Annotated in this window: 56 protein-coding genes and 5 tRNA genes (2 of these 61 cut by a window edge); 30 read left to right on the forward strand and 31 right to left on the reverse strand. The window is 70.8% G+C overall.

What is annotated here, in order from left to right:
• The 6 genes from ACIGNX_RS07110 to ACIGNX_RS07135 all read right to left on the reverse strand — a co-directional run.
• Positions 1–752 carry the 5' portion of a sulfurtransferase gene (locus ACIGNX_RS07110; protein WP_396537239.1) on the reverse strand. It extends 94 nt beyond the left edge of the window, so only the first 752 of its 846 coding nucleotides appear in the window; its start codon is at positions 750–752; its stop codon lies off the left edge, out of view.
• A 37-nt stretch (positions 753–789) separates the two neighbouring features.
• On the reverse strand, positions 790–1,245 hold the full coding sequence (locus ACIGNX_RS07115) for a DUF4395 domain-containing protein (RefSeq protein WP_396537241.1): 456 nt from the start codon (positions 1,243–1,245) through the stop codon (positions 790–792).
• A gap of 103 nt (positions 1,246–1,348) precedes the next feature.
• Positions 1,349–1,426, reverse strand: coding sequence for a putative leader peptide (locus ACIGNX_RS07120; protein WP_360462167.1), 78 nt, complete (start codon positions 1,424–1,426; stop codon positions 1,349–1,351).
• Between the two features lie 66 nt (positions 1,427–1,492).
• Entirely contained in the window at positions 1,493–1,918 is a 426-nt protein-coding gene (locus ACIGNX_RS07125; protein WP_396537243.1) for a thioredoxin family protein, read from the reverse strand.
• Between the two features lies 1 nt (position 1,919).
• Positions 1,920–2,723 carry a DUF2993 domain-containing protein gene (locus tag ACIGNX_RS07130; protein WP_396537245.1) on the reverse strand — a complete coding sequence of 268 codons (804 nt, stop codon included), beginning with the start codon at positions 2,721–2,723 and terminating at the stop codon, positions 1,920–1,922.
• Positions 2,720–3,439: an alpha/beta hydrolase family protein gene (locus ACIGNX_RS07135; RefSeq protein ID WP_396537247.1), complete on the reverse strand. Its 720-nt coding sequence runs from the start codon at positions 3,437–3,439 to the stop codon at positions 2,720–2,722. Before ACIGNX_RS07135 ends, ACIGNX_RS07130 begins: the two co-directional genes overlap by 4 nt.
• Before the next feature lie 211 nt (positions 3,440–3,650).
• On the opposite strand from ACIGNX_RS07135, the gene ACIGNX_RS07140 reads away from it, so the two are divergent.
• The 10 genes from ACIGNX_RS07140 (at position 3,651) to ACIGNX_RS07185 (ending at position 12,961) form a co-directional block, all read left to right on the forward strand.
• Complete coding sequence (locus tag ACIGNX_RS07140; RefSeq protein WP_396537249.1) at positions 3,651–4,406, forward strand: winged helix-turn-helix domain-containing protein; 756 nt, start codon at positions 3,651–3,653, stop codon at positions 4,404–4,406.
• 81 nt (positions 4,407–4,487) lie between these two features.
• Positions 4,488–5,366, forward strand: a complete 879-nt coding sequence (gene mshD, locus ACIGNX_RS07145) for a mycothiol synthase (protein WP_396537251.1) — start codon at positions 4,488–4,490, stop codon at positions 5,364–5,366.
• A 194-nt stretch (positions 5,367–5,560) separates the two neighbouring features.
• On the forward strand, positions 5,561–6,685 hold the full coding sequence (gene pstS / locus ACIGNX_RS07150) for a phosphate ABC transporter substrate-binding protein PstS (protein ID WP_396537253.1): 1,125 nt from the start codon (positions 5,561–5,563) through the stop codon (positions 6,683–6,685).
• A gap of 34 nt (positions 6,686–6,719) precedes the next feature.
• Positions 6,720–7,775 carry a phosphate ABC transporter permease subunit PstC gene (gene pstC / locus ACIGNX_RS07155; RefSeq protein ID WP_396537255.1) on the forward strand — a complete coding sequence of 352 codons (1,056 nt, stop codon included), beginning with the start codon at positions 6,720–6,722 and terminating at the stop codon, positions 7,773–7,775.
• A complete protein-coding gene (gene pstA, locus ACIGNX_RS07160; protein ID WP_396537257.1) occupies positions 7,772–8,686 on the forward strand; it encodes a phosphate ABC transporter permease PstA in 915 nt (304 codons plus the stop codon). Before pstC ends, pstA begins: the two co-directional genes overlap by 4 nt.
• 10 nt (positions 8,687–8,696) lie before the next feature.
• Positions 8,697–9,473 (forward strand): phosphate ABC transporter ATP-binding protein PstB, encoded by a 777-nt coding sequence (gene pstB, locus ACIGNX_RS07165; protein WP_141980105.1) that lies wholly within the window; start codon positions 8,697–8,699, stop codon positions 9,471–9,473.
• A 198-nt stretch (positions 9,474–9,671) separates the two neighbouring features.
• Positions 9,672–10,040, forward strand: a complete 369-nt coding sequence (locus ACIGNX_RS07170; RefSeq protein WP_396537259.1) for a hypothetical protein — start codon at positions 9,672–9,674, stop codon at positions 10,038–10,040.
• A gap of 12 nt (positions 10,041–10,052) precedes the next feature.
• Positions 10,053–10,592, forward strand: coding sequence for a hypothetical protein (locus ACIGNX_RS07175; protein WP_396537261.1), 540 nt, complete (start codon positions 10,053–10,055; stop codon positions 10,590–10,592).
• 15 nt (positions 10,593–10,607) lie between these two features.
• Positions 10,608–12,167: a hypothetical protein gene (locus tag ACIGNX_RS07180; RefSeq protein WP_396537263.1), complete on the forward strand. Its 1,560-nt coding sequence runs from the start codon at positions 10,608–10,610 to the stop codon at positions 12,165–12,167.
• Positions 12,164–12,961: an ESX secretion-associated protein EspG gene (locus ACIGNX_RS07185; protein WP_396537265.1), complete on the forward strand. Its 798-nt coding sequence runs from the start codon at positions 12,164–12,166 to the stop codon at positions 12,959–12,961. The genes ACIGNX_RS07180 and ACIGNX_RS07185 overlap by 4 nt, the downstream gene beginning before the upstream one ends.
• Positions 12,962–12,967: 6 nt before the next feature.
• Here the strand turns inward: ACIGNX_RS07185 and phoU are convergent, their stop codons facing one another.
• The 9 genes from phoU to ACIGNX_RS07230 form a co-directional block, all read right to left on the reverse strand.
• Complete coding sequence (gene phoU, locus ACIGNX_RS07190) at positions 12,968–13,639, reverse strand: phosphate signaling complex protein PhoU (protein WP_396537267.1); 672 nt, start codon at positions 13,637–13,639, stop codon at positions 12,968–12,970.
• Between the two features lie 81 nt (positions 13,640–13,720).
• Positions 13,721–16,303 carry an LCP family protein gene (locus tag ACIGNX_RS07195; RefSeq protein ID WP_396537269.1) on the reverse strand — a complete coding sequence of 861 codons (2,583 nt, stop codon included), beginning with the start codon at positions 16,301–16,303 and terminating at the stop codon, positions 13,721–13,723.
• Positions 16,304–17,530: 1,227 nt separating this feature from the next.
• Positions 17,531–18,394: a GGDEF domain-containing protein gene (locus ACIGNX_RS07200; protein ID WP_396537271.1), complete on the reverse strand. Its 864-nt coding sequence runs from the start codon at positions 18,392–18,394 to the stop codon at positions 17,531–17,533.
• 180 nt (positions 18,395–18,574) lie between these two features.
• Positions 18,575–19,033, reverse strand: coding sequence for a hypothetical protein (locus ACIGNX_RS07205; RefSeq protein ID WP_396537273.1), 459 nt, complete (start codon positions 19,031–19,033; stop codon positions 18,575–18,577).
• Positions 19,026–20,174 carry a tRNA dihydrouridine synthase DusB gene (gene dusB / locus ACIGNX_RS07210; protein ID WP_396537274.1) on the reverse strand — a complete coding sequence of 383 codons (1,149 nt, stop codon included), beginning with the start codon at positions 20,172–20,174 and terminating at the stop codon, positions 19,026–19,028. Before dusB ends, ACIGNX_RS07205 begins: the two co-directional genes overlap by 8 nt.
• 85 nt (positions 20,175–20,259) lie before the next feature.
• On the reverse strand, positions 20,260–20,742 hold the full coding sequence (locus ACIGNX_RS07215; protein ID WP_396537276.1) for a GNAT family N-acetyltransferase: 483 nt from the start codon (positions 20,740–20,742) through the stop codon (positions 20,260–20,262).
• Positions 20,743–20,782: 40 nt separating this feature from the next.
• Positions 20,783–21,256 carry a superoxide dismutase gene (locus ACIGNX_RS07220; protein WP_396537278.1) on the reverse strand — a complete coding sequence of 158 codons (474 nt, stop codon included), beginning with the start codon at positions 21,254–21,256 and terminating at the stop codon, positions 20,783–20,785.
• Positions 21,257–21,543: 287 nt separating this feature from the next.
• On the reverse strand, positions 21,544–22,011 hold the full coding sequence (locus tag ACIGNX_RS07225) for a hypothetical protein (RefSeq protein WP_396537280.1): 468 nt from the start codon (positions 22,009–22,011) through the stop codon (positions 21,544–21,546).
• 378 nt (positions 22,012–22,389) lie between these two features.
• Positions 22,390–22,473 (reverse strand) — tRNA-Val (locus ACIGNX_RS07230).
• 873 nt (positions 22,474–23,346) lie between these two features.
• On the opposite strand from ACIGNX_RS07230, the gene ACIGNX_RS07235 reads away from it, so the two are divergent.
• The 4 genes from ACIGNX_RS07235 (at position 23,347) to ACIGNX_RS07250 (ending at position 28,834) form a co-directional block, all read left to right on the forward strand.
• Positions 23,347–24,543, forward strand: a complete 1,197-nt coding sequence (locus tag ACIGNX_RS07235) for a DNA cytosine methyltransferase (RefSeq protein ID WP_396537282.1) — start codon at positions 23,347–23,349, stop codon at positions 24,541–24,543.
• A 111-nt stretch (positions 24,544–24,654) separates the two neighbouring features.
• Positions 24,655–26,745, forward strand: a complete 2,091-nt coding sequence (locus ACIGNX_RS07240) for an AAA family ATPase (RefSeq protein ID WP_396537284.1) — start codon at positions 24,655–24,657, stop codon at positions 26,743–26,745.
• A complete protein-coding gene (locus tag ACIGNX_RS07245; protein ID WP_396537286.1) occupies positions 26,742–27,584 on the forward strand; it encodes an HNH endonuclease in 843 nt (280 codons plus the stop codon). Before ACIGNX_RS07240 ends, ACIGNX_RS07245 begins: the two co-directional genes overlap by 4 nt.
• 602 nt (positions 27,585–28,186) lie before the next feature.
• Positions 28,187–28,834 carry an HAD family hydrolase gene (locus tag ACIGNX_RS07250; RefSeq protein WP_396537288.1) on the forward strand — a complete coding sequence of 216 codons (648 nt, stop codon included), beginning with the start codon at positions 28,187–28,189 and terminating at the stop codon, positions 28,832–28,834.
• An 11-nt stretch (positions 28,835–28,845) separates the two neighbouring features.
• Here the strand turns inward: ACIGNX_RS07250 and ACIGNX_RS07255 are convergent, their stop codons facing one another.
• Complete coding sequence (locus ACIGNX_RS07255) at positions 28,846–30,306, reverse strand: helix-turn-helix domain-containing protein (protein ID WP_396537290.1); 1,461 nt, start codon at positions 30,304–30,306, stop codon at positions 28,846–28,848.
• Positions 30,307–30,476: 170 nt separating this feature from the next.
• On the opposite strand from ACIGNX_RS07255, the gene ACIGNX_RS07260 reads away from it, so the two are divergent.
• Positions 30,477–30,800 (forward strand): hypothetical protein, encoded by a 324-nt coding sequence (locus tag ACIGNX_RS07260; protein WP_396537292.1) that lies wholly within the window; start codon positions 30,477–30,479, stop codon positions 30,798–30,800.
• Positions 30,797–31,129: a hypothetical protein gene (locus ACIGNX_RS07265; RefSeq protein WP_396537294.1), complete on the forward strand. Its 333-nt coding sequence runs from the start codon at positions 30,797–30,799 to the stop codon at positions 31,127–31,129. The genes ACIGNX_RS07260 and ACIGNX_RS07265 overlap by 4 nt, the downstream gene beginning before the upstream one ends.
• A 297-nt stretch (positions 31,130–31,426) precedes the next feature.
• On the opposite strand, the gene ACIGNX_RS07270 is transcribed toward ACIGNX_RS07265, so the two are convergent.
• Positions 31,427–31,502, reverse strand: a tRNA-Lys gene (locus ACIGNX_RS07270).
• Between the two features lie 156 nt (positions 31,503–31,658).
• On the opposite strand from ACIGNX_RS07270, the gene ACIGNX_RS07275 reads away from it, so the two are divergent.
• Positions 31,659–32,516 (forward strand): exodeoxyribonuclease III, encoded by an 858-nt coding sequence (locus tag ACIGNX_RS07275; RefSeq protein ID WP_396537296.1) that lies wholly within the window; start codon positions 31,659–31,661, stop codon positions 32,514–32,516.
• Between the two features lie 76 nt (positions 32,517–32,592).
• Positions 32,593–33,816, forward strand: a complete 1,224-nt coding sequence (locus ACIGNX_RS07280; protein WP_396537298.1) for a hypothetical protein — start codon at positions 32,593–32,595, stop codon at positions 33,814–33,816.
• 15 nt (positions 33,817–33,831) lie between these two features.
• On the opposite strand, the gene ACIGNX_RS07285 is transcribed toward ACIGNX_RS07280, so the two are convergent.
• Positions 33,832–34,362, reverse strand: coding sequence for an excalibur calcium-binding domain-containing protein (locus ACIGNX_RS07285; RefSeq protein ID WP_396537300.1), 531 nt, complete (start codon positions 34,360–34,362; stop codon positions 33,832–33,834).
• A gap of 128 nt (positions 34,363–34,490) precedes the next feature.
• On the opposite strand from ACIGNX_RS07285, the gene ACIGNX_RS07290 reads away from it, so the two are divergent.
• The 3 genes from ACIGNX_RS07290 (at position 34,491) to ACIGNX_RS07300 (ending at position 36,737) form a co-directional block, all read left to right on the forward strand.
• Positions 34,491–35,330, forward strand: coding sequence for an oxygenase MpaB family protein (locus tag ACIGNX_RS07290; RefSeq protein ID WP_396537304.1), 840 nt, complete (start codon positions 34,491–34,493; stop codon positions 35,328–35,330).
• Positions 35,331–35,493: 163 nt separating this feature from the next.
• Positions 35,494–36,321, forward strand: coding sequence for a glutamate ABC transporter substrate-binding protein (locus ACIGNX_RS07295; protein WP_396537306.1), 828 nt, complete (start codon positions 35,494–35,496; stop codon positions 36,319–36,321).
• A 212-nt stretch (positions 36,322–36,533) separates the two neighbouring features.
• Complete coding sequence (locus tag ACIGNX_RS07300) at positions 36,534–36,737, forward strand: cold-shock protein (RefSeq protein ID WP_015105489.1); 204 nt, start codon at positions 36,534–36,536, stop codon at positions 36,735–36,737.
• Between the two features lie 117 nt (positions 36,738–36,854).
• On the opposite strand, the gene ACIGNX_RS07305 is transcribed toward ACIGNX_RS07300, so the two are convergent.
• Together ACIGNX_RS07305 and ACIGNX_RS07310 are read right to left on the reverse strand one after the other, a co-directional pair.
• Positions 36,855–37,157, reverse strand: a complete 303-nt coding sequence (locus ACIGNX_RS07305; protein WP_396537308.1) for a hypothetical protein — start codon at positions 37,155–37,157, stop codon at positions 36,855–36,857.
• A gap of 230 nt (positions 37,158–37,387) precedes the next feature.
• Positions 37,388–37,600 carry a hypothetical protein gene (locus ACIGNX_RS07310; RefSeq protein WP_396537310.1) on the reverse strand — a complete coding sequence of 71 codons (213 nt, stop codon included), beginning with the start codon at positions 37,598–37,600 and terminating at the stop codon, positions 37,388–37,390.
• Positions 37,601–37,905: 305 nt separating this feature from the next.
• Between ACIGNX_RS07310 and ACIGNX_RS07315 the strand changes: the two genes are divergently transcribed.
• The 4 genes from ACIGNX_RS07315 to ACIGNX_RS07330 all read left to right on the forward strand — a co-directional run bounded on the left by ACIGNX_RS07315 (position 37,906) and on the right by ACIGNX_RS07330 (position 38,638).
• Positions 37,906–38,151, forward strand: coding sequence for a hypothetical protein (locus ACIGNX_RS07315; protein ID WP_073886083.1), 246 nt, complete (start codon positions 37,906–37,908; stop codon positions 38,149–38,151).
• 198 nt (positions 38,152–38,349) lie between these two features.
• Positions 38,350–38,422 (forward strand) — tRNA-Glu (locus ACIGNX_RS07320).
• Between the two features lie 29 nt (positions 38,423–38,451).
• Positions 38,452–38,525, forward strand: a tRNA-Asp gene (locus ACIGNX_RS07325).
• 36 nt (positions 38,526–38,561) lie between these two features.
• Positions 38,562–38,638: transfer RNA gene (locus tag ACIGNX_RS07330), tRNA-Phe, on the forward strand.
• A 41-nt stretch (positions 38,639–38,679) separates the two neighbouring features.
• Here ACIGNX_RS07330 and ACIGNX_RS07335 read toward each other — a convergent pair.
• Positions 38,680–39,423 carry a hypothetical protein gene (locus ACIGNX_RS07335; protein ID WP_396537312.1) on the reverse strand — a complete coding sequence of 248 codons (744 nt, stop codon included), beginning with the start codon at positions 39,421–39,423 and terminating at the stop codon, positions 38,680–38,682.
• A gap of 65 nt (positions 39,424–39,488) precedes the next feature.
• Here ACIGNX_RS07335 and ACIGNX_RS07340 point away from each other — a divergent pair, with 65 nt between their 5' ends.
• Positions 39,489–39,701: a helix-turn-helix domain-containing protein gene (locus ACIGNX_RS07340; protein ID WP_077010893.1), complete on the forward strand. Its 213-nt coding sequence runs from the start codon at positions 39,489–39,491 to the stop codon at positions 39,699–39,701.
• Positions 39,698–40,225 carry a Clp protease N-terminal domain-containing protein gene (locus tag ACIGNX_RS07345; protein WP_396537314.1) on the forward strand — a complete coding sequence of 176 codons (528 nt, stop codon included), beginning with the start codon at positions 39,698–39,700 and terminating at the stop codon, positions 40,223–40,225. The genes ACIGNX_RS07340 and ACIGNX_RS07345 overlap by 4 nt, the downstream gene beginning before the upstream one ends.
• Here the strand turns inward: ACIGNX_RS07345 and ACIGNX_RS07350 are convergent.
• Positions 40,203–40,832, reverse strand: a complete 630-nt coding sequence (locus tag ACIGNX_RS07350; RefSeq protein WP_396537316.1) for a YitT family protein — start codon at positions 40,830–40,832, stop codon at positions 40,203–40,205. The genes ACIGNX_RS07345 and ACIGNX_RS07350 overlap by 23 nt on opposite strands.
• Before the next feature lie 61 nt (positions 40,833–40,893).
• Between ACIGNX_RS07350 and ACIGNX_RS07355 the strand changes: the two genes are divergently transcribed.
• Positions 40,894–42,357 carry a PLP-dependent aminotransferase family protein gene (locus ACIGNX_RS07355; RefSeq protein ID WP_396537318.1) on the forward strand — a complete coding sequence of 488 codons (1,464 nt, stop codon included), beginning with the start codon at positions 40,894–40,896 and terminating at the stop codon, positions 42,355–42,357.
• 592 nt (positions 42,358–42,949) lie between these two features.
• Here ACIGNX_RS07355 and ACIGNX_RS07360 read toward each other — a convergent pair.
• From ACIGNX_RS07360 to ACIGNX_RS07390, 7 genes are all read right to left on the reverse strand, one after another.
• On the reverse strand, positions 42,950–43,936 hold the full coding sequence (locus tag ACIGNX_RS07360) for a hypothetical protein (protein ID WP_396537320.1): 987 nt from the start codon (positions 43,934–43,936) through the stop codon (positions 42,950–42,952).
• A gap of 316 nt (positions 43,937–44,252) precedes the next feature.
• The gene (locus ACIGNX_RS07365) at positions 44,253–44,705 is read right to left on the reverse strand and encodes a hypothetical protein (RefSeq protein ID WP_396537322.1); all 453 of its coding nucleotides are present in this window, start codon (positions 44,703–44,705) and stop codon (positions 44,253–44,255) included.
• The gene (locus ACIGNX_RS07370; RefSeq protein WP_396537324.1) at positions 44,702–45,244 is read right to left on the reverse strand and encodes an RNA polymerase sigma factor; all 543 of its coding nucleotides are present in this window, start codon (positions 45,242–45,244) and stop codon (positions 44,702–44,704) included. The genes ACIGNX_RS07365 and ACIGNX_RS07370 overlap by 4 nt, the downstream gene beginning before the upstream one ends.
• 88 nt (positions 45,245–45,332) lie before the next feature.
• Positions 45,333–47,564: an FtsX-like permease family protein gene (locus tag ACIGNX_RS07375; protein ID WP_396537326.1), complete on the reverse strand. Its 2,232-nt coding sequence runs from the start codon at positions 47,562–47,564 to the stop codon at positions 45,333–45,335.
• Between the two features lie 109 nt (positions 47,565–47,673).
• Positions 47,674–49,956 carry an FtsX-like permease family protein gene (locus ACIGNX_RS07380; RefSeq protein WP_396537328.1) on the reverse strand — a complete coding sequence of 761 codons (2,283 nt, stop codon included), beginning with the start codon at positions 49,954–49,956 and terminating at the stop codon, positions 47,674–47,676.
• A complete protein-coding gene (locus ACIGNX_RS07385; RefSeq protein ID WP_396538180.1) occupies positions 49,953–50,663 on the reverse strand; it encodes an ABC transporter ATP-binding protein in 711 nt (236 codons plus the stop codon). Before ACIGNX_RS07385 ends, ACIGNX_RS07380 begins: the two co-directional genes overlap by 4 nt.
• A 23-nt stretch (positions 50,664–50,686) precedes the next feature.
• On the reverse strand, positions 50,687–51,211 hold the full coding sequence (locus ACIGNX_RS07390; RefSeq protein ID WP_396537330.1) for a PadR family transcriptional regulator: 525 nt from the start codon (positions 51,209–51,211) through the stop codon (positions 50,687–50,689).
• Positions 51,212–51,363: 152 nt separating this feature from the next.
• Here ACIGNX_RS07390 and ACIGNX_RS07395 point away from each other — a divergent pair, with 152 nt between their 5' ends.
• Positions 51,364–51,900: a CGNR zinc finger domain-containing protein gene (locus ACIGNX_RS07395; RefSeq protein ID WP_396537332.1), complete on the forward strand. Its 537-nt coding sequence runs from the start codon at positions 51,364–51,366 to the stop codon at positions 51,898–51,900.
• Between the two features lie 158 nt (positions 51,901–52,058).
• Here ACIGNX_RS07395 and ACIGNX_RS07400 read toward each other — a convergent pair whose 3' ends face one another.
• Positions 52,059–53,315 (reverse strand): DUF445 domain-containing protein, encoded by a 1,257-nt coding sequence (locus ACIGNX_RS07400; RefSeq protein WP_396537334.1) that lies wholly within the window; start codon positions 53,313–53,315, stop codon positions 52,059–52,061.
• A gap of 29 nt (positions 53,316–53,344) precedes the next feature.
• Here ACIGNX_RS07400 and ACIGNX_RS07405 point away from each other — a divergent pair, with 29 nt between their 5' ends.
• Positions 53,345–54,517 carry a pyridoxal phosphate-dependent aminotransferase gene (locus tag ACIGNX_RS07405; RefSeq protein ID WP_396537336.1) on the forward strand — a complete coding sequence of 391 codons (1,173 nt, stop codon included), beginning with the start codon at positions 53,345–53,347 and terminating at the stop codon, positions 54,515–54,517.
• Here ACIGNX_RS07405 and ACIGNX_RS07410 read toward each other — a convergent pair.
• A protein-coding gene (locus ACIGNX_RS07410) for an NACHT domain-containing protein (RefSeq protein ID WP_396537338.1) crosses the window boundary here: on the reverse strand, positions 54,506–56,259 show its 3' portion. It continues 175 nt past the right edge of the window; only the last 1,754 of its 1,929 coding nucleotides appear in the window; its start codon lies beyond the right edge, outside the window — the gene reads right to left on this strand; the stop codon is at positions 54,506–54,508. The genes ACIGNX_RS07405 and ACIGNX_RS07410 overlap by 12 nt on opposite strands.

A 56,259-nucleotide genomic window follows, 5' to 3' on the forward strand; every position in this document is an offset into this window, starting at 1 on the left:
CCGAGCAGCTCGTGCAGCGCGAACCACGTGTGCGACGAGCGCTCGCCGATGCGGCAGTAGGCGATCGTCTTGCGGGAGCCGTCGAAACCGGCCTCGCCGTAGATCTCGGCCAGCTCCTCGTTCGACTTGAACGTGCCGTCCTCGTTGGCCGCCTTGCTCCACGGCACGTTGATCGCGCTGGGGATGTGGCCGCCGCGCTGCGCCTGCTCCTGCGGCAGGTGGGCGGGCGCGAGCAGCTTGCCGGAGAACTCGTCGGGCGAGCGCACGTCGACCAGGTTCTTGTTGCCGATCGCGTCGACGACCTCGTCGCGGAACGCGCGGATCGCCAGGTTCTGCTCCTGGGCGGTGTAGCTGGTCGCCGGGCGCTCGACCTGCTCCTTGTCCAGCGGGCGGCCGTCGAGCTCCCACTTCTTGCGGCCGCCGTCGAGCAGCTTGACCGAGTCGTGGCCGTAGAGCTTGAAGTACCAGTACGCGTAGGCGGCGAACCAGTTGTTGTTGCCGCCGTAGAGGATCACCGTGTCGTCGTTGGAGATGCCCTTGGCCGAGAGCAGCTTCTCGAAGCCCTCGCGGTCGACGAAGTCCCGGCGGACCGGGTCCTGGAGCTCGTTCTTCCAGTCGATCTTCACCGCGCCCGGGATGTGGCCCCCGTCGTAGGCGGTGGTGTCCTCGTCCACCTCGACGAACACCACGCCGGGCGTGGTGAGGTTCTCCTCGGACCAAGCGGCCGAGACCAGGACGTCTTCACGGCTCATCGAGCTGCTCCAAACTTTCTTCGTTCTTGCGACGGTGTCACTGGGGTCGGGCGAGCGCGGGCGCGTGGCGGCGCAGGAGCAGGAACATCTCGCAGCCCAGGCACAGGCCGACCGCGGCGTTGAGCAGCGCGGCGACCAGCGCGGCGGCCGTGGCGACGACTCCCAGCGCGGTGAGGCCGGTGGCGTAGCCGATCGTGCCCACCAGCGCGAAGGCGAAGCCCACGCCCTGCGCGAACCGCAGCGGGGCGGCCTCCTCGCGCTCGGTCGTCGGCTTGATCCGCGGCTGCACGGCGAACCGGTAGACGTGGCCCCACGGGTTGAGCTTGAGCGAGATGAACGCGCACATGCCGAACAGCACGGTCTGCGCGGCCAGCAGCCGCCACGACCCGGTGAGCAGGACGACCGCCAGGATGGCGGTGGTGATCCAGGCGCTGAACCGGGGTCCGCGCGGATCGACCGGCGCGTCCTTGGTGGCGGTGGCTTCGAGCGTCACGGCGACCTCCTGACGGTGGACAAGACTGGCAGTCCGTCTCAGGCGGTGTAGGGGCAGGCGCACGCGCCCGTCAAGGGCGTGCGGGCCGGTCCGGACCGCCCGGTCAGCGCGCGGCGCGACACAGGCTGCTGCGCACGCGGCACAGGTCCACCGCGAGTCGCTTGGTCAGCAGCGTGGTCATGGTTCCGAGCCTAGCCGCTCGTCCCTGCTGTCGGGAGTGGTGTCCAGGTTCTGGGATGAACCTGGTTCACCCGATCGGTGGAGGCAGGTGTGGGCGCAAAGCCGCAACCAGCGGGTCCGGCTTCGGGATCCCGCCGACCCGCAGCAGTTCGGCGCCGGACGGCGCCAGGGCCAGCGTCGTCGGGGCGCGCAGCACGCCGAGGCCGGCGGCGACCTCGGGCAGGTCGGTGACGTCCAGCTCGACGTGCCGCAGCCCCGGGGTGCGGCCGGCGAGGTCCTCGAGGACCTCCCTGGTCCGCCGGCAGTTGGCGCAGAATTCCGTGGACAGCTGCACCAGCGTCACCGGCGTGTCGCGGTCGAGCAGGTCGCGCACGGGCGCGGGCAGGTCGCCGCGCGCCTTCGCCGCGCGCACCCGGCCGTCCCGCGCGCGCAGCACCAGGGCGACGACGGCCACGATCGCCACCGCCGCGAGCAGGGCCCACGCCCCGGCCACGTCAGCTCCCGCCCTGGTCGAGGAGGATGTCGTTGATCGAGCCCTCCAGGGTGAACGCGCCGCTCTCCACCTTGACCGCCGTCGGCGTCACCGTGAACGGCAGCGCGCCCGGGTCGATGGTCACGCTCAACGCCTGGCGCACCACGCCGAGCACCGCGTCCAGGCCCTCCAGCGCCCGGTCGTCCAGCTCCACGTCGTTCATCGCGATCACCACCTGGCCGTTGACCAGCGACACCGTGCCGTAGGCGCTGATGCGGATGTCGCGGCCGGCGACCTTCGTGTGCCCGGACAGCTTGACCGCCGCGACCGTCGGGTCGGGTTGGCCGTCGGTCACCTGGGCGCGCTTGTCCGGCTCGATCGACATGTCGGTGAACGGCGTGACCTGGTTGACCACCCGGTTGAGGTCGTTGGCCTTGATCTTCACGCTGCCGAGCACCTGGTCGATCTTCGCGCCGCGGGTGTTGCCGGCCAGCAGGTCGGACAGGCCGATGCGGGTGTGCTTGAGGTTGGCCCGGATCTCCAGGTCGCGCAGCTGGTCGCGCACGGGCACGCCGGAGGCGCTGATCTCGATGTCCCGGTAGTCGCCCGCGATGGCCTGGGTGGTGAACGGGAAGCCGTTGATCCGGACCGACGGGTCCTCGCTCAGGCCGAACTTCTCCCGCATCTTCTGCGCGACCTGGTACTCGCCGACGGCGGCCAGGCCGAAGTCGGCCGCGACGAGCAGCCCGACCACCACCAGCCCGGCGACGATCAGCTTGCGGCCGCGCGCGGGACGGCGCCGGCGGGTGTCGGTGGTCGGGGTCATCGCCTGCCCTCTGGTCGGTCGGGGTGCTGCCGAGCGGTGCGTTCGTCGAGCCAGGTCGCGATCCGGTCGACCAGGCCGGGCGTCATCGCCGACTCGGCGTGCCGCACGCCCGGCTCCAGCCACAGCTCGGCGTCGCCGCCGGCCGCGCGGTGCAGCGCGACGGCGTGCGCCGGGCCGAAGTAGTGGTCCTGCTCACCGTGCACGATGAGCAGCGGGGTGGGCGCGATGCGGTGCGCCACCTCCAGCGGGCTCTCCGGCGTGGTCGCCCACGGCGGGCCGAGGCGGACGCCGAGCGCGCGGGCGGCGAGCCTGCCGTGCGGCTGTTCGAGCAGCCAGTGCACCCGGCGCATGGCGACAGTGTCGCGCACCCACCAGCGCGAGGGCGCGCTGACCGCCGCCACGGCGTCCGGTGCGTCCTCGTGCAGGCCGGCGTGACGCAGAACGACGGACGCGCCCATGGAGAAGCCGACGGTCACCACCCGCCGGTACCCGAGGTCGCGGGCCAGCGAAACCCCGGCCGCCAGGTCGTGCACCTCGTCACCTCCGACGGTGGACCGCCCGCCGGAGCGGCCGTGGCCGCGGAAGTCCAGCGCCACGACCCCGCCGTGCCGGGCGAACCGGTGCAGCACCCGGGACACGAACGGCTTGCGGACGTGGTTGGTGAAGCCGTGACCCACCACGAACGCCAGGTCCGTCACGGAGGGTGTCGACCTCACGTGCACACCGCTCAGGTGAACGCCGTCGTGTGACATGGATGTAACAGGCGTGACGCTTGTGGAAACAACTGTGACCCTGTCCTGCTGACCTGGGTCTTTCGTGGTGTGCACCGGTATCGTCTCCGTCATCCGCAGGCAACGGGGCCCGGTCACCGTACTTCGCCTGTGCCTGGTCGGTGACCAAGCACCGGCCGAACGAGAGGGCGCCGCGATGAGTATCGACGTGCTGCTGCTGACCACCGACTCCGACCCCGAGGCGGTCCTCCCCGCGCTGTCGCTCCTCCCGCACGAGGTGCGCCCGCTGCGCCCGGAGGTCTCCGCGCTGCTGGAAGCCGGCCCGCACGACATCGTGCTGGTCGACGCCAGGACCGACCTGGTCGCCGCGCGCAGCCTGTGCCGGCTGCTCGACTCCAGCGGGGTGGACGTGCCCGTGGTGGCCGTCGTCACCGAGGGCGGGCTGGTCGCGGTCAATTCCGACTGGAGCGTGGACGAGATCCTGCTGCCGACCTCCGGCCCGGCCGAGGTGGACGCCCGGCTGCGCCTGGTGCGCTCCCGGCGCGGGTCCGCCCAGCCGGGTGGCGACGGGTCGTTGCAGCTGGGCGAGCTGGTCATCGACGAGGCGACCTACACGGCCCGCCTGCGCGGCCGGCCGCTCGACCTGACCTACAAGGAGTTCGAGCTGCTGAAGTACCTGGCCCAGCACGCGGGCCGCGTCTTCACCCGCGCGCAGCTGCTCCAGGAGGTGTGGGGCTACGACTTCTTCGGCGGCACGCGCACGGTCGACGTCCACGTGCGGCGGCTGCGCGCCAAGCTGGGCCCCGAGCACGAGTCCCTGATCGGCACCGTGCGCAACGTGGGCTACAAGTTCGTCCGCCCGCCGCGCCCGGGCAGCTCCCGCCGGGTGGAGCAGCTGACGGACGCGCCGGAGCCGACGATCGACGACGCCGAGCTGATCTTCCGCGCCTGATCCCCCGGGCCCGACCCCCGCCCGGTCCTCGATCGCCGCCTCCCGGCGCGACCCGGAGACCGGCTGGACTAGGTTTTCCCCGTGGATCTGAGCTGGTTCGAGGAGTTGTCCCCCGAGCAGGCCGACGAGGTCTCCCGCCTGCTCGGGGCCGCCGAGGCCGCCGACGGCGTCGCACCCGTCGGCGAGGCCGTCACCCTGCGCCTGCGCCCCGGTGCCCCGGGCAGCCGCCACCTGCTCGCCCGCGACGGCGAGACCCTGGTCGGCTACCTGCACCTGGACGTCTTCGGCGACTCCGACGGCAACGAGGTCGCCGAGCTGGCCGTGCACCCCGACCACCGCCGTCGCGGCGTCGGCCGGGCGCTGGTCGAGGCCGTGGCCGACCGCACCAAGCCCCTGCGCGTCTGGTCCCACGGCGGCCACCCCGGCGCGGTGGCCCTCGCCGCCGCGCTCGGCTACCGCAAGGTCCGCGAGCTGCTGCGGCTGCGCCGCCCGCTGGACGCCGACCTGCCCCGGCCCGCGCTGCCCGGGGGCGTCTCGCTGCGCGCCTTCGTGCCCGGTCGGGACGAGGCGGCCGTCGTCTACGTCAATCACCGGGCCTTCGCGTGGCACCCGGAGCAGAGCGCGATGAGCATCGAGGACGTGCGGCAGAAGGAGGAGCAGCCCTGGTTCGACCCGGCGGGGTTCCTCCTCGCGGTCGACGCCGAGGAGCGGCTCCTGGGCTTCCACTGGACCAAGGCGCACACCGCCGAGCTCGGCGAGGTGTACGTCGTGGGCGTGGACCCGGACGCCCAGGGCGGCGGCCTCGGCAAGGCCCTCACGCTCGCCGGCCTGGCCCACCTGCGTGACGCCGGGATGACCCGGGTGATGCTCTACGTCGAGTCCGACAACGCCGCGGCGCTGGCCGTGTACGACCGGTTGGGCTTCACGCTCTGGGACTCGGACGTCCAATACGCCCGGTAGTGACAAACCCATCACGCCACGCAAACGTGCAGGTCACGGGACACCCAAAAGGCGGTGTACTCGGTCACTTCCCGTGTGGAGTTCACCCGTCGTTCATTTTCTCCTGGGCGCCTGTCCACCCTCGCTACCTACCGTCCGTGTCGAGCGGCGGGGACTTCGCCGCCAAGCCACTTCCGTAGCTGGAGGACTCCCAGGTGAAGACCAAGCGACACGGCGCCGTTCTCGGCCTGATCGCGGCCGGTGCGCTTCTGCTCACCGCGTGCGGCAGCGACAACAACACCGCCCCCGGCGCCGGTTCCACGTCGGCGGCCGGTGAGTCGTCGGCCCCCGTCGACTGCGGTGGCAAGTCGAACCTGAGCGCGGAGGGTTCTTCGGCGCAGAAGAACGCGATCGACACGTTCGTCCAGGCCTACCAGCAGAAGTGCTCGGGCCAGAACCTCGCCTACAACGCCTCCGGCTCCGGCGCGGGCGTCAAGCAGTTCAACGGCGGCCAGGTCGACTTCGCCGGCTCCGACTCCCCGCTGTCCGACAGCAAGGGCGAGGTCGCCGCGGCGACCGAGCGCTGCAAGGGCAACCCGGCCTGGCACCTGCCGATGGTGTTCGGCCCCGTCGCGCTGGGCTACAAGCTCGAGGGCGTCAAGGACCTGACCCTGTCCGGCGAGGTCGCCGCCAAGATCTTCAACGGTGGCATCAAGAAGTGGAACGACCCGGCGATCAAGGCCCTGAACGGCAGCGCGCAGCTGCCCGACAAGGAGATCAAGGTCGTCTACCGCTCCGACGAGTCGGGCACCACGGACAACTTCCAGAAGTACCTGACCGCCGCCTCCAAGGGCGCGTGGACGCAGGGTGACGGCAAGCAGTTCAAGGGCGGTGTCGGCGAGGGCAAGGAGAAGTCCGCCGGTGTCGCGCAGGCCGCCGGTTCGGTCGACGGCGCCATCACCTACGTCGAGCTGTCGTTCGCCCAGGACAACAAGCTGTCCGTCGCCAAGATCGACAACGGTGGCGGCGCGGTCGAGCTGACCGCCGAGACCGTCGGCAAGGCCATCGACGCGGCCAAGATCAAGGGCTCGGGCAACGACCTGGTCCTCGACCTGAACTCGATCTACGGCTCCACCACCGCGGGCGCCTACCCGCTGCTGCTGGCGACCTACGAGATCGTCTGCTCCAAGGGCTACGACGCCGACACCGCCAAGGCGGTCAAGGCGTTCCTGACCGTGGCGGCGACCTCGGGCCAGGAGGGCCTCGCGGACGCGGGCTACGCCCCGCTGCCCAAGACCTTCCAGGACAAGCTGCTGACCGCCATCAACGCCATCGCCTGACCAGGCCGGCACACTTCCCGGGAACGCCATTGCGATGAACGACCGCACTGTGGCCCCGCGCCCCGCGGGCACCGGCACGACCGGTGCCCGCGCGGGCGTTCCGGCTGCCCGACCCGACCCGGAGGCTCCGATTCCCCCGACCGCGGAAGCCGATCGCACAACCGTCGTCCGGCCGGGTGACCGGATCTTCGCCGGCCTGGCCACCGGCTCGGGCATCTTCATCGTGGTCCTGATCGCGGCGATCGGCATCTTCCTGCTGCTCCAGGCCATCCCCTCGCTCGCCCTGGACAAGGTCAACTTCCTGACCAGCCGCGAGTGGTCCACCGGCGACGTCAACAACATGCGCTACGGCATCCTGGACCTGCTCCTGGTGACCGTCGTGTCGTCGGCGTTCGCCCTGGTCATCGCGATGCCGATCGCGCTGGGCATCGCCCTGTTCCTGACCCAGTACGCGCCGCGCCGGCTCGCCCGGCCGTTCGCCTACGTCATCGACCTGCTCGCCGCCGTGCCGTCGATCATCTTCGGCCTGTGGGGCCTGCTCGTGCTCGGCCCGGTGCTCACCCCGATCGGCGAGTGGCTCACCTCGAACCTCGGGTGGATCCCGCTGTTCGACAAGGGCAACGTCAGCATCGAGCTGGGCGGCACCATCTTCACCGCCGGCATCGTGCTGGCGGTGATGATCCTCCCGATCATCACCGCGGTCAGCCGCGAGGTGTTCGACCGCACCCCGGTGCCCCACGTCGAGGGGGCCATCGCGCTCGGCGCGACCAAGTGGGAGGTCGTGCGCACCACCGTGCTGCCGTTCGGCAAGGCGGGTTACGTCAGCGCCTCCATGCTCGGCCTCGGCCGCGCCCTCGGCGAGACCATCGCGCTGACGATCATCCTCAGCGGCACCGGCGCGGCGTTCGCGTGGAGCCTGTTCGACGGCGGCGCGACGTTCGCCTCGAAGATCGCGCTGGCCGCGCCCGAGTTCAACGACCCGCGCACGGCGGGCGCGTACATCGCCGCCGGCCTGGTGCTGTTCGTGCTCACCTTCGGCGTCAACGCCATCGCCCGGTCCATCGTCGCCGGTCACAAGGAGTACGAATGACGACCGACACGGCGGACCTGAACCGCCTCGCCACGCCGCCGACGTTCCAGAGCGTCAGCGGTGCGCGCAAGATCAAGAACGGCATCGCCACCGGCCTGGTGTACGGCGCGTTCCTGATCGCCATCGTGCCCCTGATCTGGGTGCTGTTCGTGGTGGTCCAGCGCGGCTTCCCGGTCGTCCTCGACGGCGACTGGTGGCAGAAGTCGCTGTCCGGCCTGCTGTCGCGGCAGCAGGGCGGCGGTGTCTACCACGCCATCTACGGCACGCTCGCCCAGGGCCTGGTCTGCGGCGTGCTCTCGGTGCCGCTGGGCCTGTTCGTCGGCGTGTACCTGGTGGAGTACGGCGGCCGGTCCAGGCTGTCGCGCGCCACCACGTTCATGGTCGACATCCTGACCGGCGTACCGTCCATCGTGGCCGCGCTGTTCGTCTACACGCTGTGGATCGCCTACTTCGGCTTCGGCCGCAGCGGGTTCGCGGTGTCGCTGGCGCTGGTGCTGCTGATGGTGCCGGTGATCGTGCGGACCACCGAGGAAATGCTCAAGATCGTGCCGGACGAGCTGCGCGAGGCCGCCTACGCGCTCGGCATCCCCAAGTGGAAGACGATCGTGAAGGTCGTCGTCCCCACGGCGCTGTCCGGCATCGTCACCGGCATCATGCTGGCCCTGGCCCGCGTCATGGGCGAGACCGCGCCGGTGCTCGTCCTGGCCGCCTACGCGCCCTACATCAACTACAACCTGTTCGAAGGCCCGATGGCGTCGCTGCCGCTGCTGATGACGGCGGAGCGGAACAACCCCACGCAGGCGGGCTTCGAGCGGATCTGGGGTGCGGCGATCACCCTGGTCATCATCATCACGCTGTTCAACCTGCTGGCGACCGTGATCTCGCGGTGGCTGGCTCCGAAGACGAAGTGAGCGGGCGGTCATGGCCAAGCGCATCGACGTGAAAGACCTGAACCTGTACTACGGCAAGTTCCACGCCGTGGACGGTGTGTCGCTCGCCGTGCCGCCGAAGAACGTGACGGCGTTCATCGGCCCGTCCGGTTGCGGCAAGTCCACCGTGCTGCGGTCGTTGAACCGCATGCACGAGGTGGCACCCGGCGCCCGCGTGGAGGGCACCGTGCTGCTCGACGGCGAGGACATCTACGCGTCCTCCGTGGACCCGGTGCAGGTGCGCCGGACCATCGGCATGGTGTTCCAGCGCCCCAACCCGTTCCCGACGATGTCCATCCGGGACAACGTGGTGGCGGGCCTGAAGCTGGCGGGCGAGCGGAACAAGAAGAAGCTCGACGAGGTGGCCGAGCGGTCGTTGCGCGGGGCGAACCTGTGGAACGAGGTCAAGGACCGCCTCGACCGGCCCGGCGGCGGCCTGTCCGGTGGTCAGCAGCAGCGGTTGTGCATCGCGCGGGCGATCGCCGTGCAGCCGGACGTGCTGCTGATGGACGAGCCGTGCTCGGCGCTGGACCCCATCTCGACTCTCGCGATCGAGGACCTGATCACGGAGTTGAAGAAGGAGTACACGATCGTCATCGTCACGCACAACATGCAGCAGGCCGCGCGGGTCAGCGACCAGACCGCGTTCTTCAACCTGCTGGGCGTCGGCCAGCCGGGCCGCCTGATCGAGGTGGACGACACGGAGAAGATCTTCTCCAACCCGAGCCAGAAGGCGACGGAGGACTACATCTCCGGCCGTTTCGGCTGATCGCCACCACTCGCCCGGAAGCCCTCCCGCCGCTGGTGGGAGGGCTTCCGCGCGTTCGGGTGACAGTCGGAACCACGCGGTCGCCCCAGCCGTCAAAATCGAGACGCGGTCCTCCGTTCGGGGGTACCGTGACCGTTGGGATCGGCGGACTCGCAGGGGGTAACCGTGGCGGCGGAAGGTGCGTGGAGCGCACAATCCATGCAGGCGATGACGGCCGACATGGTGGGCCTGAAGCAGGCCGCCGAGTCGGGTTCGTTCGCGATCAGCGAGTCGGGCGCCCAGGAGTACCTGAAGGCGATCGACAACGCCCTGCAGGACCTCCGCAAGATGGACCGTCAGATCGGCCGTCTCGGTCAGGAGACCAAGCTGGGCACGAGCCCGGACGGCACCGCCATGGCGCGCTACAACCAGGAGAGCGTCGAGGGCGGGGCGGGCACGACCGGCATCGTCCCGGCGATCGAGCAGTTGCGGTCCGCGCTGACCGAGGCGCGTGAGGCGTTGCAGAAGGCGATCGAGAACTATCGTGAGGTCGACAGCTCGAACGCCAGCACCTACCAGCGCTACTGAGGGTGGAGTCAGTTGATCAAGGGATTGTCGGCCCGCGTCGTCCTCTCGCTGGCAGTGCTGGGCGCGATCGCCACCGGCTGCACCACCGGGGGGACCGCCACGCCGGGGACCACCACGGTGCCGACGACAGGGCAGCCGTCGAGAACCACCACCTCGAAGCCCGCCGGCGGCGGTGACCCCTTGGCCGACTTCGACCCGTGCCCGGTCCTGGAGTCCGTGTCGTCGCAGCTGAACCTCTCCGAGATCGAAAAGGTCGACGAGAAGGAGTGCGGTGCGGAGTACTCACCGACGGTGTCCTTCGGTCTGACGAAGCAGCCGGAACTCGCGATCGGTGACGCCGTCGGCAACGGCAAGAAGTCCGACATCTCCATCGGTTCGCGCAAGGCGAAGCGTGTCGAAGCACCCGCGACGAAGACCTCCTGCCTGGTCGCAGTGGAGGTCGGTCCCACGTCGCGAGTCGACGTGATCGCCTCCTCGGACAACTCCTTGGACGCCGCTTGCGAAGCCGCCACCAAGGTCGCCACCGCCATCGAACCCAAGCTGCCGAAGTAAGCAGGGGAGGACGTCGTGACGCCGCCGAACTCGCACCGCAACAGCGACGCAACCGAGGTCGACTACTCCGGTGACCGGCAGGAAGACCTCGACCGCCGGCAGCAGCAGAACCTCGAGGAGGCCGGCGGCGGGGTGATCCCGACGATCGTCGCCTCGGTCGAGAACGTGGTCGACCAGGTCAAGCTGAACCAGGAGCTCCAGGAACAGCAGCAGCGCCTGAGCCAGGTCGTGGAGCAGTACCGGCCGCCCATGTCCTCCGCCGGCTCGTACTACATGGGGTACGACCACAAGACTCTCAAGAGCATGGTCGAGGACAAGATGGAGCCGTCGACCGCCAACGAGCAGGGACGCGCCTGGAACGAGGTGGGCAACGTCCTCGCCACCCTGCAGCAGGACCTGAGCCGTGCCACCGCGAGCAGCAAGGACGCCTGGCAGGGTGCGGCCGCGGAGTCCGCGCGCGGCTACTTCACCAACGTCGCGACCTGGTCGGGCGATGCCGCGCAGGGCGCGCAGCTCACCGGCACCAAGCTGTTCGACCAGAGCCGGGCCGCCGAGCAGGCGAAGAATGCGATGCCGGAGCCGGTCGAGTTCAGCACCGCCGACGCCTACAAGATGCTGCTGTCCGAGCCCAACCCGTTCAAGTGGGCAGGCACGATCGACCAGATCGAGCAGAAGTTCGAGGAGAAGCAGCAGGCGCACGAGCGGGCGGCCGAGGTCATGACGACCATGTCCGCCAGCTTCCAGGAGTCGGGCTCCACGATGCCCGCCTTCTCCCCGCCCCCGCCCATGGAGGGGTCCGGCGGCACCGGCGAGGCCAACCCGAACGGCACGACCCAGATCAACGGCAGGCAGAGCGTCCCCGGCGGCACCGGGACGGGCACCGGCACCGGCACCGGCTCGGGGTACGGCGACCTCGGCGGCGTGCCCGGCGGCGGGAGCGGTGGCACCGGCTCCGGTATCGGCGGGGGCGGGAACGGTGGTGGCAACACCAACCAGTCCGGCTGGAACGGTCCCGGCGGCGGTGGCGGCACGACGGTCCCCGGTCCCGGCCCCGGCGGCGGCACCACGACCATCCCCGGCCCGGGCGGCGGCCCCTACCCGCCCGGCGTCTTCCCGCCCGGCGCGAACCCCAACAACCGCCCCCCGACCCCTCCCGGCGGACGCACCGGCCTGCCCAACGGCCGCGGCGGCGGACCCGGCGGTGGCCCGGGTGGCGGTCGCGGGTTCGGCGGTGGCCTCGGCGGCCCCGGCGCGGGCGGTCCCGGTGGCCTGGCCGCGGCCGGGCGCGGTGGCCCCGGCGGGTTCGGCCCCGGCGGCAGCGCGGGCACGCTCGGCGAGGCCGGGCGGACCGGCGCGGGCGGCTTCGGGCCCGGTGGCAGCGGCGGTCTCGGCGGCGCGGGCGCGGCGGGCCGCGGCGGCGCCGGTGCGGGCGCGGCCGTGGGCGGCATGGGCGCCGGTGGCGCGCGCGGCCAGGGCGACGAGGACAAGGAGCACAAGGCCGCGTCCTACCTGGTGGAGACCGAGGACGTCTTCGGCGACGGCACCATGGTCGCCCCGCCGGTCATCGGCGGGTGAGCGTGTTCTCGTTCGCCCTGTCGTTCGCGGCGGCCGACGTGCTGTGGGAGGACCTCGAACTCGGCAGCCGCCCCTACCCGTTCGAATTCCCCTACCTCGGGCAGACGCTGGACGAGCGGCGCGGCATCCGCGCCGCCGTCCACCGCGACCTGGAGTCGCGCGGCCTGGCCCGGGGCGGCCGGGTCGTGCCCGAGGTGGCGGAAGCGCTCACCCTGCTCGTCCGCTTCGACTACAGCCTCAACGCGGTCGCGTCACTGGACGCTCGCGACGTGGAGCGCCAGCTGCTGGCCCGCGGCGGCGCGGCCGGGGAGAACGCGGCGCTCGCCGTGATGGACGACCGGCAGATCAAGGTCGACCTGCTGCGCGCGCCCGCGCTGCTGCGCGCGATCGTGGACCTGGTCCCGCCGGCCCGCCCGGGACCGGGCCAGTCGGTCACCGTCCCGGTGCCGACCTCGGCGCCACCGCCGCCACCGCGCCGGGACGAGGACTTCGGCAACGCCACCTTCACGCAGGCCATGGCACCGCGTTCGTCGGTGGCCACCCAGGTCCGCGCCCTGGAGGCGGTGTTCGAGCGGCCCAGGCTGCGCGCCGGCCAGTTCGGCGTCACGGTCCGCGGCAGGCACGGCCGGGAGCAGCGCGCGCCGCAGGTCGGGTGGTTCGACAACGACCAGGGCCGCTACCTGGCGCAGACGCGGCAGGGACCGGACGGCCGCAAGTGGCTCACCCACGCCCCCGCCGACAACGCGCGCATCGCCGCCCAGCTCGCGCAGGAGCTGACCGCCCTGCGCGGCTGAGCGCCGTCAGGAACCGTCGGCGGTGTCGCCGTGGTAGCCGGGCATCCGGCCGGTGACGACGAAGACGGTCCGCTTGGCCACCGACACGGCGTGGTCGGCGAACCGCTCGTAGAACCGGCCCAGCAGCGTGGTGTCCACAGCGGACGGCACGCCGTGGCCCCACTCCTTGTCCATGATCACCGTGAACAGGTGCCGGTGCAGGTCGTCCATCGCGTCGTCGGCGTCCTCCAGCGACCGCGCCCGCTTCACGTCCTGCGTGCGGATGATGTCGGTCGCCTCGCGCGCCAGCTCGACCGCGATGCGGCCCATCTCGGCGAAGTACGGTCGCACGGTGTCCGGCAGCACGGGGTTGGGGTGCCTGCGCCGCGCCGCCTTGGCGACGTGCAGCGCCAGGTCGCCCATCCGCTCCACGCTCTCGGCCGCGTGGATGACCGCGAGCACGATGCGCAGGTCGGTCGCGACGGGCGCCTGCAGCGCCAGCAGCGCGTACGCCTGCTCCTCGATGGCGGCGCGCACGTCGTCGATCCTGGCGTCCTCGCCGATCACCTGTTCGGCGAGGGCGAGGTCCGCCCCGAGCAGGGCGTCGGTCGCCCGCTCCATCGCGTCACCGGCCATGCCGCACATGTCGGCGAGCTGGCCGGCGAGGTGTCCGAGCTGGTCGTGGTAGGCCTCACGCATGGCCGTCAGCCTACGGTGGGGTCATCGCGGTAGCGACCCACCCCGGTGAACCCGGGGTGAACCCATGACGTCCAGTCGGCCCTACGCACAGGGGTCCTTGCCCGCGTTGACCACGGGGAGGTCCACGGGCGCGGTGGCCTTGCCCGGTTCGCCGCCCCCGGTCTGCGGCGCGCGGATCTCCTCGTCCCAGCCCGGGCCGATCAGCAGCTGCACCGCGCCGCCCATGTTCGCCTGGAACTGCAGCGCCGCGCCGGGCACCGACGACTGCAGCGTCGCCGCCGCGTCCTCCGCGCCGATGCCGTACAGGATCACGGTCTTCTCGGCGGGCGGCGCGTCACCGGGGATCACGACGTCGTAACCGAGCGCCCGCAACGCGTTCGTGGTGCGGGTGGCGGCGCCGCCGTTGTCCGGGTCGCCGTTGCGCACCTGGACCTTGAGTCCCTTGTGGTCGACGACCTTGCCCTGCTTGGGCCCGGCCGGCGGTGCGGACGCCTGCGTCTGCCCGGGGTTGCCGGCGGTGTCGTCCGGGGTCTCGTCCGGCAGCGGCGTGCCGTCGATGATGGCCTGGAACAACGCCTTGGTGTCGTCTTCCTTCAACAGTTCCAGGTTGTCGTCGTTGGACAGCGTCTCGCCCTCGGACGTCTCGTGCGGGATCGTCACGAACGTGACGCGGCCCGCTTCGAGGCTGCGCAACGACTGCGCCAGGGTCAGCATGTCGTTCACGCCGATGTTCTGGCCGACGGTGGAGGCGGCGAACGCGTTGAGGAACGCGTTGAGCTTGCCCGGGTTCAGCAGGATCTCCGACGACAACGCCTTGCGCAGCAACGACGACAGGAACTGCTGCTGCCGGTTGACGCGGTCGTAGTCGGTCTTGTCCTCGCCCGCGACCTTGCGGGCGCGCACGTACAGCAGGGCCTTGCTGCCGTCGATCTCGAACCGGCCGGCCTTGTCGAAGATGACGCCCAGCTCGTCGTCCTTCATCGGCTTGGGCACGCACACCGGGACGCTGCCGATGGCGTCGACCATGCCCTTGAAGCCGGCGAAGTCGACGCTGATGAAGTGGTTGATCTCCAGGCCGGTCAGCTCGGTCATGAACTTGCTGACGCACCTCGGCCCGCCGACCGCGTACGGCTCGTTGGCCTTCACGCCGTCCTCGGCCTCGGCCTGCTCGCCGGAGTACTGGCCGGTGGAGGGGTCCCACTTCTCGCACTGGGGGCGCTTGACGAGCAGGTCCCGCGGCACGGAGACGACGACCATGCGCTTCCGGTCGGCCGGGATGTGCGCGAGCATCAGCACGTCCGAGCGCGCGCCCGGCTCGACGTTCGCGTCGCCGACGCCGTCCTGCGGCTTCGCGCCCGCGCGGGTGTCCGAGCCGACGATGAGGAAGTTCTCGTCACCGAGCTGCTTCTCCGCCTCGTGCACCGCGGCGGAGTTCGCGTTCAGCGCGTCGATCTCGGTGATCTTGCTGTCGATGTAGAACATCGCGCCCCAGCCGAGGCCGGTGGACACGAACACCAGCACGGCGGCCGCCAGCGACACGACCTTCACGGTGCGCACGATCTTGCTGTGCTTGACCGTGCGGCCGCCGCGGCGGGGGCCCTCCTCGTCGGGGACGTCGACGGGCGAGGCGTACTCGGTGGCGTCCTCGTCGTGGTCGACCTTCCACGGCAGGAGCTTCTGGAGGCGCTCCTTGCGCAGCCGTTCCTGCTCGGCGAGTTCGTCGTGGACGGCGGAGAAGCGGGCGAGGGTGTGGTCGACCTCGCGGCGCTTCTTGACGTCGTCGCTGATGACCTCCATCTCCGTGGTGAGGCTCGCCGGGTCGATGGCCTCGCGCGGCTCCGGGCCGCCGGGTCCGCCGCCGAGGCGGTCGGCGATCACGGGTGCCGCGTCGGCCGGGTCCTCGGCGAACCGCCGCCCGGGCGCGTCGGCGTGCGGCGCGTCGACCGGCGGGCCGTCGGCCAGGCGGCGGGGACCCTCGCCCGGCGGGACCGGTGGGGGTGGGCCGTCGGCGAGCCTGCGGGGTCCGCTGCCGTCGGGACGGCGGCCGACCGGCTCGTCACCGGGCGGGACGGCGGCCGGGCGGCGCGGGTCGACGGGGGGTTCGTCGGGCCGGTGGCGCCGACCGGGGTGCGGCGCGCCGGCGAGGTCGTGCGGCCCGCTGCCGTCCGCGAGGCGACGCGGGCTGTCTCCGACCGGGGGAACAGGACCGCCGCCTTCGGCGAGGCGGCGCGGGCTGTCTCCGGGCGGGGGAACGGGACCGCCGCCTTCGGCGAGGCGACGGGGACCGTCCACGGAGGGTCGGACGCGGCGGCCGGTGTTCTCGCCGGGCGGTGGCCCGTCCGCGAGCCGCCGCCCGATGCCCTCGGCGGGCGCTCCTTCCGCGACGCGGCGGGGCGGACCGACCTCGTCGGGTCGTTGGCGCGGCCCGCTGCCGTCCGGCATGCGGCGCGGTGGTTCGGGTGCGAGGTCGTCCGGCCGCGGACGGGGTCCGGTGCCGTCCGGCAGGCGCCGCGAGGGCTCGGGACCGAGGTCGTCCGGCCGTCGACGGGGTCCGGTGCCGTCGGCCGAGCGCCGAGGCGCGTCGTCCGGCCGCCGGCGCGGGCCGCTGCCGTCGGGCGTGCGGGGCGGCGGTTCCGGCGCGAGGTCGTCGGGGCGCCGGCGCACGCCGGTTCCCTCGGGCACCCGGCGGTGCGGTTCGGGCGCGAACTCCCCGGGGCGTTGGGCAGGTCCGGCCGGAGGGCGTTGGCGCGGGCCGGTGCCCTCCGCGGAGCGCCGGGGCCCTTCGGGGGCCGGGTCTTCCGGTCGCGGCCCGCTCCCGTCCGCCAGGCGGCGCGGCGCGCCGGGTTCGAAGGCCTCCGGTCGTGGTGCGTCCGGCGCGGCGCGTCGGCCCGTCGGGGTGGCCGGGACGTCCGGGCGGGCGCGGCGGCCGGTGCCCTCGGCGGACCGTCGTGCGGCGGGGTCCTGCGGGCCGTTGGCCGGGAAGCGCCTGCTCGGCTCGCCGAGCGCCTCGACGGGCGGCGGCGCGGGACGCCTCGGGTCGACGCCCTCCGGGGGACCCGCGTAACCGGCCGGGGGCGGTGGGGGCGTGGGGCGGCGACGGGTTCCGGTGTCCTCCGGCGCGGGCCGTGGCGTCCGGGTGCCGGTGCCCTCCGGCATGGGGCGGGGCGTTCGCGTGCCGGTCCCTTCCGGCATCGGGCGGGGCGTTCGCGTGCCGGTGCTTTCGGGCGTGGGGCGCGGAGTCCCCGTGCCGGGGCGGGGCGTCCGGGTCCCGGTGCCCTCGCCACCCGGGGTGAAGAAGTCGTCCGGGGCGGCGCGGCGGCCCGTCGCCGGCGGTGTGCCGTTCGCGGGAGCCGGCCCGGGGCGGGTGCCGGTGTCCTCCGGGGCCTGCCTGCGCGGCGGTTCCGGCGCGGCACGGCGGCCGGTGCCCTCGGGGGCGTGCCTGCCGTTCTGGGGCGCGGGTCCGCGGGGCGGCTCCGGCTCGGGCGCGGCGCGCCGGCCGGTGTCCGAAGGACCGGGTGGGACCGGGCGTGGGATGTTCGTGCGGCTGTGCTGCTCCAGCAGATCGGACACGCTCAGCCCGCCACCGTCCAGCGACCTGCGGCGACGGCCGGTCGGCTGGTCTTCCTGCGGGGCCTGGTCACCTCCGGGTCCGGGGCCGCCACGGCGGGGCTCGTCGGGCACCCGGTCTCCCTTCAGCTTCGGTCACTAGTGGGTCGTCATCACGAGTTGACGACGGCAAGGACACAGTGGTTGCACCAACGGCGTGTCACTTGCCTTGGCGATACTACGGATGACGGCCAGTCCTGACGACCACTCCCGGTGATACAGGGGTCGGCAGTACTCGGTTGCGCTCAGCAGACTACGTCCGAAAGGGTGAGTTACGGTTCGGTGTCAGTAACCGACGACCCGCGATTCGGCTATGCCCCGTCGCCCGGAAGCGGCACCCGCCAGGCGCACGCGGCCGTTGTCCCGGTAGGCCACCGCGTTCCGTCCTGACTGCTTGGCGGTGTAGAGCAGGCTGTCCGCGCGCAGCAGTTGCTGCTCCGGCGCGACCGGCTGGCGCGCCGGCGAGTCCGCCGCGGGCGGCTCATAGGCCAACCCGATACTGACGGTCACTCGCAAACCCGGGGCGAGCGAAGCCCAGGCGTGACGCTCGACACGCATCCGGGCCGACTCGGCGATCTCCACGGCCGTCACCGGCTCCACCGCGGGCAGCACGAGCACGAACTCCTCGCCGCCGTAGCGGGCGCAGAACGCGCCCTCCGGCAGCTCCTCCTGCAGCAACTCGACCACGCGCTGCAACACCCGGTCGCCCAGGAGGTGCCCGAACGTGTCATTCACCTGCTTGAACCAATCCAGGTCGATCAACGCGATGGCGAGGCCCGACGCGGTCGAGCCGCGCTGGGCGACCATGTCGAGCAGTCGCTCGTCCAGGTACCGGCGGTTGTAGCTGTCGGTGAGGCTGTCGCGCAGGCTCTGCTCGCGCGCCTCGGCGTGCTCGCGGCGCAGCCGGTCGACCTCCCGGCGCAGCTGCTCGGGCACGTGCGGCAGGTCGTCCTGGTCGGCGTAGACCAGGTCGAACGCCGACCGGAGGTGCTGGTAGGCCTGCCGCCACTGGCCGCGGGAGGCGAGCAGCGCGGCGATCGACTCGTGCAGCTGCACCAGGCCGGTGCCCTCGCTCTCGGACGTGGGCACGCCTCCTGCGGGCCGGCCTTCGCTGTCGGATTCGGCGACCTCGGGTCGCAGTGCGGTCATCGCGCTCACCTCCCTCCTTGCCAAGGTGTCGTCTGATACGAGGCGACGCTTGAGCCGGCAGGACGCGTCACAGAGGGATTTCCCTCGACTGGTTGACCGTGCACTGCTCCGAACCAGTGACATTCGGTGATCGAACCGGCCGCAAGGTAGCCCAGCGTGTTCGCGGTGTCCCGCCTCGCCTCAATTGACGCACGGGGCGAAGCCGTACGCCTTCCCGTTGAGCAGCACGACGTGCTGCGAGCCGATCTGGCTGCCGACCTGGGAGCCCTCCTGCACGACGGTCAGCGTCACGGCGACGACCAGCACGACACCGCGCGGGTGCTCGTCCGCGCCGGGCGGCGTCCACGCCGGGTCCAGGCGCAGCGTCGACAGGGTCGGCTGCACCTCGATCGTGCCCGCGGGCAGGCGGCAGTCCTGGTCGCGGAAGTCCGGGTGCTGGGTGTCCTGGAGCAGTTCGTGCTGCTCGTCCGGACCCTGCCCGCCCGCCTCGTTGAGGTCGGCGAAGTAGCCCGACACCAGTTCGCGCTCCACGTCGGTGACGCGCAGGGGGCGGGCGTCGCCGGTGACCGCCGAACCGCACCCGGCCAGCGCGAGGGCGCAGGCCAGCGCCGCCACGGCGCGGACCACCACGTCAGCCACCCGAGTGCAGCTCGTCGGCGCCCACCGGCACGGTCGCGTCCTCCGGGTCGTCCAGCCAGCCCTCGGGCAGCACGACCTTGCCCGGCGAGCCCTGCCGGCCGCGCGGCTCGTCGGCGTTGTCCGGGAACTCCAGGTCGGGGTCCAGCCGCCCCACCAGGTCGTCCAGCTCGGCGAGGGTGGAGACCATGGCGAGGGACCGGCGCAGCTCCGCGCCGACCGGGAAGCCCTTCAGGTACCAGGCCACGTGCTTGCGCAGGTCCCGCAGGCCCTTGTCCTCGCCGAGGAAGTCGGCCAGCAGCGCGCCGTGGCGGCGCAGGACGTCCCCGACCTGGCCGAGCCGCGGGCCGGGCGGGATGGGCTCGCCCCGGAACGCGGCCTGCAGCTCCCCGAACAGCCACGGCCGGCCCAGGCAGCCGCGCCCGACGACCACGCCGTCGCAGCCGGTGCGGGCGACCATGTCCAGGGCGTCGCGGGCGCTGAAGATGTCGCCGTTGCCGAGCACGGGGATGCTCGTCACGGCCTCCTTGAGGCGGGCGATGGCCGACCAGTCGGCGCGGCCGGAGTAGCGCTGCGCGGCGGTGCGGGCGTGCAGGGCCACCGCCCGCGCGCCCTCGTCCTCGGCGATGCGGCCGGCGTCCAGGTAGGTGAGGTGCTCGTCGTCGATGCCGATGCGGAACTTGACCGTCACGGGGACGCCCGCGGGTTCGGCGGCGCGCACGGCGGCCCGCACGATCTCGCGGAACAGCTGCCTCTTGTACGGCAGCGCCGCGCCGCCGCCCTTGCGCGTCACCTTGGGGACGGGGCAGCCGAAGTTCATGTCGATGTGGTCGGCCCGGTCCTCGCCGACGATGATCTTCGCGGCTTCGGACATCGACTTCGGGTCGACGCCGTAGAGCTGCATCGACCTGGGGTTCTCGCCCTCGCCGAACGTGATCATCTGCATCGTCTTGGCGTCGCGCTCGACGATCGCGCGGGCCGTGATCATCTCGCAGACGTACAACGACGTGGGGCTGCCGAACTCGCGGCAGAGCTGCCGGAAGGCCACGTTCGTGATGCCCGCCATGGGCGCGAGCACGACGGCGGGATCGACCGGGTACCGGCCGATCGTCAGGGGCTGGGTGGCGTGCAGGGCGGTGGACATCGCCGTCCATTGTCGCCCAGCGCGGGTAGTGGTGGGCACCACACCGCGCGATCGCCCCGGGCCGGCGGTCAGCCCGTCGCCGGCGTCACAGCACGACGGCCCAGTCGTGGCACCGCATCCACCGGCCGGGCGGGTACTCGAAGTCGACCTCGCCGAGCAGCGCGAAGCCGGCTCTCCGGCAGACGCCGTTGGACGCCGCGTGGTCCGCCGACGGGAACGCGTGCGCTTCCCGCCTCGTGCCCTCCGCCCGCGCCGCCTCGACCACCGCCCGCGCCGCCGCCGACGCGACCCCGCGCCCCTGGAACTCCGGCAGCACGCTCCAGCCGACCTCCCACACCTCCTCGTCCCGCCACGACCTGGCCCAGTACCCGACGGCGCCCGCGGGCGTGCCGCCGACCTCGACGCGGAACATCCGGCCGTCGCCGGGCACGAGGTAGCGCCCGTGCCGTTCGACGACCCGGTCGTCGGTCTCGGGGCCGCCAAGATGGGTGGTGAGTTCCGGGGCGTTCAGCCGGCGGAGCAGCCCGAGATCACCCTCGGACCAGGGCCGCAGGGCGGTGGTCGTCACGGTGGGAGCATGCCGGCGGGGTACGACGATTCGGCGCGCGTCAGAACGGGACGGTGATGCAACCGACCCGCGCGCCGGCCGTGCCCGCATGCCTGGGATCGGTGTGCGTGCGCTCCTCGTGCAGCACCACCGACCTGGCCCGCCGTTCGTCGAACCGCCACCCGACGTGCGCCCGCGCCTCGCCGTGCCCGAAGCGGTCGGTGGTGAAGTCGAGCCAGATCTCGTTGCGCGGGTTGACGAACGCGGGGTCCGTCGCACCACCCGGCACGTGCTGGTAGTGCGGCCCGGCGTCGGCGGGCAACGGCCCGCAGGGGTTCACGTGCGCGTGCGCGCCGTAGTCGCGGTCGGGCAGCAGCCCGCTGACCCGCAACACCACGACCGTGCCGCCGCCGAGGGGAGCGGCGATCACGGAGGCCCGCGCACCCTCCGGCACGCGCGCGTCGTAACTGGTGAGCTCCCCCGACACGACCGTGAAGGACGAGGCCGCGAGAGCGAGTGCCACTGCGAAGTGCATGACCACTCCCTATCGACCATCACCCCCCACCGCCACCGCGATCACCCGTTCCGGTGGAGTCGGCAGGAAGTCACCGCCGAAGACGCGCCGTACCGCCCGGGAATGGGCACCGATTTCCGGTTCGCAAGCCCTTCCGGTGTTCCATCCAAGGACCCTGGCGACCCTTCTTGCAGGCGAGCACGAGGCGCGCCTGGTCCTGGACGCGTCCCACGGCGCGGCAGCCCGGTGCCCCGCCCGGTCCAACCGGGACGACCAGTCGGCGTTCGCCCGCCTGCGCGTGGCAACGATCAGGAACTTTCTCCCGGGTCCTTTTCGCCCAGTTCCTTTTCGCTGCGGCGGACCTCGCGGTTGATCTCGGCTTGTTCCCGGTCCGTGCGCCGCATGGACGAATCCATGGCCGAGGTGGACCGGTCCAACCGCTCCCGCGACCGGTGGATGGCGTGCTGGGCGAGGTCGAGGGTGTCGACACTGCTGCGCATCCGGCTCTCCACGTCGGCGCGGAGCACCCGGTTCTTGTCCGTGATCTCCGCTTCCCGCCGCCCGGCCTCGTCTTCCCGGAGATCCGCACGCGCCTCCCGCTCGTCGGCCACCCGGTCTCGCTCGTCGGCGATCCGGTCCCGTTCGTCGGCAGTGCGATCCCGCTGGTCGGCGACCCGATCCCGCTCGTCGGCGGCCCGGTCCCGTGCGTCGGCAGCGCCCCCGTGCTCGTCGGTGGATCGTGCGGGGTCGGCGGCATCTCGGCTGGGCTCGTCCACCTGTCCGACGGTACGTCCTGCGAGGGGTGGGGGACAGACGGAGAACTCGTCGATCCTTCAAACGACGTGGGTTCTCCACGCCTCCGCGCCCGAACTCGCGCACGTCGAAAGGACTCGGTGATCGATTGAGACATATCCGGCGCGGTTCCGAACGATTCCGCCCGACAATGGTGACGCGCCGCCCGAAAGGCGCTCGAAGGCGGTAAATCGCGGCGGTCCGTTCTTCCGCGGTACGGTTCGGCGAGGCAGATCACCGACCTGCTCGGTCACCCGGACGTGCGGCCGTGGACGCGCTCGGAGCGGTCATCCGCGTAAGCGAGGCGTGGACGGGTGCTCTCCGCCACCACCCGCCCCGGCCCACGCCGTGACCTTCGAGTCTGGTGGGCCGCCAGGGACTCGAACCCTAAACCCGAAGATTGTAGATCTTCCCCTTTCGTAGTCTGTCGACACCTTCCAGTACCCTCCGCTACCTGCAAGATTTCCGAGCGCGAACGGCCACTGTGGATCGAACGATACAGTTCTCTATCGTCGTTTATCGGGGGTAGCTGAGGGCGTCGATCTTGCGATCGGAGGGCATACTTACCGCTGCCACTTGCCCGTAATGCTCACACTCTGGACCGGTTGGTGCCCTCTGAGGTTCGTTGTGCACATGGTGGGTTCCGAGGGTTTTCACCGTTCGGTCAAGTCTGCGGGCGAAGCTTCTGCTTGTGTCAGCGGTTGGACGGGCACGACGTACCTCCGCGTGTGGCTCCGAGGTTGATGTGCCCAGCGCCCAGGTGCCCGTGGCGGGCAGGTGAGCCTTCGCCGTACCTGACGCGCAGGGCCCGGCAGCGGGCCGGGTGGATGACGTGGAAGCTGACGGAGGCCGGTCAGGGCGAGTCCAAACGTGGACATCGTGACAGTCAGTAAGCGGATGGAGACAATGCAGAAGCATGCAGCGGCAGACGGACATGGGCGCCGTTGTCGGCTGCGCATGGCGCGGCGGACTGGCAAGCAGCGCGGCGTGAGCGACCGTTGGGCCCTGAGTGTAACTGCTGGTGTTGCGGTGGCGGACTGCGACCTGACGCGTCCGCCGGGTGCGCTCTATGGTGAACATGTCAACAGCTTGGGAACCCATTCGGTCTCCGCGTGCTCGGCCGCCGACTTGAGCGTGGGTTAACTCGACCCTCAGTCGGCATGGCGGTCGTGCGCAGGGAGCATCACCCGCCCGTGTCCTTCATGTGAGACCAGTCAAATTTTGTGCGTGGGAACTCGAGTTTTGCTGTGATCTCTTGTAAGGTCGGCTTGATCTTACAGGTCTTACAGGTCTTACAGACCTTACTTGCAGGAGGCAGCGTGTCGGGGTCGTTCCGGATGGCGGGACTGTTCGCCGGGATCGGTGGGATCGAGCTCGGCTTCCGCAACGTCCTCGGACGCAAGCTTGACACGGTCCTGCTGTGCGAGAACTGGGAGCCCGCACAGCGAGTCCTGCGCGGGAGGTTCCCGGACGTCGATTTGCATCCCAATGTACAGCATCTCCGCGACCTTCCTGATGACCTTGACGTCCTGGCGGCCGGTTTTCCATGCACTGATCTATCTCAGGCTGGTCGCACCGCTGGCATCAAAGGATCTCAATCGGGATTGGTAGCGCATGTTTTCGAGATGCTTGAGCTGATGAAGCGACAGGGCCGTCGTCTGCCTTGGGTGCTAATCGAAAATGTCCCTAATATGCTTACCTTGGACCGTGGCGAGGCGATGGCTTACCTCGTTAACGAGCTTGAAGCGCTCGGGTATCGCTGGGCATATCGTGTAGTCGACTCGCGGTTCACTGGCGTACCTCAACGGCGGCGTCGCGTTATTATGCTTGCCTCATGCACAGATGATCCGCGGGCAGTACTCTTCGCTGATGATACGGAACCACTCGATGAGTCAAGCTTGGCGGAGAATGCTTATGGCTTCTACTGGACCGAAGGTCGTTCTGGAGTGGGATGGGCCCAAGATGCTACACCGACCCTAAAAGGAGGATCAGCCGTAGGGATTCCTTCGCCTCCTGCAGTATGGCTCCCTGGCGCGAGTAATCCTCACATTATTATCCCTAGTATTGAGGACTGCGAAGCGTTGCAAGGATTCAATCGTGGATGGACGAATCTAGCGGACGACGGCCGCCGAAACGGCGCACGTTGGAAGCTGGTGGGCAATGCGGTTACTGTGGGCGTATCCGAGTGGGTGGCTGAAAGGCTTTTGAGCCCTGGATCGTTCGACCACGTGCAAGGAACCATTTTTTCCAGGAAGGCGGGTTGGCCTACTGCGGCCTGGGGAGATAACGGAAGGGTCTACAGCGCAGCACTCAGCGAATTTCCTCGTAAAGCTCAGTACACACATCTACTCGACTTGCTGAACTTGCAGGCTTGCCTACCACTTTCACACAGGGCTGCAAGTGGTTTCTGGAGCAGGTTGCAGCAGACCAACCTAGGTCGACACCCGGGCTTCCGCGAGGATCTCGCCGAGTATGTGCGTCTGACAGGGCCTTCAAGCCGCCGGCTGGTGGTCTAGCAGGGCAGGGATCAGGGCAACCTACAGGCAACACTCGATGGGCACGCCCACGTTCGTGCGGGTTGTCGTGGTTGCTCCTCCAATCGTTCCTGTAACAGGTACGCTCCTGCTGTGACTGACTTCACCGACATGAGCCAGCATCTTGAGGAGATGGATCGCCTCCTTGAGGAGGTCGACCACTCGGCGAAGAGCATCACGAAGTACCGTCCATTCGAGCACTACCTTGCCCGTTTGTTGGAACTGCATCCAGACCTTATCTACACAGCGTATATTTCGAAAGCGGGCAACGCGTCGGTTCGTTTCGATCAGTCTAAGAGATCGCGAAACGCACGATTGCTTGTAGCTCTCGTGGAACCGCCGCCTCATGAACCGTTAACTCGTTCTATCGCTGCGATTGAACGGTACAAATTTGGTCAAAGGCCGGACGCCGAAGTACTGGTTCTGACAAGAAGGCTCGCTCGGTGGCGGCCGCAAGCTGCTATTGTAGGAGCACATTCACAACACCTGCTTGAACCGTTCGCGCAGTCACTTCCTGATTTCATTGTAATCGGTCAGAGCGACGATTTGTTTCAAGTGGAGTCGCCTCCCTTGCAGCGTGGGTCAGAACTTAGCTTCGTTGTCCGGAATCCCGGTGAGTCTATCCCTCGTGCGGGGTTCCCGCTCGCTGTTCTAACGCGCGACGAGTGGGACGACGACGGACTCCGTACGATGTTTTCCCTGGTTCTTTTCCTTGGAGCTAATGACGAGATCGACATTGGTGAAGTAAAGATTCTTCGGAAGAATCAACCAAGTGGCGAAACTCCTGTGCCGAGCAGGATTTTCGACAAACTGGGGAACGAGTACTGCTCGCTAGGTCAAAGCTATGCTTACTACGACAAGGTGAATACTCTACCAACGGAAATCGCAGTTTCTTTGCTCCGTGCACTTAGAGACGTTATCTTCAATCCTAACGTGCGTAATACTTTCCGGAGCGAGAGTGGTTTCATGTCTTCGGTCGCGCGCACGAACAGGGCTAAGAGGCTTCTAACCCATCCGCCGTTTAGTCTCTTGCGAGATACGGACGATATCGTTGAGGAATCCGGCTTCGGCTTCACCTTCAACACCAATGTTGGCGGAAAACCTTTCGCGATCAATTTCAACTTCGGCGGAACCGGTGAACTTCCGGACCGCGTAAATGCGGTAATCGGGTATAACGGGACCGGCAAGACGCAGTTGCTTGCTAACATCGCCCTGGTTGCTACTAGTGATACCGCCCAACGAAAAACGTACGATCACGTCGGCACGATAGCGAGCTCCGGAACTGTAGTATTTAGTTCCGTCATTGCCATCTCCTACAGTGCTTTCGACACTTTTGTACTGCCTGATGCCTTCTGGAAGAATCGGGAAGGCGAGCTAGCTCGAGAACGTCTGGAGGAGACGGGCGAAGTCTTTGGCTATGCGTACTGTGGACTGCGGAAGTGGACTCCCGAGCAAGAATCAGAGCAGCAGAATCTTAGCTCTAACGCTGACGCAGATGGCCCGTTCTTGCATGCTCCTCGTGGTCTCAAAACTATCGATGAGCTCACAGACGAATACGCGAGAGCGCTCTCGCTCATTCGATCAAAGAAAAGAAGTCATATAGTTCGACATGCGGTTAATATCATCCGCGAAGAGCCATCATTCGGCAGAATAGGGTTGGACCCGCTATTTGCTGTAATGGGGGACGACTGGCGAGAATACTTTGATCATATGAGTACAGGGCACAAGATTGCCCTGAATATCATCGTTCAGATGATTGGCCACAGTGATCAAGGGTCGCTTGTTCTGATCGATGAGCCTGAGTCGCACCTGCATCCATCGCTCCTGGCTGCTCTGATGCGCGCAATCAGTGAAACCTTGAGCCAATTGAACTCATACGCTGTTGTTGCGACGCACTCACCTGTGGTTTTGCAAGAGATCCCACGTCGTCATGTGCGCATACTAAGGCGTTTTGGGCAACAAACAGAAGTCGCCAATCCGCTTGTTGAAACGTTTGGTGAAAATGTTGGTTACCTTACAACCAATATTTTTGACTTGGACAGTACGAAGACAGACTATCATGCCGCACTTGAGAAGCTCGCTCAGACGAAGACCATAGAGGAGATCGAAGCTCTTTTCGACGGTGATATGAGTATGCAAGCGCGTGCCTACGTGCTTCGTATACAGCGGCGGAGGCGCAAGTGATCTTACCTGCGTCGCGTCCACGAAGAGATCCTATCACCGACTACGACACAGCACGGTCGAGACGAAAAGCGAACGCTACTAAGCAAACACTTCTTGCGGCCCGCGCGGAGGTGCTCAATGCGTATAGCGAATATATAGGGTCAGGTGGCTCCTCATCCAAGCTAAGCCCGCTTTCATTCGCCGACGAAACGATAATGGCTCTCAAATCGAACTACGATTTAACGTATGCCAGTGGGCCGCTGGCGGATCTTCGTGATGATATATTGACGACGGCTTTCAACGGTCGGTGTCCTATGTGCGGCGAACGACAGGCATCAACCCTTGACCATTACCTTCCGCGGGATAAGTATCCCGAATTCAGTATTCTCGCCTTAAACCTCATTCCCGCCTGCATGGACTGCAATCATCGGAAATCGAACTTCACGAGCGCAGGCAACGGCGGCCGTTTCGTTCATGCCTATCTAGATGAGATCGATGCAACACTTCAAGTATTGGAAGTGTATATCGACGCCGTCGACGACGTGCTGGTGATTGACTTCGATGTGAACAGTGAATTACCGCAGGAACTATACGCGAATCTAGCTGTGCAGTTCGAACAGCTTCGGCTCGCAGAATTTTACTCATGGGCGGCTACTGAGGAGCTAATTCAGCGGCATGAGAGCTTCCGGGAGGCTTTCTACGATAAAGGTCATGAAGAGGTTTCCAGAGTCGCCCATGCACACGGACAAAAGCTAAGAGACACATACGGATCACATTATTGGAAGGTCGCACTCTATCGTGCGGTTGAGCACAATAGCGAATTCTGTAGAGGTGCTTTCGAGCTTTTGATGCGTGACTAGTAAGGTGTCCCTCTTTGTTCTCCGGTCGGGTCATCCGCTTTACCTAAAACGGCTTAACTTGTCGGTTCACATGTCGAATTGAAGTGCTGCTGGCTTATTCCTCGGAGAAGGGTTTCGTGTCATCCCGCCGACCTGGCTCGCCCCAACCACGCGTGTCAAGGGGGCACCTTCCGTCCACACGGGATGGTTGGGCTGGGTTTGCCCCCTTGACGCGTGTGGTTGCCCTCGTGGAGGTCGGCGGGATGACACGAAACCCGGTCCCCGCTGGTTCGCGAGCTGCCGACGGCTCCCGGTCATCCTGCTGGCCTGCCCGTCCGGCGAGGACATGATCTTTGGGTTTGCGGACCCTGGCGGGGTCGGTCGGCCGCTGTCCCGCTCGCCCGGTCCCGGCCCTACCCTCGTCGCCGGGCTTGCCCGAGCGACACAGGGACGGGGCCGATCAGGACCTGGCGAGCGGGGACACGCAGCGCGGCCGAGCGGCCCCGCCAGGGTCCGCCTTGATGAAGAAAAGAAACTCTGAACACCGTGGTCAGGCCGAACCAGCAGGCGCTGAGGCTGATGCCACGGTCGCGTGGTGAGCGGCGATGGCGTAGGAGTAGGGCATGGTCGCGGCGGTGGTGTTTGACGTGGGTGAGACGTTGCTGGACGACTCGCGGGAGTGGGGGGCTTGGGCGGACTGGATTGGGGTGTCTCGACATACGTTCTCGACGGTGCTTGGGGCGGTGACTGCGGCGGGGCGGGATAACGCGGAGACGTTCCAGTACTTCCGGCCTAGGTTTGATGTGGCCCGTGAGCGGCGGTTGCGGGAGGAGGCTGGGGTTGGGGAGCGGATCGAGGAGAGTGATCTGTACCCGGATGTGCGGGAGGGGTTGACGCGGTTGAGGGAGCTGGGGGTCTGGGTTGGGGTGGCGGGGAACCAGACTGCTCGGGCGGCTGAGTTGTTGCGTCGGTTGAGGTTGCCGGTGGATGGGTTGGCGACGTCTGGTGAGTGGGGTGTGGCCAAGCCTACGGCGGAGTTCTTTGAGCGGGTGGTGGAGATGACGCCCGCAGCGGTGGCGGGTGATGTGCTCTACGTCGGTGATCACCGGGACAACGACGTTGTGGCGGCGAAGGCGGCTGGGCTACGTACGGCGTTGATCCGGCGTGGGCCTTGGGGGTATCTGTGGGCGGATGACCCGTTGGTGCGTCGTGATGCCGATTGGGTCATCGACTCACTGCACGATCTGCCGGAGTTGCTGGCGAACGGCTGAGACGTAGCCGTTCAGCGAGCGCCCGCCCAGGCGGCCAAGTCGAGTAGGCCGGAGCTGAGTGACGGGTGGGTGCGCAACAGAACCGACAGGGCTTCGCGGACCTGCGGGTGGGCGCGGACGTGTTCAGGTGCGGCCTGGCGGGCGGCCTGCAAGCACAGGTAGGCGTCTTCGTGGCGGCCGAGGTCGAGTTGGGCTCGGGCCAGGTCGATGTAGTAGTGCGACCGGCGCTCGGCGGGTAGCTCGGCGGGCGGGTACCAGGTGGATGCTCGTTGGATGCCTGCGGCGTCGCGCAGCTCGGCGGCAACGGCCAGCTCGTGGATGCGCAGAGACGCTGGGCCGAAGGCGGTGCCGTGGTAGATGCCTTCGGGTGCGGCGTGGGCGGCGTAGCGGGCGGTGAGCAGGTGGTCGGCGGCGATGTCGGCTTTGCCTGCCCGGGCGGCGACGACCGCGGCTCGCATGTGGAGTGCGCCGAACGCGGCTGCGGTCGGTGCCTGTTTCAGGTCGCGGGTGGGGAGTTGGTCCGCGGCGTAGTCGAGCGCGCGGGCGGCGGTGTGGAGGTCGCCGCTGGCGAAGAACGTTTCGGTGCGGACGTAGGCGACTGCTGCGCGCAGGAGTGGGTTGTCGGCCTCGGTCGCTGTTGCGCGCATGAGGTCGATGAGACGGGCCGACAGGTCGAAGTAGCGGTACTTGTAGGCCACGCCGTCGGCGGCGCGTAGGGCCAGGGTCAGCAGGGATGCGACGTGACGGCGGTTGGCTGGGTCGAGGAGTTGGCGGGCTCGGGCCAGTTCGCCGATCAGGGCGGGTAGGTGGCGGACGAGTTCGCCGTAGCGGGCTTCGAGGCGATGGTTGTTCATGCGGGCGACGTCGGCGGCCAGCTCGGGGAGGCTTCGTGTGGGGCCGTCGTCGGGCAGGTCGAGGATGTCGAGGGCGCGGCGTAGGCGTGGGATGCCCACTTGCACGATGTCCAGCTCGTGAGCGGGCTGGGGTGGTGGCTGGTCGATCGGCGCCCATGACTGGTGGGGCGAGTAGGCCGGACTGGGGTCGACGGTGCGGCTCGCGTAGAGGTTGCGGAGGTCGTGGACTTCGCGCGCGGTGCCGTCGAACCAGCGCAGGTGGCGCGGGACGTGAAGGGCGTCGCACCAGCGTTCGAGGCGTTCGAGGTCGGTGACCGGGCGGCGGGAGCGTTCGACTTCGCTGACGCGGCCTTGGGTGAGGTCGAGCCAGGTGGCGAGGGTGGCTTGGGGGACGGGCGGGTTCTGGGCCTGGCGGTAGGCGCGGAAGACTTGGCCGATGTTGCGGGACTCGAACGCCTCGCGGATGGTGGGCTTGGCCCAGAACTCGGGTGGCAGCGTCGGTGCGTGGAGCGCGAAAGCCGCGGTGCAGCGGCTACAGCGTTCGTTCCGGTTGTCACTGGCCAGCAGGGTGTCACACGCGCGGCAGCGTCGTTTGGGTGTCGTCACGTAGTTGTCCAACCCTTGGTTTACCCGCGATGACTCCGCAGTGTAACTCGATGATTACTGTGCTGACCTGCTGTTAGTGGCGGCGGCGATATCCCATCGGTCATTGGTATGGGATCGGTCTTCCTTCCGTGTGAATCTGGTCGAGCAGGTCCGAGGTGTGCACGGAGGTCGAACCTATGGGGATGTACTTGCTCCTCCAGCCGGAGGAAGACGCGGAGTCGGCGTTGGTGGAACGGGCGCAGGGGCATCCGTCCCTGGTGATTTCGTCCGGTGACGCGCGACTGACGGTGCAGATCGCCGGTCGTGAGGGTGGGGCGCAGCTCGCGATCAGCTTCGCGCGTGAGCTGGCCGAGTCGGCCGCGCGGTTCGCCGACCGCTGCGAGGCACTGACAAGGCTCGCGCCGCTCGACTTCGAGCACTTGAGCGCCCTGGTGGGCACGACGCCCGACGAAGTGAACGCGCTGACGGTTCCCGCCGGCGACGATGAGAAAGAAGTCGATCGGTGAGCGAGGTCGACGGCTTGAAGCCGTTGTGCGACGAGCCGGAGTTCGCGGCCCTGCTGGAGACGATGGTGTTCGCCTCCGTGCCACGGGTGTTCGCGGTGGTGCAGGAGTTCGGTGAACGACTGGACGGCTGGGTCGCCGGGTGGGGCTTCGCCTTGGAGGACCGCGCGGAGGTCTTCTCGGTTCATGACCGCTCCCGAATGAGTCTGGGCAAGCCGGAGAACGCGCTGCACCTGTTCAGCAGCGAGCGCCACCAGTTGAGGGCGCGGTTGGTCTGGCTGCCCGAGGTCGGCGAGCACCCGAAGTCGAAGGTGGTTACCTGCTCGGCGTAGGCGATGAAGAGCATTGCGCGGGAGCCGCTCATCAGGGTGAGCGGGCTACGAATGGGTGACTTCCCGAACCTCTCGGAGGACGGTCGCCACGCTGCTGGACGATGCCGGTCTGGCGGCGGGGCAGATCGCTCACCTGCCCGGGTGCTTCCTGGCATCGCCGGCGCAGGACGTCGGCGTGGTCACCGGTCATCCGGACGGCGGCCGACGCGCTCGGAGCGGTCATCCGCGTAAGTGAGGAGTGGGATGGGGGCTCTCGGCCATCACCGGCCCCCCGACCCACGCCGTGACCTTCGAGTCTGGTGGGCCGCCAGGGACTCGAACCCTGAACCCGAAGATTAAAAGTCTCCTGCTCTGCCAATTGAGCTAGCAGCCCGTGCTCGACAGCTTACCGACGCCGGCACCCGCGGTGAGCCGGGTGGTGGTGGCGGGGATGTGGGTGCGGTCACGCGGCGGTGGTGGTTGGGGCTCCAGGTGCTGGTCAGGCCCTCGTCGGTGCGTCCCGCCGGTCCGTTCGGACTACCGTGGGCCTGTGCGGGTGGCTACGTGGAACGTGAACTCGGCCAAGCAGCGGGTGCCCCGGCTGTTGCCGTGGCTCGACCAGCGACGGCCCGATGTGGTCTGCCTGCAGGAGACGAAGCTCGCCGACGACGCCTTCACGACGCTCCTCGGTGACGAGCTGGCCGCCCGCGGGTACGAGGTGGCGGTGCACGGGGAGGCCCGGTGGAACGGGGTGGCGATCCTGTCCCGCGTCGGCCTGGACGACGTGGTCCGCGGCCTCGCCGACGAACCCGGCTTCCCCGACCCCGAGGCGCGGGCGGTGGCGGCGACGTGCGGCGGGGTGCGGGTGCACTCCGTCTACGTGCCCAACGGACGCGCGCCCGACTCCGACCACTACCGCTACAAGCTGGCCTGGTTGGCGGCGCTGCGCGACGTGGTGGCGGCGGGCCCCGACGACGTGGTGGTCTGCGGTGACGTCAACATCGCGCCCGCGGACGCCGACGTGTTCGACCCGGCGGCCTACATCGGCCACACGCACGTGACCGCGCCCGAGCGCGAGGCGCTGGCGGCGTTGCAGGCGCTCGGGCTCCGCGACGTGGTGCGCGACCGGTGGCCCGACGAACGGGTCTTCACCTACTGGGACTACCGCGCCGGCATGTTCCACCAGGACCTCGGCATGCGCATCGACCTCGTGCTGGCGTCCACGCCGGTGGCCGCACGGGTCGAGGCCGCGTGGGTCGACCGCCACGCGCGCAAGGGCACCGGACCCAGCGACCACGCCCCGGTGGTCGTCGACCTGGACGAGGCACCCGACGGCGACATCGGCCCGGTCGTGCCGCCGCCCTCCGCGCCCCGCCGCCGCAAGTCCGTGAAGCTGCCGCAGTCCTGACCCGCCGACGGGTGTTCGGGCGCCGGCCGTTCCGCCATCATGTGCGCCGACCCACGACCCCGGAGGAGCGGCGACGGTGACCGATCACGTGACGCAGGCGTACCTGGACGACGAGAGCCTGCACGGGGTGATGGGGCGGCTGGACCTGCCGCCCGCCCTGCGCGCCGCCTACGGCCACCGGCTGGTCGACCGGCCGTTCTTCCTGGACGAGCCCACCGCGCACGACGTCGCCGCGGACCTCCTGGACTTCTTCCGGCTCCTCTTCTCCTTACCCGGCAGGATGTTCGGCGGCAGCTTCACGCGGTTCGCCGAAGCCCTGGGCATCCCGCCCGCCGAGGCCGCGCTCATGAGCGCCGACCGGCCGCCGATGCACGGCCGCGCGGACATCTACCGGGTCGGCGACCGGTTCCGGCTGCTGGAGGTCAACGCGGGCTCCCAGCTCGGCGGCCCGGACCTGGGCGAGCTGTCCCGGGTCATCCACGAGGACCCCGGTTTCCAGCCGTTCGTCCGCGAGCACGACCTCGGCTACGTCCACCCGCTCGAGAAGCTGCTCGACGCCGTCGGCCGCGACCGCACCATCGCCTTCCTCGAGGAGGGCGGGATGCTGACCAGGTTCGCCAAGGGGTTCGAGAGCTTCCGGGAGACCTGCGCCAGGTTGGGCGCGGACGTGCTGCTGGGCGAGCTGCACGAGCTGACCGAGCGCAACGGCCACCTCCACCTGCGCGGCACGAAGCTGGACGTGGTGGTGCGCTACTTCTCGGCCACCCAGGCCGTCGGCTACGCGGAGATCCTCACCAAGGGGCACAAGACGGAGCTGTACACGCCGCTGTCCAGTTACTACTACGGCAGCAAGTCGACGATCGCGCTGCTGTCCGAGCACCGCGAAGTCCTGGACGACGACGAGAAGGCGTTGGTGGACCGGCTGGTGCCCTGGACCCGGTACCTGCGGGACGTGCCGCGCGACCGGCTGCGCGCCGACCGCGAGGAGCTGATCCTCAAGGCGGCGGGCGGGTTCGCCGGCGCCGGCGTGCACCCCGGGTGGCTGATGACCGACCGCGAGTGGGCCGAGCTGCTCGACGACGTCGCCGGCCGGCCGTACGTCGTGCAGGAACGCGTGCGGCCCACGCCCGACGTGGTGCCCGGCGACGACCGGCCGTGGGTGACCACCTGGGGCTGGTTCGTGACCGACCAGGGGTTCGCGGGCATGAGCATCCGGGCGATGCCGTTCGCCGACGGGGCCGTGGTGAGCTACGCGGGCAACCCGTTCACGCGGGTCTCCGGCCTGCTCCTGCACCCGTAGCAGGCCGACGGGCGGTCAGTCCGAGCGCTCGCAGGCGATGCCGTCCCGGTCGCGGTCCAGCTTGTGGTGGTCCGGGCCGACCACCTCGATCCGCGTGGTGCCCTGCTCGTGCAGCCACTGGCAGAACCTCTTGACCCCGCGCGGGAACCGCCACGGCACGCACGGCCCGTGGGTCCGGTACGAGGGGTCGCAGTTGTCGTGCCACGGCGGCCGGTGGGAGGTCGTGGTCGTCGGCGGGCTGGACGGAGTGGGCGGCTGGGTGGTCGTCGGCACGGTGATCGCGGTGCTGGTGGTGGTAGTGGTGGTGATCGGCGGCACGGGCCGTTCCTCGATCGGCGCCACCACCACCGGCGCCGCCGTCGGCCGCGCGATCTCCAACGTGGTGGTGTAGGTGGCGCTCAGCACGCCCGGCCCGATCGGGCTCACCTGCACCTGCCGCACCTCCACCGGCCGCGGCCCGTTCGCGGTCAGCGACAGCGCCACCACCGCGCCGGTCGCCAGCGACAGCGCCACTGCGGCGAAGGCGACACTCCTGCCACTGCTCATCCCAGCACCCGCTCCGAGGCTCCAAGGTGTCACGTGGAATCGTTCAAGCCGCCGAAGGCGTTACGTTCCAGCCCATCCCGGCACCTCGGAAGGGTGACGCGAACCGCACCACATGACACGATCAGGTGGTGGACGTGGGCTTGCTCGGACCGGGAACGGTGACCTGGCAGCTGCACGCCGACCCCGCCATGTGGGTCGCCGGCATCTGCAGCCTCTACCTCCAGTCGCTGCACACGCGCGCCGTCGCCGCCGTCGTGCAGAACTCCAGCTTCCAGCGGGACCCGTTGGGACGCCTCAAGCGCACCGCCGACTTCGTCGGCACGGTCAGCTACGGCACGACCGAAGAGGTCCGCCGCGCCGCCGCCCGGGTCCGCGGCGTGCACCGCTCCCTGCGCGCCACGGACGAGGCCGGCCGCAGCTTCCGCGTCGACGACCCCGAACTGCTGCTGTGGGTGCACTGCGCCGAGGTGCACAGCTTCCTCACCGTGCTGCGCCGCGCCGGCTACCGCCTCACCGACGCCCAGGTCGACCGCTACTACGCCGAGCAGCGCCGCACCGCCGCCCTGGTCGGCCTGCACGAGGACGAGGTGCCCGGCAGCGCCGCCGAGGTGGCCGACTACTTCGCCGCCGTGCTGCCGGACCTCAAGCGCACCGAGGACTCCGAAGTGGTGTACCGGTTCCTGCACCGCCCGCCCGTGGACGGCGTGCTGCGACTCGGCCTGGACGCCTACGAACCCCTGCTCGGCCACCTGGCGTACTCCGTGCAACCGGAGTGGGCCATCGCGCTGCACGGCCACCGCCCGTACCCCGAACCCGCCGCCACCGCCCTGCTGCGCGCCGCGCGCGCCGCCGCGCTGCTGGTGCCCGCGCCGATCCGCTGGGGCCTGCCGGAAGGCCACGTGAACAAGGCGATACGACGACTCGGCCTGCGGGTTGCGCCCCGGCGAGCACTCCTGCCGTCCGCCTAGGCCGTCGGCCGGCTCACAGCCGGCATTGCTCCGAACGGCCCAGCGACGGGCGCCACTGCGACCTTTATCGCATCTGGAGAAACGCTCGGTTTGCTTAGCATGGCCAACGTCCGGCGCGTCGATCCGCGCCGCGTTCCCGAGCACCCCGAGAGGTTCGCCCCTCATGCTGTTCCGACGACTGCTGCCCGCGACCGCGGTGGCCGCGGCACTGTCCCTGATCGCCGCGTGCGGCGGCGCGAGCGACGACACCCTCGCCGGCAAGGCCGAGGACGGCAAGCTCACCATCGGCATCCGGTTCGACCAACCGGGCCTGGGCCAGCGGCGGCTCGACGGCAAGTACGTCGGCTTCGACGTCGACGTGGCCAAGTACGTGGCCGCCCAGTTCGGCGTCCGGGAAAGCGGCATCACGTGGCGCGAAGCGCGCTCCGCCGACCGCGAGAAGCTCATCGCCTCCGGTGACGTCGACTTCGTCGTCGCCACCTACTCGATCACCGACAAGCGCAAGGAGCAGGTGTCCTTCGCGGGCCCCTACTTCGAGACCGGCCAGGGGCTCCTCGTCCGCTACACCGACGACGAGGTCAAGGGCCCCGAGACCCTCAACGGCAAGCGGCTGTGCTCGGTCAGCGGCTCGACGTCCGCGCAGAAGGTCAAGGACCAGTTCGCCCGGGACGTGCGGCTCGTGGAGTACGGCCAGTACTCCGACTGCGTCGTCGCCCTCCTCGCGGGCAACGTCGACGCGGTGACCACCGACGAGGTGATCCTCGCCGGGTACGTGGCCGAGAACCCCGAACTGCTCAAGCTCGTCGGCGCCCCGTTCACCACCGAGCGCTACGGCATCGGCCTCGCCAAGGACGACGCGAAGGGCAGGGCCGAGGTCAGCGCCGCCATCGAGAAGATGGTCTCCTCCGGCGAGTGGCGGTCGGCGCTGGAGCGCAACATCGGCCAGGCCGACGTGCGGCTGCCGGAACCACCCAAGGTGACCGAGAAGTAGCTGTCCGGTGGACCAATGACTTCGGGGGTGTAGTGCTGGGCGTCACCAACCGATACGCTCAGCCACGCAGGCCGTGGTTTCTGTGTTCGTGTCTCACGCTCGCGGAACGACACGCGGGCGTGCCGTCCCCACCCCAGCGGTGGGGGAAACGCCCCGGGACGGCCGGGGCTGCACGGTGCAGCCCCAAGCTTTCCTGCGATGGAGGCAGGTACATGGCACTGGGCACTGTCAAGTGGTTCAACTCCGAGAAGGGCTTCGGCTTCATCGCCCAGGAGAACGGCGGGCCGGACGTCTTCGTGCACTACTCGGAGATCCAGGGCCAGGGGTTCCGCACCCTGGAGGAGAACCAGCGGGTCGAGTTCGAGATCGGCCAGGGCACCAAGGGTCCGCAGGCCCAGAACGTGCGCAAGGTCTGATCACCCCACCGGAGTCTCAACGCTGACGACGCAGACCCCCCGAACCGCGACGGGTTCGGGGGGTCTGCTCGTGTCGGGGTCCGCCGGGGTGGCCGGGCGGACGGGTAACCGCGCGGACTAGTACCCGCGCTGGCGGGCCTCCCACTCCAGCCGCTGCATGACCCACTCCGTGGCCAGCGCCTGCGGCGAGGTCTGCCGCTCCGCGGCCAGTTCCTTCAGCTGCTCGTTCGCCACGAGCTGCAGGCGCAGCTGGTACACCTGCGCGTTGCCGAAGCTCGTCCCGGCCGTCGTCTCCGCGTCCGTCTCCGGGGCGAGGGCCGCCAGGTACGACTCCAGCTCCTCGTCGGGCAGGGCTCCGTCGAGTTCGCTCTGGGGCGGGCGATGCCGGCCGGACTTGCGTCCAAGGGATCCAAGAGGCACGGCGGACACGATAACGGTTGCGTTGCGGACCCGGGTGAACTGTGGTCCCGCTCACAGCGGTGTGCATGGAGAGGCCCCCGCGCCAGGGGGAGGAACGCGGGGGCCGGAGGGGATCTCCACAGGCGCTGACCGGGGGTGTGTCAGCAATTCGGATTGTTGCACGCGCACGTGGGCCTGGGGAGTGGGTTGACCCGAAATCTTCAGGTGCCCGACGGTTGACGCCGCCGGCCCTACCCCCTCGGCGGGTCGATCCCGGCGCCGTCCGACGGCGGTTCGAGGTTGGTGATCTCGCCCTCCAACCGCTGCACCAGCTCCTCCAGGCCGGCGAGCATCCCGTCCAACTGGCTCATCTTGTCGCTCATCAGCCGGTCGATGTCCGCCTCGATGGCCGACAGCGACAGGCTGCCGAACAGCTCCTGCGGGTCCGCCGACTGCCCGGGCACCCCGGCCGCCCCCTGATCGGTGGCTCCCTGATCGGTGGCTCCCGGATCGGTGGTCCCCGGTTCACCCGCCCGTGGCGGTGTGGCGGTCGCGTCGTCCGACGGCGCTGGTTCCGGCGTCTGCCCCGGTACCGGTTCGGTCATGGGTTGCACCCTCCTCGTTCGCGTCAAGCACATCACGCGCCGCTTGACACCAAGTGGCCCACACGGAAAGTGACGCAGCGTTGCTCCTGAATCACTCTCCGGGGGGCTGCGGTGGTTCGACGGGCTCGCTTAGCCTCGCGCCAACCTCAAGTCGGGGAGGCGTCATGAGCGGGTCCCTTGAAGTGCGTCAGTTCCTGTGGAACCAGGACGACACGATGTCCAGGCCGGGCGGCGGTGGGGTGCCGGCCCAGCGAACCGGTGAGCCGTCGCGGATCTCGGACGAGCAGGTGCACCGGGCTCGGCTGTCGGTGGCACGCGGTGCCACCAGCGCCGAGGACTGCCGGTTGCTGCTCGACATGCTCGGGCTGTCGCCGGGCGAGGACGGGGGCGTGCCGCCCGTGCAGCGGTAGGACGCCGTCGCGACGCCCCCGGGACCCGTTCCCGGGGGCGTCGTCGTCACCGGCGCGGGGTGGAATCGCAGGTCAACACCGTGTGCCACCCCCGTTTTGGAAGTGTGGTGCCCTGTGCCCTATGCTTACGATGCTTCCACCGGACAGCGTGGAGGGCCTGGGAAAGAAGGTGGCCCAAGGGCTGCTGGAGGAAACCAGGTCCCCATCGTCTAGCGGCCTAGGACCCCGCCCTTTCAAGGCGGTAGCGCGGGTTCGAATCCCGTTGGGGGCACGCGGTACAGTAAGATCGGAAGTGAGCAAGGCCCAGTGGCGCAGTTGGTTAGCGCGTCGCCCTGTCACGGCGAAGGTCGCGGGTTCGAGTCCCGTCTGGGTCGCAAGGCAGTTCGGCCAGGTTGGTCGAGCCGCTACCCGGCCAGGTAGCTCAGTTGGTACGAGCGACCGCCTGAAAAGCGGTAGGTCGGCGGTTCGACCCCGCCCCTGGCCACCATCGCTCGGAAAAGCCCCTCGGATCACTCCGCGGGGCTTTTCTCATTTCCCGGCCGAAAATCGGATGACCGCCAACGCCTGGTCGTCGTGCACTTTCACGCGCCGCCACTTCGTGCGATCCGCGTCACCCGCTTCCGCCGCGCGGATCTCGTCCAGCACCGCGTCCGGTCCCTTTTCCGACGTGATCCGCAGCACGGCGCGCCAGTCCGCGAACAAGCCGTAGTCGTCCACACCGCAGGACACCCCGTCGGTCGCCATCAGCACCGCGCGGACCCGCTCCCGGGGGAAGCTCGCCCGCACCGCCCGGTGGGCGGCGGCCGGGTCGGCCTCGGCCACCCACCAACCGCCCTCCCGGTTGCGCCAGTCGGTGATCGGCTCGACCTCGCCGCGCAGGTCCCGCAGCCGGTGGTCGGCGACGACCTCCACGCCCGCGTCGGTGAACACGACGACCGGGCTGTCCGCGAGCACGAGCACGTCCACGGCGGTGTCGGTCCAGCGCGTGATCGCGACCGTGCTGGAGGGCGAGTCGCCCGGGGTCAGGTCGTGCGCGACGGCCAGGCGGGCGATCGCGGCGGCCAGGTCGTCGGCCAGGTCGCCGTCGAGCCGGGTCAGCTGCTCGGCCAGGTGCCACGAGTGCCAGCCGCCGTCCCGTTCCCGCGGGGTCGGCGAGGTGGCGCCGTCCAGCAGCACCACGGCGTTCGGCAGGACGACGATCCGGTCCTCGGTGGGGCGCGGCAGGCCGTCGCGGCCGACCCCGGCCCGTTCGGCGGTGGTGATCTCCGGCATCACGGCCGAGCCTAGTGTGTCAACCACGGTTGACAATTCGGCCCGTGTCAACCAAAGTTGACGTCATGACGGAAGCGACGGAGCTCGCCTCGGCGGCGGGCGACCAGGACCCCAGGGTCGGGCTGCGAGCGGTGAGCGCGCTGCGCCGGCTGCTGGAAACACTCGAAGCCGTGCAGGTGCGCAACGCCCGCGCCCGCGGCTGGTCGTGGCAGGAGATCGCGGCAGAGCTCGGGGTCACCCGACAGGCCGTCCACAAGAAGCACGGGGGAGACCGATGATCGGGGAACGGTTCACCAGGGCCGCCCGCCAGACCGTCCACGACGCCGCCGTCCAGGCCGAACGCCTCGACGCGACCGGGATCGGGCCGGAACACCTGGCGCTCGCGCTGCTCGACGCGCCCGTCCTCGCCGAGTTCCGGCTCGAACGCGACGAGGTCGTCGACGCGTTCGCCGCCGCCCGGCGCAAGGGCGGCCTCAGCGACGCCGACACCGAAGCGCTGCGCCGGCTCGGCATCGACGTCGACGAGATCGTGGCCTCGGTCGAGCGCACCCACGGCGAAGGCGCGCTGGCGCTCGCACCCACCCGGCGTCGCCGCCGGTTCTTCGGCACCCACCTGCCGTTCACCGCGGCGGCGAAGAAGACGCTGGTGCGCAGCCTCGTGGAAGCCCGCGACCTCGGCCACCGCGCGCTCCGCCAGGAGCACCTGCTGCTGGCGCTGCTGGCGGAGCCCGGGCTGGTGTCCGAGGTGCTGGGGGCGCGGGGCGTGAACTACGTCGAGGTCAGGCGGCGGGTCGTGCACTGACCCAGGTGACCAGGGGGAGGAACGCCTGGGTCAGCGGGCCGATGGTGACGGCGTACAGGACGGTGCCCACGCCGATCGTGCCGCCGAGCAACCAGCCGACCGCGAGCACGGTCACCTCCACCACCGTGCGCACCAGGCGCAACGAGGTCCCGGTCCGCGCGCAGAACCCGGTCGTCAGACCATCGCGCGGGCCGGGACCCAGCCGGGCGCCGATGTAGACGGCGGCGGCCAGGCCGTTCAGCACGATGCCGGCGGTGAGGAAGAGGATGCGCGGCAGCAGGCCGGCCGGCGTCGGCAGCAGGGCCAGCGTGACGTCCACGGCCAGGCCGATGACGACGACGTTGCTGATCGTGCCGACGCCCGGCCGCTGCCGCAGCGGGATCCAGCAGAGCAGGACCACGACGCCGACCAGCGCCGTGATCGTGCCGAAGGACAGGCCGGTGATCTTCGTCAGGCCCTCGTGCAGCACGTCCCACGGGTCGAGGCCGAGGGTGGCGCGGATCTGCAGCGCCATGCTCGCGCCGTAGAGCCAGAGGCCCGCGAAGAGCTGCGGGAGGCGGCGGACGGGCGAGACGGTGACCGGGACCTGGGTGAGCGCGGCGAGCATGTGGCCATCCTTCGCCGCGATTGGCCTTGTATTCCAGATCCAATTCACAATAATTGGCTATATGAACTCCGATGTCCCACCAGGTGGACGCATATCCGGCTTCCGCCTGGCCCGACTCCTCGGCGAGTGGCGTCGCCGTGGCGCACGTCACGGCTCGACCGACCTCGCGGCGGCCATCCGGATGCTCGTGCTCGACGGCCGGCTGCCCGCCGGGACGCGGTTGCCCGCCGAGCGGGAGCTGGCCGAGGTGCTGCCGGTGAGCCGCACGATGATCACGGCGGCGCTGGACCAGCTCCGGTCGGAGGGGCTCGTCGCGAGCCGGCGCGGCGCGGGGACGTGGATCAGCCTGCCGACCGCGAGCCTCGGCGTCGTCCCGGACACCCCGCTGGTGGGGCACAGCATGGTCGACTTCGCCCGCGCTGCGCCGCCCGCGCTGCCGGGTGTGTTGGCGGCGTTCGACCAGGTCAGGCGGTACCTGCCGGAGCACCTGGCCGACCACGGGTACTACGAGCACGGCCTGCCCGAGCTGCGGCGGCGCATCGCGGACCGGTACGCGGCGCGCGGGCTGCCGACGTCACCGGACCAGATCGTGGTGACGAGCGGCGCGCAGCACGCCCTCGCGCTGACCCTCCGCCTGTTCACCGGACCGGGTGACCGCGTGCTGGTGGAGCAGCCGAGCTACCCGAACGCGCTGGACGCGATCAAGGCCGTGTCCGCGATCCCGGTGCCGGTCGCGATGACCGACACCGGCTGGGACCTGCCCGGCATCGCCGCCGCCCTGCGCCAGGCCGCACCGCGCATGGCGTACCTGGTCGTGGACTTCCACAACCCCACCGCCCACCGCCTCGACGCCGAGGGCCGCGCCGAACTGGCCGACACGGCCCGCCGCGCCCGCACCCCGCTGGTCATCGACGAGACCGTGGCCGAACTGGACCTGGACGGCGACCCGCTCGACGGCCCACCGCCGATGGCCGCGTTCGCCGAGGACCTGGTCGTCACGCTGGGCTCGGCCAGCAAGTCCCACTGGGGCGGCCTGCGCGTCGGCTGGATCCGCGCGACACCCGAGATCGTCCACCGCCTGATCTCCACCCGCACCGCGCTCGACCTGGGTTCCGCGGTGGTCGAGCAGCTGGTGCTGGCCGAACTCCTGGCCGACCCCGAACCCGCGCTGCGCGAACGGCGGGCCCAACTGGCGGCGCAGCGCGACGTGCTCATGGACGGCCTGCGCGAACACTGCCCGACCTGGCGCTTCCGCCGCCCGGAGGGCGGGCTGAGCGTGTGGTGCGAGCTGGACGCCCCGGTGAGCACCCGCATCGCCGTCGTCGCCCAGAACCACGGCATCCGCCTCGCCCCGGGCTCGCGCTTCGGCGCGCACGGGGGCTTCGAACGGCGGCTGCGCCTGCCGTACGTCCAGCCGCCGGACGTCCTGCGCGACGCCGTCCGCCGCCTGGGCCTGGTCGCCGCCTCCGTCACGGGCACCGCCGCCCCGACCGACTCCGACGACCTGGCCGTGCCGGTGGCCTGACGCCCACCTGCCCACCTGCCTGCCTGCCGAGCGGTGCGGACCTGCCGAGCGGTGCGGATCGGAACCGATCGTGGTGTGCGGGCGGTGGTGGCCGGGTGGCGTCTTGTTCGGCGAGCCGCGTTGGAGTGGTGCGCGCGCCGGCGGCCGGGTCGAGGGCTGAGGGCGGCGGGGGCCAGTGGCGGGGCAGGGTGAGAGGCGGGGCGGGGTGAGGGGGGAGGGGTGGTGGTTGGCGGGGGTCCTCATGGTTTTAACCGAGGGCCGGTAACAGTGTTTCCGTACATTTTCGGGCGATGATCACTCGATCGTGTCAGCCGGCCGTCGGGTTCCGGCGCAGCCCCTCGTTGGGCCGGAGCCCGACGGCGGGTCGTGGGCCTGCGGCGGGGACGCTCCAGGGAGTGGCGTCCCCTGCCGCAGGTTCCCCGTGCGGTCCCTTCGGCGCGGGGGCAGCGCGACGACGGGACCGTGCCCGTTCCTGCCAGGGCGCGGTTGGCAGGACGGGAGCCTGGGTTCGAGCAGCGAGGAGTGGGAGAAGACGACTGGTCAGGACATCGGTGGGCGCGTGTGCTCAGGGCACACTGGTCCCCCTCTGACCTCAGTCGGGTGACGTGCTCGGCAGGCCCGGGACGCTGCCCGGTGACCGGCCGTCGTCCCGCCGCTCGGCGGACCACGCCGCCGACGGGAGGAGGTTCGCCTGATCCGCGAGGGACGCGACCACGTTGTTGCCGCCGCGGTGGCCGCTGCCGCTGTCCGCGCTACCCGAGGACGCCGTGGGCGCGCTCGGGGTCGGGACCTGCTTCGGCGCGGGGGCGGGGGCGCTCGGGGCCGGTGCTTCCCAGGTCACCTCGGCGTCCGGGGTGACCTGGGTGGTGGCCTGCACCGGTTCGGTGGTCGGCGCGGCCGGCCGCACGTCCGCGCGCACCGGTCCGCTCACGACCTCGGCCGACGGCTCGGCGGCCGCGGCCACGGCCTGCTCAGCCGCTTCGAGGGCGGCGGCCTTGGCCGCCACCTTCGCCTCGTACAGCGGGGCCGGCATGGTGTTCGACGCCTCGCCGGAGCGGCTGTAGCCGTTCGCCGACCCGCCCGAGTAGCCGAACCCGTCCTCCTCGGCGGCCGGTGCCGCGACCGGTGCGCTCGAGGTGACGACGGGCAGGGTGGCGGCGTCGAACCCGGAGGACTCGAACGCCACCGCGGCGAACGTCGCCACGTCGAAAGCGGACGCGTCGAAGGCCGACGCATCGAGGGCCGCCGCGTCGAGGGCCGCCGGCTCGAAAGCGGGTAGCACGGGCTCGGGAGCGACCGTGGCCACCGGCGGCACCACGCGTGCCGGCTCGATGCGCTGGGGCGCGAGCCGGTCGAGGGTCGTGCGGCGCGCGTCGGCGGGCAGGTGCCGGAAGTCCGCCGACTCCGGCCCGAACACCACCGTCACCGCGTCGGGCGGAGTGACCGCCTCGTCCGAGTGATCCTCGTCCGCGGCCGCCGCCCCCGTGCACACCAACCACGCCGCCGCCGCGAACCCACTGACGGCCAGTGCCCGGAGCAGCAGCGACCCACCGCGGCGCACCGCCTGGGTTGTTGCCACCGTGGATCACCACCGTTCCGTAGCAAGGTGAACGGGACGGACCGTTCGGGTCGACGTTCTGCTATGTCTAGCACTGGTAACCGCGGTTTCGGACGTTCTCCGCCCGAAACCGCTCGGAAGGGCGGTGCGGTGCGGCTGTCCGTGTTCGCCCACCACCTCCCGACCACCGTCCGTCGTGCCACCTGACCGGGCGATGTCCGGTGTGGACATCCGTGCGGCCCCGTTGACCGGCCTTTTCACCGGCCCACTTCGTTCCCCTTTTCGGGTGTCACCCGATCGTGAAAATTGCCACTGTCCACACCGAACACCCGCTCGGTCAGGCGACGAACCACGGCGTCGCCCGCTCCCGCCCCGCGCCCCGCACCACGAACCGCACCGGCCCGAACGGCACCCGCCCGACGCGGAACCGCCCCGTACCGTCGACCGCCGACGCCACCTCCCCGCCCGGCCACCGCGCGAGCACCAGCGCCCCCGCCCGGACGAACCCGGCCACGCCCAGGCCACCGGCCACCGGGTCGAGCCGGACATCCAGCCCGTCGAACGCCAGCCGCCGCGGCGCGGCCGGGCCGGCTCGCCCGACACCGGTGTGCACCGAACCGGCGTGCACCGAATCGGACAGCAACGGCAGCTCGACGGCGTCGCTGCGCTCCACCAACGCGGCCCGCGCCCGCACGACCACGGCCGCGGGCGTCGGGTCGAGGGCCTCCACCAGCGCCGCCAGCGCGTCGAGCAGCCCGCGGTCGGTGCACCGCACCCCGGTGGCGGTCATCGCGCGACCCCCGAACCGGCGAGCCTGCGCCGCAGCACGGCCAGGCACCGCCCGCGGGTGGCCCCGAGGCTGTTCACCGGGATGCCGACCGCCTCGGCGACCTGCGAGAACGACAGCTCCGGCGCGAACGCGGCCAGCCGCAGGATCTCCCGGCACCGGTCGGTCAACGTCGCGTAGGCCCGCCACAGCCCGGCGTCACGCGCCAGCGCCTCCTCCTCGGGCGTCGGCGCGGTGTCGGCCGCCTCCCACGCGTCCAGCGGCACCTCCCGCCCGCGCAGCCGCAGCACGGTCAGCGCCTCGCGCCGGGTCGTCGTGACCAGCCACGCGCCCAGCCGCTCGGGCCGCCGTATCCGGGCGAGGTTCTCGGCCAGCGCCAGCCAGGTGGCCTGGCAGACGTCGGCCGCGTCCTGCGGGTCGAGCCGGTGCGAGCGCGGCACCGCCCACACCAGCCGCGCGTACCGGCGGACGATCTCGTGCCACGCGGCGGTGTCGCCGCGGCGGGCGAGGAGCAGCAGCTCCGTGGTGTCCCGTTCCTGCATGCTCCTCAAGAGCACCGGTTCTGACCTGGGGATACCCGCTCCGCACGATGGTGTGGTGGAGGGAACCGGTGATCGTCGGCGTGCGTCGCTACTCGGTTCGCAGGGAGGACGGCCGGATCGCCGAGCGCAGCGCGGGCAGCGTGCACAGCGAGACGACGGCGACGACGACGGCCGCGGCGGTGACCGTGGTGGCGATCTCGGTCCAGTCGACCCGGAACCGCCCGGCGGGCGCGACGAGCCACGCGGTGCCCAGGCCGATCGGGATGGCCAGCGCGATGCCCAGGGCCGCGGGGATCGCCGACTGCCACAGCGCCGAGAGCGCGAGCACCCGCGGCGGCACGCCGTTCGCCGCCAGCACCGCCGCGGGCCTGCGGCGCTCGAAGACCTGGTCCACGGCCGCGGCGGCGAGGCCGATCACCGCCAGCAGGGTCAGCAGCACCGAGCCGCCGATGACGCCGCTGCGCAGGGACGTGAACAGCTCGACCTGCCCGGCCTCGAACGGGCGGCGCAGCGTGACGCCCCGGTCGGCCCGGCCGGTGGCGGCCAGCAGCCGGTCGCCGAACGACTCGTCCGGGTCGCCGCGCACCACCAGCTCCCTCGGCGGCAGGGAGGCGAGCACCGGGTCGCCGCCCCCGGCCACCACCAGGCCCCACAGGTCGGTGTCCACCCTGCGGTGGGGCGGCACGACCCAGTCCTTGCCGTCGATGCGGAGCTTCGGGCCGGGGTCGGGGGTCGAACCGAGCAGGTACGCCGAGCCGTTCACGCAGTCGCGCACGCCGAGGCGTTGCGCGATCTCGACGCAGTCGGTGCTGATGACGGCCACGCCGGGGCCGTTGTGCACGCGCACCTCGCTGACCTGCCGCACGCCGGCGACGAGCGCGATCGCCTCCTCCAGCGGCCGGACGGACGTGTGCTGCGGCACGTCGAGGACCCAGCGGTCGGGGGTGTCCGACGGCGGGGCGGCGGTGTACTGGGCCGCCACGCCCAGCAGGACCTGCAACGTCAACGAACCGGTCAGCACCACCACGACCCCGGACAGCACGCGTGGCGTGCCCGCGTCGAAGCGGAGGGCGCGCAGGGCGAGCAGGGGTGCCACGCCGTCCGGTTCGAGGCGGCGGGCGACCTGGCCGACGAGCCACGGCAGCACCGCGCCCGTGCCCGCGAGCACCAGCGCGATGCCGACGCCGAGCCCGACGGCCAGGCGCGCGTCGGCCATGACCTGCCAGTAGCCGCCGACGGCGGAGACCGCGACGATCAGCGCCGCACCCGCGGCGATCAGCCCGAACCGCCACCACGGCCGGTGCCGGGGCAGTTCGACGGCGCGGGACAGGCCGAGCGGACCGACGTCCTCGGTGCGCAGGGCCAGCAGCGCCGACACCACGGCCACCACCGGCACGCCCACCGCGACCAGCGCGCCCAGCAGCGGGTCGGGCAGCAGGTCGGTCGGGAAGAACCCGACGCCCTCCACCTCGATGAACCGGGTCAGCGGCCGGGCGGCGAAGAACAGCGCCACGCCGACGAACAGCCCGAGCACGGCCCCGGTCAGCGTCTCGCCGCTGGCGATCCAGCGGAGCTGGGCGCGGGACGCGCCGACCAGCCGGATCGCGGCCAACCGCTGCGCGCGGCCGGTCGCGCCGAGGCGGGTGGCGACCAGGACGAAGATGCCGAGCGGGACGAGCAGCGCGCCGATCGCGGCGGCCATCAGCAGCCGGTAGATCGGCGGCAGGGTGTCGGGCGGCCGGTAGCCGCCGAAGCCCGCGGCCGGGTGGGCGGCCTCCCGGTGGGCGTCGGGCAGGCCGGCGTAGAAGATCAGGGACTTGGGCCGCGGCAGGCCCGCGTCGGCGATCACGCCGATCACGGTCTCGGGGAAGCGGGCGCGGACCGAGTCGTCCGAGCGCATGAGGTCGAACAGCTCGGGGGAGACGACCAGCTCGCCGGGCCCGGGGATGCGGCCGACGCCGGGCGGGGCGGGCGCGCCGGGCGCGGTGGCCGCGAGTTCCAGGCCGACGATGAGCCGCCCCTGCCACGAGACGATGACGTACCGCGCGTCGAACGCGGCCGACGACGACGTCCAGTCGGGGGCGGCGGCCTGGACGCGCAGCGCCTTGGCCTCCCGGGCCGGCCCGATGGAGGCGGCCAGCAGCAGCGCGGTGACGCCGAGGCCGACGCCGGCGGCGGTGAGCGCCAACCTGGCCCAGGACGTCCGGCTGCCCCCGACGGCCAGTCGGATGCCCAGGACCAGGTCGGCGACCCACCTCGGGGACCGCCCGGCCGGAGCGCTCCGGGCGGGGACCTGCGGGTGCGGTGGAATGGGGGTCACATCCGTTCAGACGCTTCAGGACGCCGGGACGTCGCTTCGGTGTGCCGGAACCGGTGACGTCGCCGCCCCGGGCTTGGGGGCGTCGTGGGGCGGCGACGTCCGCCTCGGCCTACTCGGAGCGCAGGCCGAGGGCGCCGGTGGCCCGCCGCAGCGACGGCAGGGACAGCAGGGTGACGACGACCACCATCAGGGCCGCGGCGGCGCTCAGCACGCCGATGCCGGCCCAGTCCAGCACGACCGGCTGGGAGATGATCCGCAGCAGCAGCACCGCCAGGCCACCGCCGACGGACACGGCCACGACGAGCGCGAGGAGCAGCGGCACGGCGTTCTGCCACAGCATGGACCGGCTCAACGCGCCGCGCGGCACGCCGCTCGCCGCCAGCACGGCCAGGGGTCGCCTGCGCTCCCGCACCTGCTCCAGCGCCAGCACCAGCAGGCTCGCCCCCGCCAGCAGCAGCGTGACCAGCGAGCCGGCGAGCAGGGCCTGCCGGATGCTCCGGAACTGCTCCGCCCGCTGCGACGGGTCGGTCTCGCCGAAGTACGACGTGTAGGTGCGCCAGGTCAGCGGGGCCAGCGCGTTGCGGACCCGTTCGCCGATCTCCGGCACGTCCGGGTCGACCCGCACCAGGATGCCGGCGTGGCCGGGCTCGACGGGCAGGCCGGCCGTCACCGCCGGGGTGAGCAGCAGGCCGCCGCCCATGTGGAAGCCGTCCTCCTCGAGACCCCGCGCCTCGGTGTAGGCGGGCACCGTCCACTGGAGACTCGGGTCGCGCTCGTCGCCGTTCCGGAACACCGCAACCCCTTGCCCCGGCTCGATTCGCGGCCTCTCGTCGGGCACGTAGAACGAGTCGCCGTCCCGGCAGCTCGGCAGCGCCGCCCGGGTGCGCAGCGCCTCGCAGCTGCCGATGAGCGCCGAGCCGTACTCGTCCGGCCGCGTCTGGAAGGACAGCGCCCACAACGGGTTCGCCTCCCGCACCCCGGCCGAACCCCGGAGCACGGCCACGGTCCGCGCGGTCACCTCGGGCGTCGCGTCCTGCACCGAGATCATCATCCGGCTCTTGTCGACCGGGGACGGGGGCCGCTCGACGACGTCGCTCTGCGCGCTGGCCATCACCGACTGCAACGCGATCCCGCCCGCCAGCACCACGGCCACGCCGCCGACCACGCGCGCCGCCGTGCCGCTCTCCAGCTGGAGCCTGCGGATCGCCAGCTGCCACGACGGCGCGCCGCCGCGCAGCCGGGCCACCGCGCGTTCGACCACCCACGGCAGCAGCACCGGGATGCCCAGCAGCAGCAGGATGATCCCGCCGATCACGACCACGTCGGACCCGCCGCGGACCGCGCCGCCGAACGCGCCGGCCTGCGTCGCCAACGCCGCCACGCCGAGCACGATCGGCACGAGCCGCCACCACAGCACCCGGCGCACCGGCTTGGTCCGCCGCACCACGCCCAGCGGCTCCACCACCGTGCGGCGCATGGCGATCACCGACGTCACCACCGCGAGCACCGGCACCAGCACCGCGATCAGCACCACCGTCGGCGCCGACGGGGTGAGGTCCTCGACGAACACGCTGATGCCCAGCAACCGGACGCCCTCGACGAACTGCCGCGCGGTGAAGAACACGGCCGCGCCGACCCCGAGGCCGACCACCGCGCCCAGCAGCGCCTCGCCGGCGGCGATCCGCCGCACCCGCTGCGCGCCCGCGCCGACCAGCCGCAGCGCCGCGAGCCTGCGGTCCCGCTCGGCGCCCGCCAACCGGGTGCTGATGCCCACGAACACCAGCACCGGGAACAGCAGCGCGACCACGCCGACCATGAGCAGCAGGGTCAGCACCGGGTCGAGCGCACGCTCCTCCCGCTCACCCCCGAACGCGGAGATCGCTGCGGTGGGGGACTCCTGGACGGTCGCGTCACCGGCGTAGAACAGCAGGTCGTGCGGCGAGTTCAAGCCGGCCCTGGTGACCGTGCCGACCACCCGCTGCGGGAACCGGGCCCGGAGCAGCTCGCCCTCGGGCGAGGCCAGCAGCCGGGCCAGCTCCGGGGAGACGACCAGCTCGCCGTCGCCGGGCACCCTCGACACGCCCGGCGGCACGGGGGCGCCCGGGCCGCTCGCCTTGACGTACCGGCCGGAGATCGACCGGCCGCGGTACTCGGTGTTCCAGAACGTCGAGTACAGCACGTCGCCCGAGCCGTCCCCGGTGGTGACGGGCGTGGCCGCGGCCTGGCGCGCGTCCCGCTCGGCCAGCACGGTCGTCACCGACGAGGCGGCCAGCAGCACGGCCACGCCGATGCCGATGCCCGCGCCCGTCAACGCCAACCGCACCCACGACGTGCGGCCGCCGCCGAGCGCCAGCCGCACGCCGAGGGCGAGGTCGGAGAACCACCGCGTCACGTGACCGGCTCCATCTCGCGGGACCGGCCGTCGCGCACCACGACCTCGCGGTCGGAGTAGGCGGCCACCCGCGCCTCGTGCGTCACCAGCACCACCGCCGCGTTCGTCTCCTTCGCGGCGGCGACCAGGAGCTGCATCACGCGCTCGCCGTTGAGGGAGTCCAGCGCGCCGGTCGGCTCGTCGGCGAACACCACGCGCGGCCCGGTGACGAGGGCGCGCGCCACGGCCACCCGCTGGCCCTGGCCGCCGGACGTCTCGCCGGGGCGCTTGTCCGCGACGTCGGCGACCTCCAGCCGGTCCAGCCACTCGCGGGCCCGCGCCTCGGCCTCCCTGCGCTTGACCGAGCCGAGCCGCAGGGGCAGCGCCACGTTCTCCAGGCAGCTCAGCTCCGGCACGAGCTGGCCGAACTGGAACACGAAGCCGAAGTCGGTGCGCCGCAGCTCGCTGCGCGCGCCGTCGCCCATCGCGCTCAGCTCCACGTCCCGGTAGCGGACCGTGCCGCGGTCGGGGGTGAGGATGCCGGCCAGGCAGTGCAGCAGGGTGGACTTGCCGGAGCCCGACGGGCCCATCACGGCCACCACCTCGCCCGCGCGGACGCTGAGGCCCGCGCCGTCGAGCGCGGGCGTGGGGCCGAACGACTTGTGCAGGTCCACCGCCTCCAGCAGGGTCCGCGCGCGGTTCGGGTCGCCGCCCACCGGGTCGCCCATCGGGTCGCCCACCGGGTTGCCGCTCATCGGGTCACCGCCGTCCGGAGCTGGCCGAGGCGCGCGGCGGTGAGCTCCAGCCAGCGCAGGTCGGCTTCGAGGTGGAACAGGGCGTGGTCGCAGATCAGCTGGTCGGCCAGGTCGCCGTGCGCCTTGCGCTTGGTCAGCTCGCGCATCGTGGTCAGGTGGGCGGCGCGCTGGACGTCGAGGACGTCGTCGGCGCTGCGACCGGACAGCAGGGCCAGCACGACCTTGGCGTAGAGCGTGTTCTGCAGGTAGGGCTCGGGCTTCTCCGGCGTGCCGAGCCACTGCTCCACGTCGGTGACGCCGGCGTCCGTGATCGCGTAGCGCTTGCGCTCCGGGCCCTCGCCCGGCTCGACGCCCGCCTCCTGGACGAGGCCGTTGCGGAGCAGGCGGGAGAGCGTGGTGTAGACCTGCCCGTAGTGCAGCGGGCGGTCCTGGCCGAAGCGCTCGTCGTAGACCCGCTTGAGGTCGTAACCGTGCCGGGGGCCCTTCTCGAGCAGGCCCAGCAGGGTGTGTCCGATCGACATGCGACGCACTATACACACGAGGTATACACATGGTTCATAGCCTGATCGGCGCAGCGGGACCGTTGGTCCGAACGGGCAGTCGGAGTAACCGATCACGTTGAATCACCGGTTACTTCGCCACATCAGGGGTCGCCGACGCCTACAGTGGTGGGGTGACTGGTCTGGCGGCCGGCTGGGACCACGCGGCTTTCACGCAGGGTCGAGCCGGCGATGCGGAACACGATGTGGAGCTGCTGCTCGCTTTCCTCAACACCCGAGACCTCGAACTCGGCACGGACGTCCTGGACAGCGCCGCCGCCTGGCGCGAGTGGGTCACCGAACGCGGCCTCGGCGGCGCGGGCGACCCGCGCGAGGCCCGTGCCGTCCGCGCGTCGCTGCGGGCCTCGCTGGGTGAACGGCACGACGGACCCGACCCCACCCCCGTCGCGGGCCTGATCCGCGTCGACCTGAGCCACGGCGTGCCGACGATGTCCAGCACGGACGCGCTGGGCGCGGTGCTGGGCGCGGCGGCGCGGCTGGCGGTGCTCGGCACCTGGGAGCGGTTCAAGATCTGCCAGGCGGACGACTGCCGGTGGGCGTTCTTCGACCGCTCGCGCAACCGCTCGCGCACCTGGTGCTCGATGCAGACGTGCGGCAACCGGGAGAAGGCGCGCAACTGGCGGGAACGCCGTGCGCTGAGCGTGACCTGAGCGCGGAACCCGGGGGTCCTGGGGGTTCGACACACCGGACCCCGGCGTTCGACACACGCGGCGGGAGCGTCCGCGCCCCGTGTGTCGAACGTTCAGGGCCCGTGTGTCGAACGTTCAGGGCCCGGGTGTCGAACGTTCGGGCCCCCCGGGCCGAACGCTCAGGACACGAGCTGGCCCACGGTGTAGATCACCAGGCCCGCGAGCGCGCCGACGACCGTGCCGTTGATGCGGATGAACTGCAGGTCCCGCCCGACCTGCAGCTCGATCTTGCGCGAGGTCTCCTCGGCGTCCCAGCGCTCGACGGTGTCGGTGATCAACGTGGTGATCTCGTCGCGGTAGTGGGTCACCACGTACCCGGCCGCGCCCTCCAGCCACCCGTCGACCTTCGCCCGCAGCGCCTCGTCCTCCACCAACCGGCCGCCGAACGACAGCAGCCCCTCGCGCACCCGCCGGCGCAGCTCCGACGACGGGTCCTCGGCCGCGTCCAGGAGCATCTTCTTCGCCGTGCCCCACGCCGACCCGATCACCCGCTGCACGTCCGGGTGGTCCACGACCTGCTGCTTGACCTGGTCGGCGCGCTGCATCGTCGCCGGGTCCGTGCGCAGGTCGGAGGCGAACTCGATCAGGAACTGGTCCACCGCGAGCCGCATCGGGTGGTTGACGTCGGTCTTCACCGCCCACGCGAAGTTCAGCAGCTCGGTGTAGACCTTGTCGCCCAGCAGCGAGTCGACGAACTTCGGCGACCACGACGGCGCGCGGTCCGACACCACGCCCATGACCTTGTCGTAGTTGTCCCGCACCCAGTCGTAGGCCCGGTCGCACACCAGGTCCACGAGCTTGTGGTGCGCGCCGTCCGCGAGCACCTGGCCGAGCAGCTTGCCCAGCGGCGGGCCCCACGGCTGGTCGACCAGCCGCCGCACGAGCGCCTGCTCCACCACCGCCTGCACGTCCTCGTCCCGCAGCACGGTGACCGCGCCCTTGACCACGTTGGCCAGCTCGGACGTCACGCGCTCGGCGTTCTCCGGCCGCGCCACCCACTCGCCGAGCCGCCGCGCGATGCCCGCGCGGCGCAGCTTGTCGCGCACCACCGCCTCGGACAGGAAGTTCGTGCCCACGAACGACCCCAGCGCGTCGCCGAAGGTGTCCTTGCGGGTCGGGATGATCGCCGTGTGCGGGATCGGCAGGCCCAGCGGCCTGCGGAACAGGGCCGTCACGGCGAACCAGTCGGCCAGCGCGCCCACCATGCCCGCCTCGGCGGCGGCGCGGACGTACCCGACCCACGCCGGTCCGGTGTCCTCGTTCAGCAGCGCCACGAGGAAGACGGCGGTCGCGGCCAGGAAGAACCCGGTCGCCACGAGCTTCATCCGGCGCAGGCCCTGGCGCTTGAGCAGGTCAGCGGGGGTCAGTTGCTCCACGACGCCATTGTCCGTGAAGATTCGGCCTTGTGCGGGCACCAGCGCTAGTCACCAGGATGAGGCCGTTCACCTCGACGATCTTCGCCGAGATGACGGCGTTGGCCACGCGCACCGGGGCGGTGAACCTCGGGCAGGGCTTCCCGGACACCGACGGCCCGGCCGGGATGCTGGAGGTCGCCAAGGCGTCGATCGACGGCGGCCTCAACCAGTACCCGCCCGGTCCCGGCACGCCCGAGCTGCGGCAGGCCATCGCCGGGCACCGCGCCCGCTACGGCACCCACTACGACCCCGACACCGAGATCCTCGTCACGGTCGGCGCCACGGAGGCCATCGCGGCCACGCTGCTGGCCCTGGTCGAACCCGGTGACGAGGTCGTGCTGATCGAGCCGTACTACGACTCCTACGCGGCGTCCGTGGCGCTGGCCGGCGCGACCCGCCGCGCCGTCGGCCTGGTCGAGGAGCCGGGCACCGGCCGCCTCGGGCTGGACGTCGCCGCGCTGCGCGCCGCCATCGGGCCGCGGACCAGGGCGCTGCTGCTCAACTCGCCGCACAACCCGACCGGCACCGTGCTCAACCGCGACGAGCTGGCCGCCGTCGCCGCCCTGTGCGTCGAGCACGACCTGGTCGCGATCACCGACGAGGTCTACGAGCACCTCGTGTTCGACGGCCTGGAGCACGTGCCGCTGGCTACGTTCCCCGGCATGGCCGAGCGGACCGTCACGATCTCCGGCGCGGGCAAGTCGTTCAACTGCACCGGCTGGAAGATCGGCTGGGCGTGCGGCCCGGCCGAGCTGGTCGCCGCCGTCCGCGCGGCCAAGCAGTTCCTGACGTTCGTGGGCGGCGCGCCGTTCCAGCCCGCCGTGGCGCACGCGCTGCGGCACGAGCTGGGCTGGGTCGAGGACCTGCGGACCTCGTTGCAGGACAAGCGGTCCCGGCTGGCCGCGGGCCTGGCCGACGCCGGGTTCGCCGTGCGGCCCAGCGAGGGCACCTACTTCATCACCGCGGACGTCCGCCCGCTCGGCTTCACCGACGGCGCGCAGCTGTGCCGCGAGCTGCCCGGGCGCATCGGCGTGGCCGGCGTGCCGGTGCAGGTGTTCACCGACCACCCCGAGCAGTGGCGGCACCTGGTGCGGTTCGCGTTCTGCAAGCGCGACGAGGTGCTGGACGAGGCGATCCGGCGGCTGCGGGGGCTAGGCGTCTGACGTCACCTGCGACGGGCGGTCGCCCGCCAGCCGGTCCTGCACGATCGCGTGCCGGAACTGGTAGGCGGCGCCCGCCTGCCGCAGCACGCCGAGCTTGCGCGCGTCGTCCAGGAACACCATCAGCTCCCACGGCAGCCTGCCCCGCGCCGCGAGCCAGATCCGCGCCACGGTGAACCACCACCAGCGCAGGTGCAGCACCGACAGCGTGAACCCGAGCATCAGCCCGCACGCCAGGCCCAGCCCGACCATGCCGGACTGCTTCGGCCCGAACACCAGCCCGGCCGCCGTGCCGAACACCACCGCGAGCACCAGCGAACCGGTCCACACCGCGATCCGGTCCCGCGCCATCGTCCACTTCGGACTCGACGGGTGGCTCAGCTCGGCGCTGCTGGCGAACCCGAACCGCAACGCCACCGCCACGGCGCTGCCCAGGCCGACGACCAGGCCCGCGGACAGCCCGTACAGCGCGCCGAACACCAGGCCCGCCGCCGTGCCGAGCACCCCGCTCACCACGACCAGGCTGCGCCACACGCCCAGCTTCGGCTTCGGCGCGCGCTGCCCGGACGCGTGCAGCGCCGCCGCCGCGACCGCCAGCCCGGCGGCCAGGCCGGTGATCGGGGCGAGCTTCGGCGTGCTCGCGTACGCCATCAGCCAGGCGACGCCGAACCCGCCGATCAGGCCGAGCGCGACCGCGCCGAGCGACGCCAGCCACGCGCTGCCGACCGAGCGGCGCAGCTCCCACCAGCCCAGCTCGCGCACGCCGCGCCGGCGCATCTCGCCCGCCAGGAACGCCAGCCAGCGGGCCGCCTTGTCGCGCGGCCACACCTGGCTGGCCCGCGCCTGGTGCGCCACGCCCCGGTCGCCGAACGCGCCGCCGACCAGCAGGTCGACCAGGTGGTTCTCGATGGCGAACCGGTCGGGGAACCGGCCGCGGTCCAGCAGCTCGCTCGGCTCGCCGTACCCGTAGACGACACCCGCCAGCCACACCGCCAGCGGCGTGGACAGCGCCTCGGCCAGCCGGCCGTCCGGCTCGTCGCGCAGGTGCAGGAAGATCGGCTCCCAGCGGGCCGCGGTCACCGGGTCCGACACCGACCGCAGGTAGCCCGCGACCTCCTCCAGGTCCAGCGGCTCCAGCAGCAGCACCTGCGCGTTCGCCACCGGGACGCCCGCCTCGGCGAACTCCCCGGTGCGGGAGGTGAGCACGAGCGGGTGCCCGCCGGGGAACGCGCGGTTGATGCGCTCCAGCGCGTCGGCACGCCGTTCGGCGGGGATCTGGTCCAGGCCGTCGAGCACCGGGAAGACCCGCCGCTGCTCGACCAGCAGGTCGCCCGCGTAGCTGCCGTACAGCTCGGTGTTGCGCAGCGCCGGGTGGTCCTCGTACAGCCGCCGGGTCATCCAGGTGCGCACGTCCTCCGCCTCCGGGTCCCACGTGGACAGCGGCAGCAGGAACGGCACCGGGTCGTCCGCCCGGCGGTCGAGCAGCCCGATCGTGAGCAGCATCACGGTCGTGCTCTTGCCCGCGCCCGGCTCGCCGAGGAACACCATGCGCGGGTTGCGCCCGAACGCGCGCAGGACCGCGTCGCTGTGCCCCGGCTCGCCCGCGGTGGCGGTCCAGTGCAGGTCGAGGAGGTTGTCGCCCAGGCCGCGGGCGCGGCACTCCTCGTTCCACTGCGCGTGCAGGGCGCGGGCCAGGTCGCGCGCGGCGGCGTCGAGGTTGTCGTCCGTGGCCAGGCCCGCGGCGC

Origin of the sequence: Actinosynnema sp. NPDC053489, assembly GCF_044544865.1 — a bacterium.
Taxonomy (GTDB): Bacteria; Actinomycetota; Actinomycetes; order Mycobacteriales; family Pseudonocardiaceae; genus Actinosynnema.

Coding starts and splice junctions, on each gene's coding strand:
- ACIGNX_RS07120 (WP_360462167.1), bottom strand. CDS start 1,426: ATGACCACGCTGCTGACCAAGCGACTCGCGGTGGACCTGTGCCGCGTG.
- ACIGNX_RS07130 (WP_396537245.1), bottom strand. CDS start 2,723: ATGACCCCGACCACCGACACCCGCCGGCGCCGTCCCGCGCGCGGCCGC.
- ACIGNX_RS07140 (WP_396537249.1), top strand. CDS start 3,651: ATGAGTATCGACGTGCTGCTGCTGACCACCGACTCCGACCCCGAGGCG.
- pstC (WP_396537255.1), top strand. CDS start 6,720: ATGAACGACCGCACTGTGGCCCCGCGCCCCGCGGGCACCGGCACGACC.
- pstA (WP_396537257.1), top strand. CDS start 7,772: ATGACGACCGACACGGCGGACCTGAACCGCCTCGCCACGCCGCCGACG.
- pstB (WP_141980105.1), top strand. CDS start 8,697: ATGGCCAAGCGCATCGACGTGAAAGACCTGAACCTGTACTACGGCAAG.
- ACIGNX_RS07170 (WP_396537259.1), top strand. CDS start 9,672: ATGCAGGCGATGACGGCCGACATGGTGGGCCTGAAGCAGGCCGCCGAG.
- phoU (WP_396537267.1), bottom strand. CDS start 13,639: ATGCGTGAGGCCTACCACGACCAGCTCGGACACCTCGCCGGCCAGCTC.
- ACIGNX_RS07200 (WP_396537271.1), bottom strand. CDS start 18,394: ATGACCGCACTGCGACCCGAGGTCGCCGAATCCGACAGCGAAGGCCGG.
- dusB (WP_396537274.1), bottom strand. CDS start 20,174: ATGTCCACCGCCCTGCACGCCACCCAGCCCCTGACGATCGGCCGGTAC.
- ACIGNX_RS07220 (WP_396537278.1), bottom strand. CDS start 21,256: ATGCACTTCGCAGTGGCACTCGCTCTCGCGGCCTCGTCCTTCACGGTC.
- ACIGNX_RS07250 (WP_396537288.1), top strand. CDS start 28,187: ATGGTCGCGGCGGTGGTGTTTGACGTGGGTGAGACGTTGCTGGACGAC.
- ACIGNX_RS07260 (WP_396537292.1), top strand. CDS start 30,477: ATGTACTTGCTCCTCCAGCCGGAGGAAGACGCGGAGTCGGCGTTGGTG.
- ACIGNX_RS07285 (WP_396537300.1), bottom strand. CDS start 34,362: ATGAGCAGTGGCAGGAGTGTCGCCTTCGCCGCAGTGGCGCTGTCGCTG.
- ACIGNX_RS07295 (WP_396537306.1), top strand. CDS start 35,494: ATGCTGTTCCGACGACTGCTGCCCGCGACCGCGGTGGCCGCGGCACTG.
- ACIGNX_RS07300 (WP_015105489.1), top strand. CDS start 36,534: ATGGCACTGGGCACTGTCAAGTGGTTCAACTCCGAGAAGGGCTTCGGC.
- ACIGNX_RS07315 (WP_073886083.1), top strand. CDS start 37,906: ATGAGCGGGTCCCTTGAAGTGCGTCAGTTCCTGTGGAACCAGGACGAC.
- ACIGNX_RS07335 (WP_396537312.1), bottom strand. CDS start 39,423: ATGCCGGAGATCACCACCGCCGAACGGGCCGGGGTCGGCCGCGACGGC.
- ACIGNX_RS07340 (WP_077010893.1), top strand. CDS start 39,489: ATGACGGAAGCGACGGAGCTCGCCTCGGCGGCGGGCGACCAGGACCCC.
- ACIGNX_RS07345 (WP_396537314.1), top strand. CDS start 39,698: ATGATCGGGGAACGGTTCACCAGGGCCGCCCGCCAGACCGTCCACGAC.
- ACIGNX_RS07350 (WP_396537316.1), bottom strand. CDS start 40,832: ATGCTCGCCGCGCTCACCCAGGTCCCGGTCACCGTCTCGCCCGTCCGC.
- ACIGNX_RS07355 (WP_396537318.1), top strand. CDS start 40,894: ATGAACTCCGATGTCCCACCAGGTGGACGCATATCCGGCTTCCGCCTG.
- ACIGNX_RS07365 (WP_396537322.1), bottom strand. CDS start 44,705: ATGACCGCCACCGGGGTGCGGTGCACCGACCGCGGGCTGCTCGACGCG.
- ACIGNX_RS07370 (WP_396537324.1), bottom strand. CDS start 45,244: ATGCAGGAACGGGACACCACGGAGCTGCTGCTCCTCGCCCGCCGCGGC.
- ACIGNX_RS07385 (WP_396538180.1), bottom strand. CDS start 50,663: ATGGGCGACCCGGTGGGCGGCGACCCGAACCGCGCGCGGACCCTGCTG.
- ACIGNX_RS07390 (WP_396537330.1), bottom strand. CDS start 51,211: ATGTCGATCGGACACACCCTGCTGGGCCTGCTCGAGAAGGGCCCCCGG.